This window comes from Floridaenema aerugineum BLCC-F46, assembly GCF_041929345.1.
Classification (GTDB): domain Bacteria; phylum Cyanobacteriota; class Cyanobacteriia; order Cyanobacteriales; family Aerosakkonemataceae; genus Floridanema; species Floridanema aerugineum.
Window position 1 is genome coordinate 1 of the sequence record NZ_JBHFNQ010000131.1, and the last position, 57,671, is coordinate 57,671.

General features: G+C 40.3%; 45 protein-coding genes and 1 pseudogene (1 of these 46 running past the window's edge). 25 read left to right on the forward strand and 21 right to left on the reverse strand.

The window, feature by feature from the left end; all coding sequences use genetic code 11:
- Positions 1-224 precede the first annotated feature (224 nt).
- The 5 genes from ACE1CC_RS17320 to ACE1CC_RS17340 all read right to left on the reverse strand — a co-directional run bounded on the left by ACE1CC_RS17320 (position 225) and on the right by ACE1CC_RS17340 (position 3,833).
- Positions 225-431 carry a hypothetical protein gene (locus tag ACE1CC_RS17320; protein ID WP_413271678.1) on the reverse strand — a complete coding sequence of 69 codons (207 nt, stop codon included), beginning with the start codon at positions 429-431 and terminating at the stop codon, positions 225-227.
- 412 nt (positions 432-843) lie between these two features.
- Positions 844-1,818, reverse strand: a complete 975-nt coding sequence (locus tag ACE1CC_RS17325; protein ID WP_413271679.1) for a cysteine synthase A — start codon at positions 1,816-1,818, stop codon at positions 844-846.
- Positions 1,819-1,907: 89 nt separating this feature from the next.
- The gene (locus ACE1CC_RS17330) at positions 1,908-2,450 is read right to left on the reverse strand and encodes a pentapeptide repeat-containing protein (protein WP_413271680.1); all 543 of its coding nucleotides are present in this window, start codon (positions 2,448-2,450) and stop codon (positions 1,908-1,910) included.
- A gap of 51 nt (positions 2,451-2,501) precedes the next feature.
- Positions 2,502-3,086: a Uma2 family endonuclease gene (locus ACE1CC_RS17335; RefSeq protein ID WP_413271681.1), complete on the reverse strand. Its 585-nt coding sequence runs from the start codon at positions 3,084-3,086 to the stop codon at positions 2,502-2,504.
- A 108-nt stretch (positions 3,087-3,194) separates the two neighbouring features.
- Entirely contained in the window at positions 3,195-3,833 is a 639-nt protein-coding gene (locus tag ACE1CC_RS17340) for a peroxiredoxin (RefSeq protein WP_413271682.1), read from the reverse strand.
- Between the two features lie 511 nt (positions 3,834-4,344).
- Between ACE1CC_RS17340 and ACE1CC_RS17345 the strand changes: the two genes are divergently transcribed.
- The 4 genes from ACE1CC_RS17345 to ACE1CC_RS17360 all read left to right on the forward strand — a co-directional run bounded on the left by ACE1CC_RS17345 (position 4,345) and on the right by ACE1CC_RS17360 (position 9,050).
- Positions 4,345-6,309 (forward strand): SPFH domain-containing protein, encoded by a 1,965-nt coding sequence (locus tag ACE1CC_RS17345; protein WP_413271683.1) that lies wholly within the window; start codon positions 4,345-4,347, stop codon positions 6,307-6,309.
- On the forward strand, positions 6,299-8,146 hold the full coding sequence (locus ACE1CC_RS17350; protein WP_413271684.1) for a protein kinase domain-containing protein: 1,848 nt from the start codon (positions 6,299-6,301) through the stop codon (positions 8,144-8,146). The genes ACE1CC_RS17345 and ACE1CC_RS17350 overlap by 11 nt, the downstream gene beginning before the upstream one ends.
- Positions 8,147-8,605: 459 nt before the next feature.
- Positions 8,606-8,794 carry a type II toxin-antitoxin system HicB family antitoxin gene (locus tag ACE1CC_RS17355; RefSeq protein ID WP_413271685.1) on the forward strand — a complete coding sequence of 63 codons (189 nt, stop codon included), beginning with the start codon at positions 8,606-8,608 and terminating at the stop codon, positions 8,792-8,794.
- Positions 8,778-9,050: a DUF4926 domain-containing protein gene (locus tag ACE1CC_RS17360; protein ID WP_413271686.1), complete on the forward strand. Its 273-nt coding sequence runs from the start codon at positions 8,778-8,780 to the stop codon at positions 9,048-9,050. The genes ACE1CC_RS17355 and ACE1CC_RS17360 overlap by 17 nt, the downstream gene beginning before the upstream one ends.
- Before the next feature lie 18 nt (positions 9,051-9,068).
- Here the strand turns inward: ACE1CC_RS17360 and hisIE are convergent, their stop codons facing one another.
- The gene (gene hisIE / locus ACE1CC_RS17365; protein ID WP_413271687.1) at positions 9,069-9,716 is read right to left on the reverse strand and encodes a bifunctional phosphoribosyl-AMP cyclohydrolase/phosphoribosyl-ATP diphosphatase HisIE; all 648 of its coding nucleotides are present in this window, start codon (positions 9,714-9,716) and stop codon (positions 9,069-9,071) included.
- Between the two features lie 126 nt (positions 9,717-9,842).
- A complete protein-coding gene (locus tag ACE1CC_RS17370; RefSeq protein ID WP_413271688.1) occupies positions 9,843-10,055 on the reverse strand; it encodes a ChaB family protein in 213 nt (70 codons plus the stop codon).
- 123 nt (positions 10,056-10,178) lie between these two features.
- Between ACE1CC_RS17370 and hemL the strand changes: the two genes are divergently transcribed.
- From hemL to ACE1CC_RS17385, 3 genes are all read left to right on the forward strand, one after another.
- Positions 10,179-11,477: a glutamate-1-semialdehyde 2,1-aminomutase gene (hemL, locus tag ACE1CC_RS17375; protein ID WP_413271689.1), complete on the forward strand. Its 1,299-nt coding sequence runs from the start codon at positions 10,179-10,181 to the stop codon at positions 11,475-11,477.
- Positions 11,478-11,818: 341 nt separating this feature from the next.
- Positions 11,819-14,842 (forward strand): ATP-binding protein, encoded by a 3,024-nt coding sequence (locus ACE1CC_RS17380; RefSeq protein ID WP_413271690.1) that lies wholly within the window; start codon positions 11,819-11,821, stop codon positions 14,840-14,842.
- Between the two features lie 152 nt (positions 14,843-14,994).
- The gene (locus tag ACE1CC_RS17385; RefSeq protein ID WP_413271691.1) at positions 14,995-15,645 is read left to right on the forward strand and encodes an ester cyclase; all 651 of its coding nucleotides are present in this window, start codon (positions 14,995-14,997) and stop codon (positions 15,643-15,645) included.
- A gap of 236 nt (positions 15,646-15,881) precedes the next feature.
- On the opposite strand, the gene ACE1CC_RS17390 is transcribed toward ACE1CC_RS17385, so the two are convergent.
- The 6 genes from ACE1CC_RS17390 to ebsA all read right to left on the reverse strand — a co-directional run bounded on the left by ACE1CC_RS17390 (position 15,882) and on the right by ebsA (position 19,597).
- Complete coding sequence (locus tag ACE1CC_RS17390; RefSeq protein ID WP_413271692.1) at positions 15,882-16,376, reverse strand: YidH family protein; 495 nt, start codon at positions 16,374-16,376, stop codon at positions 15,882-15,884.
- 50 nt (positions 16,377-16,426) lie between these two features.
- Positions 16,427-16,918 carry a YajQ family cyclic di-GMP-binding protein gene (locus tag ACE1CC_RS17395; protein ID WP_413271693.1) on the reverse strand — a complete coding sequence of 164 codons (492 nt, stop codon included), beginning with the start codon at positions 16,916-16,918 and terminating at the stop codon, positions 16,427-16,429.
- A 137-nt stretch (positions 16,919-17,055) separates the two neighbouring features.
- On the reverse strand, positions 17,056-17,460 hold the full coding sequence (locus tag ACE1CC_RS17400; RefSeq protein WP_413271694.1) for an MAPEG family protein: 405 nt from the start codon (positions 17,458-17,460) through the stop codon (positions 17,056-17,058).
- Between the two features lie 45 nt (positions 17,461-17,505).
- On the reverse strand, positions 17,506-18,009 hold the full coding sequence (locus tag ACE1CC_RS17405; protein ID WP_413271695.1) for a DNA recombination-mediator protein A: 504 nt from the start codon (positions 18,007-18,009) through the stop codon (positions 17,506-17,508).
- 72 nt (positions 18,010-18,081) lie between these two features.
- Positions 18,082-19,173, reverse strand: a complete 1,092-nt coding sequence (locus ACE1CC_RS17410; protein WP_413271696.1) for a phosphotransacetylase family protein — start codon at positions 19,171-19,173, stop codon at positions 18,082-18,084.
- A 46-nt stretch (positions 19,174-19,219) separates the two neighbouring features.
- Entirely contained in the window at positions 19,220-19,597 is a 378-nt protein-coding gene (gene ebsA, locus ACE1CC_RS17415) for a type IV pilus biogenesis protein EbsA (protein ID WP_073591439.1), read from the reverse strand.
- A 444-nt stretch (positions 19,598-20,041) separates the two neighbouring features.
- Between ebsA and ACE1CC_RS17420 the strand changes: the two are divergent.
- Together ACE1CC_RS17420 and ACE1CC_RS17425 are read left to right on the forward strand one after the other, a co-directional pair.
- Positions 20,042-20,416, forward strand: a pseudogene (locus tag ACE1CC_RS17420) (radical SAM protein); the annotation flags it as partial.
- Complete coding sequence (locus ACE1CC_RS17425; protein ID WP_413271697.1) at positions 20,370-21,776, forward strand: glycosyltransferase family 2 protein; 1,407 nt, start codon at positions 20,370-20,372, stop codon at positions 21,774-21,776. The pseudogene ACE1CC_RS17420 and the gene ACE1CC_RS17425, both read left to right, overlap by 47 nt.
- 103 nt (positions 21,777-21,879) lie before the next feature.
- Here the strand turns inward: ACE1CC_RS17425 and ACE1CC_RS17430 are convergent, their stop codons facing one another.
- On the reverse strand, positions 21,880-23,889 hold the full coding sequence (locus ACE1CC_RS17430) for a DNA polymerase III subunit gamma/tau (protein WP_413271698.1): 2,010 nt from the start codon (positions 23,887-23,889) through the stop codon (positions 21,880-21,882).
- Between the two features lie 125 nt (positions 23,890-24,014).
- Here ACE1CC_RS17430 and ACE1CC_RS17435 point away from each other — a divergent pair, with 125 nt between their 5' ends.
- From ACE1CC_RS17435 to ACE1CC_RS17445, 3 genes are all read left to right on the forward strand, one after another.
- Positions 24,015-25,301, forward strand: coding sequence for a C13 family peptidase (locus ACE1CC_RS17435; RefSeq protein ID WP_413271699.1), 1,287 nt, complete (start codon positions 24,015-24,017; stop codon positions 25,299-25,301).
- 16 nt (positions 25,302-25,317) lie between these two features.
- Complete coding sequence (locus ACE1CC_RS17440; protein WP_413271700.1) at positions 25,318-26,454, forward strand: tetratricopeptide repeat protein; 1,137 nt, start codon at positions 25,318-25,320, stop codon at positions 26,452-26,454.
- Positions 26,455-26,662: 208 nt separating this feature from the next.
- Positions 26,663-27,313 (forward strand): hypothetical protein, encoded by a 651-nt coding sequence (locus ACE1CC_RS17445; RefSeq protein WP_413271701.1) that lies wholly within the window; start codon positions 26,663-26,665, stop codon positions 27,311-27,313.
- 72 nt (positions 27,314-27,385) lie between these two features.
- On the opposite strand, the gene purM is transcribed toward ACE1CC_RS17445, so the two are convergent.
- Positions 27,386-28,414 carry a phosphoribosylformylglycinamidine cyclo-ligase gene (purM, locus tag ACE1CC_RS17450; protein ID WP_413271702.1) on the reverse strand — a complete coding sequence of 343 codons (1,029 nt, stop codon included), beginning with the start codon at positions 28,412-28,414 and terminating at the stop codon, positions 27,386-27,388.
- Positions 28,415-28,826: 412 nt separating this feature from the next.
- On the opposite strand from purM, the gene ACE1CC_RS17455 reads away from it, so the two are divergent.
- Together ACE1CC_RS17455 and ACE1CC_RS17460 are read left to right on the forward strand one after the other, a co-directional pair.
- Positions 28,827-29,969, forward strand: coding sequence for a septal ring lytic transglycosylase RlpA family protein (locus ACE1CC_RS17455; protein WP_413271703.1), 1,143 nt, complete (start codon positions 28,827-28,829; stop codon positions 29,967-29,969).
- 229 nt (positions 29,970-30,198) lie between these two features.
- Positions 30,199-31,779, forward strand: a complete 1,581-nt coding sequence (locus tag ACE1CC_RS17460; RefSeq protein ID WP_413271722.1) for a bifunctional pantoate--beta-alanine ligase/(d)CMP kinase — start codon at positions 30,199-30,201, stop codon at positions 31,777-31,779.
- A gap of 43 nt (positions 31,780-31,822) precedes the next feature.
- Here ACE1CC_RS17460 and topA read toward each other — a convergent pair whose 3' ends face one another.
- The gene (gene topA, locus ACE1CC_RS17465) at positions 31,823-34,513 is read right to left on the reverse strand and encodes a type I DNA topoisomerase (RefSeq protein ID WP_413271704.1); all 2,691 of its coding nucleotides are present in this window, start codon (positions 34,511-34,513) and stop codon (positions 31,823-31,825) included.
- A gap of 705 nt (positions 34,514-35,218) precedes the next feature.
- On the opposite strand from topA, the gene ACE1CC_RS17470 reads away from it, so the two are divergent.
- Complete coding sequence (locus tag ACE1CC_RS17470) at positions 35,219-36,925, forward strand: protein kinase domain-containing protein (RefSeq protein ID WP_413271705.1); 1,707 nt, start codon at positions 35,219-35,221, stop codon at positions 36,923-36,925.
- 90 nt (positions 36,926-37,015) lie between these two features.
- Here the strand turns inward: ACE1CC_RS17470 and ACE1CC_RS17475 are convergent, their stop codons facing one another.
- Positions 37,016-37,540 carry a COP23 domain-containing protein gene (locus ACE1CC_RS17475; RefSeq protein WP_413271706.1) on the reverse strand — a complete coding sequence of 175 codons (525 nt, stop codon included), beginning with the start codon at positions 37,538-37,540 and terminating at the stop codon, positions 37,016-37,018.
- An 85-nt stretch (positions 37,541-37,625) separates the two neighbouring features.
- Here ACE1CC_RS17475 and ACE1CC_RS17480 point away from each other — a divergent pair, with 85 nt between their 5' ends.
- Complete coding sequence (locus ACE1CC_RS17480; protein WP_413271707.1) at positions 37,626-39,671, forward strand: WD40 domain-containing protein; 2,046 nt, start codon at positions 37,626-37,628, stop codon at positions 39,669-39,671.
- Positions 39,672-39,719: 48 nt separating this feature from the next.
- On the opposite strand, the gene ACE1CC_RS17485 is transcribed toward ACE1CC_RS17480, so the two are convergent.
- Positions 39,720-41,324, reverse strand: coding sequence for an NB-ARC domain-containing protein (locus ACE1CC_RS17485; RefSeq protein WP_413271708.1), 1,605 nt, complete (start codon positions 41,322-41,324; stop codon positions 39,720-39,722).
- Positions 41,325-41,567: 243 nt separating this feature from the next.
- Here ACE1CC_RS17485 and ACE1CC_RS17490 point away from each other — a divergent pair, with 243 nt between their 5' ends.
- The 6 genes from ACE1CC_RS17490 (at position 41,568) to cobJ (ending at position 51,575) form a co-directional block, all read left to right on the forward strand.
- Positions 41,568-41,792 carry an NfeD family protein gene (locus ACE1CC_RS17490; protein WP_413271709.1) on the forward strand — a complete coding sequence of 75 codons (225 nt, stop codon included), beginning with the start codon at positions 41,568-41,570 and terminating at the stop codon, positions 41,790-41,792.
- 118 nt (positions 41,793-41,910) lie between these two features.
- Positions 41,911-43,602, forward strand: coding sequence for a M10 family metallopeptidase C-terminal domain-containing protein (locus ACE1CC_RS17495; protein ID WP_413271710.1), 1,692 nt, complete (start codon positions 41,911-41,913; stop codon positions 43,600-43,602).
- Between the two features lie 96 nt (positions 43,603-43,698).
- On the forward strand, positions 43,699-46,158 hold the full coding sequence (locus ACE1CC_RS17500; protein WP_413271711.1) for a 4Fe-4S binding protein: 2,460 nt from the start codon (positions 43,699-43,701) through the stop codon (positions 46,156-46,158).
- Between the two features lie 37 nt (positions 46,159-46,195).
- Positions 46,196-47,758 carry an FHA domain-containing protein gene (locus ACE1CC_RS17505; RefSeq protein WP_413271712.1) on the forward strand — a complete coding sequence of 521 codons (1,563 nt, stop codon included), beginning with the start codon at positions 46,196-46,198 and terminating at the stop codon, positions 47,756-47,758.
- Between the two features lie 102 nt (positions 47,759-47,860).
- Positions 47,861-49,420 carry an NAD(P)H-quinone oxidoreductase subunit N gene (locus ACE1CC_RS17510; RefSeq protein WP_413271713.1) on the forward strand — a complete coding sequence of 520 codons (1,560 nt, stop codon included), beginning with the start codon at positions 47,861-47,863 and terminating at the stop codon, positions 49,418-49,420.
- Positions 49,421-49,556: 136 nt separating this feature from the next.
- Positions 49,557-51,575, forward strand: coding sequence for a precorrin-3B C(17)-methyltransferase (gene cobJ, locus ACE1CC_RS17515; protein ID WP_413271714.1), 2,019 nt, complete (start codon positions 49,557-49,559; stop codon positions 51,573-51,575).
- A 690-nt stretch (positions 51,576-52,265) separates the two neighbouring features.
- Here cobJ and ACE1CC_RS17520 read toward each other — a convergent pair.
- Positions 52,266-52,811, reverse strand: coding sequence for a PDDEXK family nuclease (locus ACE1CC_RS17520; RefSeq protein ID WP_413271715.1), 546 nt, complete (start codon positions 52,809-52,811; stop codon positions 52,266-52,268).
- A 65-nt stretch (positions 52,812-52,876) separates the two neighbouring features.
- On the opposite strand from ACE1CC_RS17520, the gene ACE1CC_RS17525 reads away from it, so the two are divergent.
- Together ACE1CC_RS17525 and ACE1CC_RS17530 are read left to right on the forward strand one after the other, a co-directional pair.
- Positions 52,877-54,103 carry an NACHT domain-containing protein gene (locus tag ACE1CC_RS17525; protein WP_413271716.1) on the forward strand — a complete coding sequence of 409 codons (1,227 nt, stop codon included), beginning with the start codon at positions 52,877-52,879 and terminating at the stop codon, positions 54,101-54,103.
- Between the two features lie 131 nt (positions 54,104-54,234).
- The gene (locus tag ACE1CC_RS17530; protein ID WP_413271717.1) at positions 54,235-54,891 is read left to right on the forward strand and encodes an NACHT C-terminal alpha/beta 1 domain-containing protein; all 657 of its coding nucleotides are present in this window, start codon (positions 54,235-54,237) and stop codon (positions 54,889-54,891) included.
- 428 nt (positions 54,892-55,319) lie between these two features.
- Here ACE1CC_RS17530 and ACE1CC_RS17535 read toward each other — a convergent pair whose 3' ends face one another.
- Positions 55,320-55,874, reverse strand: coding sequence for a transposase (locus ACE1CC_RS17535; protein WP_413271718.1), 555 nt, complete (start codon positions 55,872-55,874; stop codon positions 55,320-55,322).
- 240 nt (positions 55,875-56,114) lie between these two features.
- On the opposite strand from ACE1CC_RS17535, the gene ACE1CC_RS17540 reads away from it, so the two are divergent.
- Positions 56,115-56,423, forward strand: a complete 309-nt coding sequence (locus ACE1CC_RS17540) for a cupin domain-containing protein (RefSeq protein ID WP_413271723.1) — start codon at positions 56,115-56,117, stop codon at positions 56,421-56,423.
- Here the strand turns inward: ACE1CC_RS17540 and ACE1CC_RS17545 are convergent.
- Positions 56,420-57,671: the 3' portion of an ABC1 kinase family protein gene (locus ACE1CC_RS17545; protein WP_413271719.1), read on the reverse strand. 395 nt of this gene lie beyond the right edge of the window; 1,252 of the gene's 1,647 nt are visible here — the last part of the coding sequence; its start codon lies beyond the right edge, outside the window; it ends in the stop codon at positions 56,420-56,422. The genes ACE1CC_RS17540 and ACE1CC_RS17545 overlap by 4 nt on opposite strands.

The following is a 57,671-nucleotide window of genomic DNA, read 5'->3' on the forward strand; positions in this document are numbered from 1 at the left end:
ACGTACAAGAGCGCTAAAGCGCAACTACGTACAAGAGCGCTAAAGCGCAACTACGTACAAGAGCGCTAAAGCGCAACTACGTACAAGAGCGCTAAAGCGCAACTACGTACAAGAGCGCTAAAGCGCAACTACGTACTTAAATAACTTTGAGGACGGCGCGATAGCGAACTTTGTTATCGCGGACTTTTTGCATTGCTTCGTTTGCTTGTTGCAAAGGGAAAGTTTCAATGATAGGCTTGATTCCGAAGCGATCGGCAACTGAAAGCATTTCCACAATCATTATAATTAGCCCCTAGTTGATGGGCGAATTCTGCTTTATCTTGAGAAGTAGTAAAAACGGTGACGCTATTGCCTAATTTACTGGCAAATTGCACCGCTAAATGTCCCAGTCCGCCAATGCCAATTACACCAATTTCTTGACCGGAACTCATCCCAGCATAGCGCAAACCTGAGTATACTGTAATCCCCCCGCAGAGTAATAGTTCTGCTGCTTCCGTTTCTATGCCTTTAGGAATAGGAAAAGCAAACCGCGAGTCTACTTTGACATAATCTGCAAAACCGCCATATCCTTCTACTATTAATTGGTTATTGGTTATTGGTCATTTGTTATTTGTAATAGACTTCTGGTAATCGCTGATAATCTGATTTTTTAACCGCAGATGAACGCAGATAAACACAGATGTTCATCAGTATTTTTGGTGAGGTGCTTACATTTGTTTTTTACCACAGATATCCACAGATGTAGGCGTAGCCTTCCCGCAGGCTACACAGATAAACACAGATGTTCTTCGGAGTTTTTTCTGGGATATAAATAACAAATGACCAATGACCAATGACCAATGATTAATCTGGTGATAGTCCTTTTGAGGCTAACCATTCTCGATCGTACAATCGTGATTGATAACGGGAACCACCATCGCAGAGAATTGTAACTATTGTATGTCCTGGGCCTAGTTTTTTGGCAATAGCGACAGCTGCGCCAACGTTAATGCCTACAGAACCTCCCATAAATAAGCCATCTTTGCGTAATAATTGGTAAATTACCCGAATCGCTTCTTTGTCATCAATTTGAATGGCATCGTCAATGGGTGCGCCTTCCATATTAGCTGTAACTCGACTATTACCAATCCCCTCTGTGATAGAACTTCCTTCGATTTTAATTTCTCCAGTTTTGGCATAACTGTACAATCCACTACCCATTGGATCTGCCAAAATGGTTTTAACATCGGGATTTTGGTCTTTGAGAAACATCGAGACTCCGGCGTAAGTTCCACCCGTACCTGTGGCGCAAGTGAAAGCATCAATTTTGCCGTTTGTTTGTTCCCAAATTTCTTTTCCGGTAGTCTCGTAATGGGCAAGTCTATTTGCTAGATTATCAAATTGATTCGCCCAAATCGCGTTTTCCATCTCCGAGGCAATTCTGCCGGAAAGTCTAACATAATTGTTTGGGTCTTTGTAGGGTACGGCAGGAACGGGACGAACTTCTGCACCTAATGTCCGCAATGCGTCCATTTTTTCCTGAGATTGGGTGTCTGGGATAATAATCAGACATTTGTAACCTTTGGCGTTGCAAATATGCGCTAGTCCGATACCTGTGTTTCCCGCAGTTCCTTCAACTACTGTACCCCCCGGTTTGAGTAAGCCTTTCTCTTCTGCTTCTTTAATAATATAAAGTGCGGCGCGGTCTTTCACGGAACCGCCTGGATTGAGAAATTCTGCTTTTCCCAGGATTTCGCACCCTGTTTCTTCGCTGAAGCTGTTTAATCTAATTAGGGGCGTGTTGCCAATCGTGCCTACAAAGCCGTTTTTGATGTCCATTTTTAAATTTATGATTAGATCGATCGCTAGGTAACAAACATTGTCAGTTTAGCAGGAGCAGTTATACAAGCAAAACAATAAGAAAGGATTTACTTTTCCCAATAACTCTTGTAGGTAGGGCCAACCTCTACAGTTCCGTCAGGTAGGATAACTTTCCAAAAAAAAGTGCGATCGAAATGAATCATATCCCAATTCTTAACACTACCAAAGTTAGTTTCAATTAAGATAGATGAACTTAAATTAGCTTGAAATAAGTCAGCATTTCTGAGATTAGTACGAGTCAAATTAGCACTTTCTAAATAAGTTCTGGTTAGATTAGATCCTCCCAGCATTGCATCTCTTAAGTTAGCACCAGTTAAAATTGTTTCAGTCAAGTTAACCCCAATTAAATTAGCTTGGTTGAGGTTGGCACCTGTTAAGTCAGCCCCGCTGAGATTTGCACCAGGCAAGTAAGCTAAATATAGGTCAGCCCCTCTAAGATTAATCCCTCTCAAGTCAAATCCTTTGAAGTTAGGGTTTGTGGATTTGAGGTATTCTAAAACCTTAGACCAATCTCTTACAGGTTTTAGTTCACTTCCGGCAAAATTCCTTTCTCCAGCAGTATAGCGGTTGATTAATTCTTCGACATTCATAATTTTTTGATTGAATCTATTGGCAGATTTAATGGTGCGAAATCGCTTCTTCTACCAAACTTTATTCATATTAAGCACAAATCCCGACAATACTCGATCGCCGCTAACTGTTTCAGGATTATCTAAAATTTCTACTGCTTGATTTGGACAATAAATATAAACTTGGCGATTCTTTCTATCAATTAACCAACCTAACTGTATTCCCGGTTCCCTCATATATTCTTCCATCTTTTCTTGTAAAGGTTTCAGATTATCGGAAGGCGACCTTAATTCTACTACAAAATCTGGACAAATCGGAGCAAACTTTTGTTGTTGTTCTGGGGTTAAACTATTCCACCTTTCTAATTTTATCCAAGATGCGTCAGGCGATCGCTCTGCGCCCGTAGATAAAGTAAATCCCGCACTAGAAGAAAACGCAATCCCAGTACCATCCTTATCTGCCCAATTCATCAATTGTTGAATTATTCTAGCTTCTCTATTTCCCGAATCTGAACCAGTCGGCGGCATTATTAACAATTCTCCAAATTTATTCCTTTCAATCTGTAAGTCGCGGTTGATTTGACAGAATTCAAAAAATTGCTCATCTGTCATTTGCAATTCAGGCGGCATCCGCAATACTATCTGTTCAGAAAGCATATTTAATTACCCTCAATTGCTTATCTAACATTTTATATACTCAGATCCCCGACTTCTTCAAGAAGTCGGGGATCTAAATTCAAATGCAAACTTCAGCCAAACTAAAAATTATTTGTTTGGTTGAGGAGTCATCCGCAAATAAGGTTTAACTTCTTCGTATCCTTTGGGGAATTTCTCTTTCAAAACTTCGGGATCTTTCAAAGATGGCACAATTACTACATCATCGCCATCTTTCCAGTTAGCAGGTGTCGCTACACTGTAATTATCTGTCAGTTGCAAAGAGTCAATTACCCGCAAAATTTCATCAAAATTCCGTCCAGTACTCGGAGGATAGGTAAAGCTCAAACGCAGTTTCTTTTGGGGGTCAATCACAAAAACTGTCCGAACTGTTACCGTGTTGGTAGCATTCGGGTGAATCATGTCGTAAAGGTCTGAAACTTTCTTATCTGGATCTGCCAAAATTGGATAGTTCAGCTTTACACTTTGAGTTTCTTCAATGTCGCCAATCCAGCCTTTGTGCGATTCTACATCATCCACGCTGAGGGCTACTACTTTGACGTTGCGCTTGTCGAATTCTGGTTTGAGACGGGCAACTTCGCCCAATTCGGTGGTGCAAACTGGTGTATAATCTGCGGGGTGAGAGAACAGGACAACCCAGCTGTCTCCAGCCCAGTTATAAAAGTCGATATCGCCTTCGCTGGAGGCTTGAGTAAAGTTGGGAACGGTGTCGCCTAGTCTAAGCGCCATAATCTTTGGTTTCCTCTGCGCTGAAACCGCAAAAATCATTTACTTTGCGATCATGCCATAAAACCCGATCTTTCCGACCGGATTTTAGATATTTTAATGTTTTCGTTAAGTTTTTTGTAACTCTTGATACAATTTGGCGGCTAAGAGGCTGCTATGGACAAACTGAGAAAATTTGTTAGGCTAGAATCTACTTCAGGACTAAAGCTGCGTGTCACACTTAAATCAACTTGTAGGGTGCGTCAGACAAGTTTACAGATCGATGACATAAGGATTTGAGACTCTGACGCACCCTACTATATGTGCTGAGAAAATTTGTTAGGCTAGAATCTACTTTATACTCTCTAGGTGTCTGGTAAATAGCCTTAATTATTAAGTTTAAGTTAAGGCTTAAGATTGCATATTTTTTTGATTCTTTCCCAATTCTTAATTAAGTACGTCAGTAAAAAGTAGGGCTGGCATTGTATTAGTTTGCAAGTGGACAGTTTCCACTTTTATTGGAGATTGAAAATATATGTCTCGGTTCAAATTTTTTAACAAGTTTTTACCTTTAGCAACATCTTTGTTGGTGGCAGGAATACCAGCGGGTGCGATCGCCTCAAACCCCCCTTACCAAACTAACCAAGAACAACCCAAATCAGAAGAAATTCAGTTGATGCAAGCTGATTTGGGATTCAGTTTGCCAATGTGGATTTATGCCGTTGGCGGGGTGGTAGTAATTCTGATTTTCTTACCTAAAATTGGTTGGATTTTAGGGTTAATAGTTATTGGCGAAAGAGAAGTGGGAATTATTACCAAAAAATTTGCCGCTAAGAGTTTGCCAGCAGGTAAATTAATTGCCCTTAATGGTGAAGCGGGTTTGCAAGCAGATACCCTGCCACCGGGATGGCATTTTGGTTATTTCCCTTGGCAATATAGCATTCGTAAAGAGCCAGTTATCGTTATTCCTCAAGATGAAATCGGTTTAATTGTTGCTAATGATGGTACAACTATTCCACCGAATCGAATTTTAGGCAAAGTTATTGAATGTGAAGATTTTCAAAATGCTCGCAGGTTCCTGACTCATGGAGGCGAAAAAGGTCGGCAGTTAGCTGTTTTAACTACCGGAACTTATCGGATTAATACGGCTTTATTTGAGGTAATTACATCTGCCAGTGCTGCTAAACATGGAATGACTAAGGAGCAGTTGAAACTCTACAAAGTTGAACCGGAACGGGTGGGAATTGTGTCAACTTTAGATGGTATTCCCATTGAAGAAGGTGAAATCGCTGGGCCGATAATTCCCCAACATGATAATTTCCAAAAAGCACAAAGTTTTATCAATGGTGGCGGACGTAGAGGTTTACAAGAACAAGTGATTCTATCGGGTTCTTGGAATTTGAATCCTTGGTTTGTGAAGGTGGAACAAGTTCCAATGACGGAAGTGCCGATCGGTTATGTAGGCGTAGTAATTTCCTTTGTGGGTCGATCGCACGAAGATATCAGCGGCGAATCTTTTACTCACGGCAATTTAGTTAATAAAGGAGATAAAGGCGTTTGGATTGAACCTTTATATCCCGGTAAACATCCCCTCAACACAAAAATTATGAAAGTGGAATTAGTTCCCACAACTAATATAGTGTTGAACTTTACGGCGCGATTCAGCGGCGAACATGGTTATGATTCTAAATTGGTGGCTTTGAAGTTGCTTTCTTTTGATGGTTTTACATTCGATTTAGAAGTTTTCCAAATTATTCATGTTGCTGCTGTCGATGCACCAAAAGTAATTTCTCGTTTGGGTTCGATGCAGAATTTAGTAGATCATGTTTTGCGTCCAATTGTAGGTAATTATTTCCGCAATTCTGCTCAAGAATACACGATTTTGGATTTCTTGGTCGATCGCGCACAACGCCAAGCAGAAGCAGCCGAGTACGTGCGCCAAGCATTACGCGCTTATGACGTGCAAGCGGTTGATACGCTGATTGGCTTGATTTCGCCACCGCCAGAATTGATGCAAACTTTGACCGATCGCAAAATCGCTGAAGAACAACAAAAAACTTACGAAGTGCAACGGGTAGCGCAGTCACAGCGTCAAGAATTAGTCAGAGAAACTGCTTTGGCGGACATTCAAAAAGAAGTAGTTACCGCAGAACAAGGTGTTAATATTGCAGAACTTCATGCGACTGCAAAAATTAATGAAGCGCATGGGGAAGCAGAATCGATTCGCGTCACTGGAGAAGCGAAAGCGGATGCTTATAAAGCTGGTGTAAATGCTTTAGGTTCGCAATCTTACACGGCGTTACAATTGATGCAGGTGATTGGCGATCGCAACGTGCGAGTTGTTCCCGATGTAGCTGTTAGCGGTAATAGCCAAGGTTCAGGTTTAGTTGATGGTTTGATGGGAATGTTGTTGTGGAATCAAACTAAAGAATTGCAAAGTAATGGTAAAAGTAATGGTCAGAGTTCGATCGTTATCTCCCAAGTAGAAGATGAGTCTTGAAGGTAGAGAAGCTATTTGTTTTAACCCTAGTTGTAATGAGTCACAAATTTACGATCACAATTCTTTAACCTGTCAATTTTGTGGCTCTACTTTGCTTCTCAAAAAACGCTATCGTGCGGTTAAAGTTTTGGGTAGGGGAGGCTTTGGACAAACATTTTTAGCCTTTGATTTGGCTGAAGATTCTCCTACTCTTTGCGTTGTCAAACAATTTTGGCAAGTTCTCGATCGCACTTTTGAAGATGCGATCGACAAATTAAAAGAATTAACCAAGCATCCCCAAATTCCTGCTGTTATAGACAGTTTTGCCGAAAATGGCTATTTCTACCTCGTACAAAAATACATAACCGGAAAAAATTTAGCAACACTTTTAGGTGAAAAAGGTCAATTTAATGCCACAGAAGTCTGGCAAATTTTGGAAAATTTACTTCCCCTCCTCCAGTTCATTCATTCCCATCAAATCATCCATCGCGACATTAAACCTGAGAATATTATTCAAAGAAAATCGTTAAATGATTTATTTTTAGTCGATTTTAGTGCAGCAAAACTGGTGACAGAAACTTCTTTTGTTGTGCCAGAAACTACGATCGGTAGTGCTGAATATGCTGCACCAGAACAAGTAAGAGGAGAGGCAGTTTTCAGCAGCGATCTTTACAGTTTAGGCGTTATTTGCCTGAATTTACTAACAGGAATTCGTCCGTTTCACCTGTTCGATTTGGCGAATAACTGTTGGGTGTGGCGCAATTATTGGCTGTCAGATTTAGCAAGTTCTGTAGAATATGATTTGGCGCAAATTCTCGATCGCCTAATCGAACCTACATTAGAAAAGCGATTTCCTTCTGCTGAAGTTGCACTCACCGAAATGCAAAAACTCAGAGGTAAAAAAATCCCGATTTCCGTATCTCCTCCGACACAAACTTGGGAAACTTACGCCACATTTGTCGGTGATGGAGGGATATTTTCTGGGATTAATGCGATCGCTCTTTCTGCTGACGATAAAATGCTTGCCAGTGTCAGCGACGATCGAACAATTTGCTTATGGAATATTTGTAATTTTGTAGAGACGTTTCATGAAACGTCTGTACAGGAATTTTTTACCATAAAAGGTCATACAGGAAAAGTCAAATCTGTTGCTTTTCATCCCCATTCCCCGAACATATTAGCAAGCGGAAGTAGCGATCGCCAAATTAAGCTCTGGGATCTGCAAAAACGCCAGGAAATTCACACAATAGTCGGTCATAATGGCGCTGTCAGCGCTTTAGAATTCAGTCCTGACGGGAAAATTCTTGCCAGTGGTAGTGCAGATAAAACTGTAAAATTATGGCATCCCGAAACAGGAGAACAGATAACAACATTATCGGGAGCTAAATTAGGGATAAATGCGATCGCTTTTAGTCCAGTTTCGCCTCTGTTAGCAAGTGCTAGTTCCGATCGGATTGTGCAAATTTGGGATTTAATAAAATTTGAATTAATTTGTACTTTGGTTGGACATACTGGGGGGGTGAGAGCGATCGTATTTAGTCCCGATGGCAAATTACTAGCCACAGGCGGCGAAGACAGAACAATTCGCCTTTGGGATACCACAACTTGGCAATGCAATTCTATTCTTTCAGGACATCCTTGGTTAGTTTCTGCACTTACCTTTTCCCCCGATAATCAAATTCTCATTAGTGGAAGTTGGGATAAAACTGTAAAATTGTGGCAAGTTAGTACTGGAAAAGAAATTGCAATGCTTGTTGGTCATACAGATTTGGTTAGTTGTGTTGTCATCTCCTCTGATGGCAGTTTCATTGCTAGCGGTAGCCAAGATAAGACTATTAGACTATCTAAGCGAAATTAGTATATTTACTGAAAATAGTTAGTACAAACTGGAAAAGTTACTTGTCTCATTAAGTAGTTTTCCGGTTCCTAGTACCTGTTAAATTTTACTACACTGACCATAGAGAAATATTAAGTAGGGCTTGCTGAAAAAGTCTGTTGGTGAGGGTAGGGACACGGCATCATTAATATTTGCAACTCCTGCATTATCTTTTGAATGCCGTGTCCCTACAATTTCCCTCAAAAAGGCAAGGTTTTTGGCCAACCAGCAACAGTATAGTTTTTGGTTAACGGAATAATCAAATCTTTCACGATTTAAAGTGACGGGCAAGATTTTAAAGTGACGGGCAAGATGCCCATCCTACAAGAAAATTTATATCTTGTGGGATGGGCATCCTGCCCGTTTATTTAGCTGAATACCGCTAAAATAAAATTGGTTAGGGTATCCAGGTTATATCTAAGAAATGAGAGAACAATTTATATGGCTTACAAAGTAAACGTTATCATTGAAAAAGACGAAGATGGTTATTATGCTTATTCTCCTGAACTTGAGGGTTGCCAAAGTCAAGGAGATACTTTAGAAGAAGTGAAAGCAAATATCAAAGAAGCTGTTGAACTTTACTTAGAAACTTTATTTTATCCTAATCAGGAAAATGAAGAATCAGAATAAAAACCTCCAACTTTTTGATACTGTCGCTCTCCTCAATCCGATTTCTGCTGAAAGATTAACTTTAGTTGAACCTGAGTATACTTCTATAAACAGTCTACCCGTTGGGTTAGTTGGGACGGTTGTTGAAGTATACAATTCGGAAAATGAAAGCAAATATTTAGTAGAATTTGCTGATAACCAAGGGCGGGAATATGCAATGGCAATTTTGAAAGCAGATGAACTGATTGTGTTGCAATATGAATTAACATTAGTCTAAAAAGGAAGGGAGTTAAACCTATCTCCGCCGTTCTTGCAACTTCCGATAAACCGCTTTAATATCAACATTATGATGGGCTAAAGCGACCAAAGTATGATAAAATAAATCGGCAACTTCTCCAGCAATTCCCTCTTTATCATCATCCTTAAAAGCCATCACTACTTCAGCGGATTCTTCGCCAATTTTCTTTAAAATCTTGTTATCTCCACCCGCAAATAACTTGCAAGTATAAGATTCTTCATTGGGATGATCTCTACGATCGCAAATCACCTCAAACACCTGTGATAAAGTATCCGCAGGTGGCGCAATCTTCGAGCCATTGGTTTGATGAAAACAACTGCGTTCCCCAGTATGACAAGCAATATCACCAATCTGTTCCACAGTAATTAGTAATGCGTCGCTGTCACAGTCATAACGCATACTTTTTACATTTTGCACATGACCAGAAGTTTCCCCTTTAGGCCATAATTCCGATCGAGAACGACTCCAAAACCAAGTTCTTCCTGTTTCCAAAGTTTTGGCTAAAGATTCCCGATTCATCCAAGCCATCATCAACACAGTACCATCAAGGTAATCTTGAACAATAGCCGGGACTAACCCACGTTCGTCGTAACGGATTTGTTCGATCGGGATAGACTGGTTAAGAGCCGTTAAATCAGCAGACATAAACTTCGGTCACAAAAGCAGAATAGATTGCTTATTCTAACTGGTTTTGATGAGAAAATTTTATTTTTAGGGACTAGGGACAAGGGGACAAGGGGAATTTTTAACTCAAAACTCAAAACTGCCTTCTTAAGCGAGTAAAGGACTTGACCCTTGATCGAGAGTATTATAAATATTTGCGGCTTGAGTTCTTACAGCACACCAAGCAACCTGATGAGCTTTTGACTCTTCACCGTACCAATGAATAGCGCAATTGAACGCTGCTCGGTATAATTCTTGTGCAGCTTCAGAAAGGCGATCGCGCACATCTGCTGGTAAATCTTGATTGCTCTTATAAAACATTTTTGGTTTACGAGTAGATGAGAAGGTAAGGCAAGAGTAACATTGTCAATCATCGGTTGCATCTGACTAGAGACAGACTTTAAAGCCAAGACAGGCAAAGACTTAACAGTTAAGGAGACAGCTTTGGTGACTACCTCTTTTAAAACCACCAAATCAGAAGAAATTTTTGCAGCAGCACAGAAAATCATGCCAGGAGGCGTGAGTTCTCCTGTACGTGCTTTCAAATCAGTGGGAGGACAACCCATCGTCTTTGATCATGTTAAAGGCGCTTACATCTGGGATGTTGATGGAAATGAATACATTGATTATGTAGGAACTTGGGGTCCAGCAATCTGCGGGCACGCGCATCCAGATGTAATTAAAGCACTGCATGACGCTTTAGAAAAAGGAACTAGCTTTGGCGCACCTTCAGTACTCGAAAACGTTTTGGCGGAAATGGTAATTGATGCCGTTCCTAGCATTCAAATGGTGCGGTTTGTCAACTCTGGAACCGAAGCTTGCATGGCGGTATTGCGATTGATGCGTGCTTTTACCGGACGTGAGAAAGTAATTAAATTTGAAGGTTGCTATCACGGACACGCCGATATGTTTTTGGTAAAAGCGGGTTCCGGCGTTGCTACCCTTGGTTTACCTGACTCCCCCGGCGTTCCCAAGTCTGCAACTAGCAGCACTCTCACCGCACCTTACAACGATTTAGAAGCTGTAAAAGCTTTGTTTGCCGAAAACCCTGGTGAAATTGCCGGAGTAATTCTGGAACCTGTTGTGGGTAATGCAGGTTTTATTCCCCCAGATGCCGGATTTTTGGAAGGTTTACGGGTAATTACCCAAGAAAACGGCGCATTGCTGGTGTTTGACGAAGTAATGACTGGTTTCCGCATTGCTTACGGCGGCGCACAAGAAAAATTTGGCATTACTCCCGATTTAACCACTTTAGGTAAAGTTATTGGTGGTGGTTTGCCAGTGGGTGCTTATGGCGGTAGACAGGATATCATGTCTATGGTGGCACCTGCTGGCCCAGTGTACCAAGCAGGGACTTTATCCGGCAATCCCTTGGCAATGACGGCGGGGATTAAGACTTTGGAATTACTGCAAAAACCTGGAACTTACGAGTATTTGGACAAGATTACCAAAAAACTTAGTGATGGCTTGTTGCAAATTGCCAAAGAAAAAGGTCATGCTGTTTGCGGCGGTCACATTAGCGCCATGTTTGGTTTATTCTTTACTGGTGGGCCAGTGCATAATTATGAGGATGCCAAAAAGTCGGATACAGCTAAATTTGGTCGTTTCCATCGCGGAATGTTAGAACATGGTGTTTATTTGGCACCTTCTCAATTTGAAGCTGGGTTTACTTCTTTGGCGCATACGGAAGAAGATATCGATCGCACTTTAGCAGCTGCCAAGGAAGTTCTCTCTACTATCTAAAATATCTTTGACTTGTGGTGGAAAATCCTAGTTTTGGGACTGGACACTGGGAATTCCTTATCCCCTCAACCAACAAATGATTGACCACACCCTTTATCTTTTGGCACTACCCCGTCTCTCTAGGCGGGGTTTATTTTTATGTATTTTTAAGTAATTTGTCGATTTATAATTTTACATTACAAATTCTTAATTTTACGTACTTAATCGGGTATCAATTATTTCAAGGAACTAATAAAATCGCTTTATATGATAGTAAAACAACTAAATAGGCAATTTTTCTCTAAAAAGTGCTTTTGCTACTATCATATCTCCTAAACTACTGCCGATAATCAGAGTAAAAAATGACATATTCAGTGGCACAAAAAAATGTAGAAAAACTCTCCAAATTTATTAAATTACTGAAAATGCTATCTAAATTTAGCTGTGTCATTAGCATTTTATTTGGTTGTTACCTTTGTTTAAATTTGATGATTGTTCCGGGTTTAGGTTTACTTTTCTCTGGGTTAATATTGTGGTTATGGCATCAGAAAAAGATTAAAGGTAAATTAGCAGTTTTTCCTCTTAGCTGTTTAGTATTGCTAATTTTTGTTGAAATATTAGAAGTATTTCCCTTATTTTTTCGGGTAGTTTTCTGGAAGATTCCAGGAAATCTAGCAGCAAATACAGCTATTGCTTTCATTTCTCTGGGCCTAGCCTTATTACTGTTAATGAGAAGGCTTTATAGTTTGGCTCAATTTTTTAGCGTAGTGGCATTTCTCATCGCTTTAATTGGCTTTTTGGGCGATGCTTATCAAATAAAACAGTTTTACGGCTTTGGTTATTATACTGCGATGTTATTGCCTACAAGTATGGCGATTATCTTATTATCTTTGGGCATTTTGTTTGCTTCTCCAGAATATGGTTGGATCAGAACTTTCACTAGCGAAAATGCAGGGGGAATTATGGCAAGACGGATGTCTCCTATTGCGATCGCAATGCCATTAATTGTCGGCTGGTTAATCTTAATAGGTTATCGCAGTTATATCTATTCCCCAGAAATTGCCATTACTTTATCGAGTGTCTTGAATATTATCTTTTTTAATTGGGTAGTTTGGTGTACTGCTAGATTTTTAACCAGAGTTGATACCCAAAGAAAAAAAGTACAAAAAGCCCTACAAGAAAATGAAATTAAATTTCAAGCGATTTTTGAGCAATCATTTCAATTTGTCGCTTTATTGCAACCAGATGGTACTTTAATTGAAGTCAACCAAGCGGCATTAGATTTTGCTAAAGTTTCCTTATTAGATGTAGTTAACAAACCTTTTTGGCAAACCAGATGGTGGATAAATGAAGAGAGATTAATTACCCGGTTATCTCTTACTATAAATGAAATTTTATCCCCAGTACAAGAACAACTGAAATCTGCGATTAACCAAGCAGCCAGAGGGGAATTAATCCGTTATGAAGTGGATGTTTGGGGCGGAAATAATCAGGTGGCAACTATTGATTTTTCTCTGAAACCACTGCGCGATCGCACCGGAAAAGTAATATTACTAATTGCCGAAGGGCGCGACATTAGCGATCGCAAACAAGTCGAAACAGCTTTACGAGAAAGAGAGCAGTTTTTAGCCAGTATTTATGATGGCGTTAATTACATTATATGTGTCGTTGATGTTAATGAAAATGGCAATATTACTTATGCTGGTTGGAATCCAGCAACAGAAAAAATTACGGGAATTAGTTCTCAAGCTAGTTTTGGCAAAACTACTGAAGAACTGTTTCCCCCACATTTAGCCAACGAATTTCGCCAGGGATTTAACAAATGTTTAGCTGCTAAATCTCCTATTTCTTATGAAAGTTGTACTATAGTTGATGATGAAGAAGTTTGGTTAATGGCAACTTTAAGTCCCCTAAAAGATCCAGGAGGAAAAATTTACCGAATTATTGCGACTTCTACTTATATTACCGAACGCAAAAAAGCCGAAATCGCTTTGCAAAAATCCGAAGCACAATTCCGCAAATTAGCGCAACAAGAAGCATTAATTAATCGCATTGCTAATCAAATTCGCAACTCTTTAGATATCGATCGCATTTTAACAACTACAGTCAATGAAGTGCGTAACTTATTACAGATCGATCGCGCCGCTTTTGGTTGGTATCATTACGATCGTAATCCCCAAGCTTGGGAATGTATTAAAGAAGCAAAAAACGAACTTTTACCTAGTATATTAGGATTATACAAAGCAACTGTGCTTGGCCCTTTATGTGAAAAAATTCTCAATCGGGAAACCTTCCAAGTTGATCAAGTTAATACTTGCCCAGATCCAATTTTGCGCGAATTTCTTTTAGACTTAAGTTATACTTCAATTTTAATTTTACCCATTCAAACCCAATCCGGGAAAGTTGGCGCTTTTAGTTTTGGACATACTAACAATAATCGCCCATTTACTGAAAGTGAAGTAGAATTGATCGAAGCTGTGGGGGTACAGTTGGCGATCGCCCTTAACCAAGCTGAACTTTACGCCCAAAGTCGTGAACGTACCCAACAATTAGAAACAGCATTACAGGAATTACAACAAACTCAAACCAAATTAATTCAAAGCGAAAAAATGTCCTCTTTAGGACAAATGGTAGCAGGTGTCGCCCATGAAATTAATAACCCGGTAAGCTTCATTTATGGCAATATTCAACCCGCTACCCAATATATCCAAGACTTACTTAAATTACTGAAACTTTATCAATTACATTACCCACTTCCAGCACCAGAAATCCAAATGGAAGCAGAAGCAATTGATTTAGAATTTTTGGTAGAAGACTTACCCAAAATATTAGCTTCTATGAAAGTAGGCGCAACTCGCATTAGAGATATTGTCCAAAGTTTGCGTATTTTTTCCCGCTTAGATGAAGCTGATATGAAAGTAGTCGATATTCACGAAGGAATAGATAGCACAATCATGATTTTAGAACATCGACTAAAAGCCAAGCCTCACTTTTCCGGGATTTCAGTAATAAAAAACTATCGCAAATTACCCCAAGTAGAATGTTATCCAGGACAATTAAATCAAGTGTTTATGAACATTTTAGCTAACGCCATAGATGCTTTAGAAACTCAACCAGAACCGCGAAATATTACTATTAGTACTCAAGCCAAAAACCAATTAATCATCATTAGTATTGCTGACAATGGTGGAGGAATGCCTAAAGATATCAAAAGTAAAATATTCGACCCATTCTTTACGACAAAAGCTGTAGGTAAAGGTACAGGTTTAGGATTAAGTATCTCTCATTCAATTATTGTCGAAAAACACAATGGTAAATTGGAATGTAACTCCGAATTAGGTCAAGGAACAGAATTTATTATTGAAATTCCTGTTCGTCAAAAATAATTCCTTATTAACTATCAGTTTTACCCAAAAATTTACATTGCATATTATAAAATATAATAACTAAAATTTAATAATATTTTCAAAGCACAGATTTGCAGATCTGTTATACTAACCTGGAATATTCAACAGCTAATCAGGGGGTATTAACGATTATGAGTCAAGATTTACCTCTATGGGTACAAGATCGCGAAGAAGTTCTCAAACATGATGAAGGCGTGCAATGGCGCTATGCTGAACGTCCTGACTATTCCCATACGAATGCTTTCTTAAAGCAAGAACGTAAATCTAATCATGCCGAAGGAACTTTGAATGCGATCGCCCATAATTTGGTGAAGACATTTGAAATGGAAGCATCTTTCAAAACTAATCCTCAACAATGGATATCTGTGGTTACAGATAAATTCCGCATGAGTACCAATGGCGGGAAAGAATATACTGCCGAAGATATCGTAGAACAGGGAACGTATAATCTGTTTCTGGAAAACTCCGACCACTACCGTGCTTCTGAGGAAAATTTTGAATCATCTTACAACCTTTTTCACACAGCTTTTCCTAATGGCTTTCTCTGGGAATTAATTGAAGTTGTTGCTGGGCCTCCTAATGTTGTTTTTAAATGGAGACATTGGGGAACTTTTAGTGGGGCTTACAAAGATCATCAACCTACAGGAGAAACGATCGAAATTGTTGGTCTTAGTATTGCTAAAGTGACTGAAGACTTAAAGATTGAGTCTGTCGAACATTTCTTTGATACGAATAATTTCTTAACTAAGTTAACTAATGGAGGATGTCCTGTTAGCCACTAAAAACTTAGGGCGTAATCCAATACTGCGGCTATTTCGGATTCATGGTGAGAAATGTTCATAAGTGTTACAAACTTTGAAAACGGTGCGTTAGGCACGGGAATTTAATTATTGGTTGAATTGCTGAATTTGTTATCCGTGCCTAACACACCCTACAGTTAAATAAGATTTTGTTATCACCATAAATACGGGAGAGCCGTTTTGGGTAGGGGGGATTCATGAATCACTCCTACAATCCCTTATAAATCAAGCATTTTCCGAATTAATGTACCTTTTTTTACTAAAGTTTTATTCCCCAAAGAGGAAATATTTGTTTTCCGCTTTGGTGGGTTTAACTTATTAGGAATAGGGGTATGTCGCCACAACAAAAAAGGAATAGTTAGTAATCCCAAAATCATCACAATTACAGCAGTTAACAACACCATCAAACGGCTAGGTTTATAGTCAGCTTCTTCAATTTGTCGGAGAACTTTGTTGTACCGCCATACAGATAACGCAATTACCATTACTCCCAAAATTACTAAACTAATCCCTAAATGTTGAGAATTAATAAAAGAATCGGGAACAGCATTTTTCCCGGTAAAGGAAATTTCTATTTGTCGGAGAAATAAGCCAAAACGAGCAATCGCAAAACCAAAACCAATTAAAGCAATTGCTGTTCTTAACCAAGCTAAAAAGGTGCGTTCATTAGCTTGGTGTTCTCTTTGGCGATCGATCTTTCCCGGATTAGCCATAGTTTTTAATACTAGTTAGCTGGGAAATTCTACCCAACTAACTTTCAACATTAGCGATAGTTAGTAAATTGCAACGCTACCGGGTAATCTTCCTGCTTCAAACGTTGAATAACTGCTTGTAATTCATCTTTGTCTTTGGCAGAAACTCGTACTGCATCGCCTTGAATCGAAGGTTGCACTTTCTTGAATTCATCGCGAATAAACTTGCTAATTTGTTTAGCAATTTCCTGGCTGATGCCTTTTTTGAGTTTAATTTCTTGGCGGACTCGATTGCCGCTGGCTGCATCAACTTTGCCGTAATCAAAAATTTTCAAAGATAACTGTCGCTTCGCTGCTTTTGTTTGCAAAATTGTATGCACGGCATCTAAAGTAAACTCACTATCCGTGTTAACAGTAATCGTTTCCTTGCCTAATTCTACTGTGGTTTTCGTATCTTTCAAGTCGTAGCGACTACTAATTTCCCTAGTAGTTTGATCGAGCGCATTTACTAATTCTTGGTAATCAAAGTCACTAACAATATCAAACGAATAAGTGGAGGCCATAACAACTAACTGAACGGTAATTTGGGGTGATTGGTAATTGGTAATTGGTGGTTAATTGAGAATTTCAAACCTAAACATTTAAAGAGATTTGTTATTGCTAATTTTCCTACCCATTACCCATTACCTAACAAGTAATTTCATCTAGCCTGGGAAAGACTTAACACAATCAAAGTGCCACTGGAAAGAGTTGCGATCGCAAATGACAGCGATCGCAACAGTGGTACATTCAAAATGTAAAACACCGAGTAAAGCAACCGGGCAACCAAATAAGTTAACCCAGCATATACTGCCAGAGTCGAATTCACACCTGTTATGTATGCCATCAATGCTGCCGGAGCAAATACCATCAAAGATTCAAAACCATTTTGATGCGCCCAAGTAGCACGTTGAGCATAAGCAGGTAACTTATCAACCATAGCTCTAGGAGTTGCTAAAGCTTCTGTTCCCAAATTGACACGAGCAAAAGCCACCAGCAAAAAGGGAACATAAACCAAAACAATAGCTACAGCAATGCAATACAGAAAAATTATCGATCCTGACATTGGTAACAACCTCATCAGCCCTCATTTATTTCCCAGATTTGCACCTTAATCAAAGTAAAACAAGGTGACTAATTTTCTTTGCTCCTCAGCATCTTCGCAGGTTTTTAAAAGTGTCCTACTATCGTGAAAAGCAAAGCAAATTAATTGTTGGCATCGGGAAACAATTTCCTGATTGCACAGAGCGCTAGCTTCACCCAAAGACAAATGATCGTTTTCCGGTTTTTCTACCAAGTGCATTACCTGTTCCAACAACTCACGAGATTCTCGCGGTTGTTTTTCCAGGCTTTGAGGTAAAATCACCGTCAACAACTTGGGATCTGCCCGCATTGCGCCGCGAATCGCAGCTGCATTTGTCCCAGTAGCACCAGAAGTGAGCAACTTATTCCCTGTCAAAACTAGGGCGTAGCTCATCATCTCAATTAAGTGCTGATGGGTAATAGGAACGTGGCGCGAACCTAACAGGGCAATTCTTTTCGCTCCTGTTTGTTGGATCGTCGCTAGTTCTTGGACTAATTCATCAAATTTAGGAATGTCCAGCGATTGACTCAAGGATTAAGTTGAAGACACAACGACCTAGTTATTTTAACAGAACTGTCGAGACGAGTAGTTCATCAGAATCAGTTAAGGCAAAGTTACCGCTGGTTGTAAGTCGAGTTTTGCCAGCAACCGATCGATATCGAAATGTTTTGCCATTAAATGACGGACACATTCGACCTTGATCGGTTCTTGCAGACGCACTTGACCAAAAGCTTGATCGATAATTTCGACGGTTGTTAAAGTATCCAGATCTACAGAGAGAATGGGGATTTCCAAATCTTCAGCCCGACTTAAAATCAAACTTGAAGGCGGGATATGCCCAGTTAAAATCAAGCATTGAGTGGAAGTTTCCAAGGCTGCTAGTTGAATTTCGGTGCGATCGCCCCCTGTCACCACCGCCATATTCCGCCCTTTGCGGAAATACTTCAGCGCTGAATTAACATCCATTGCCCCAATTGTCAAGCTTTCTACCAGTAAATCCAAGCGATCGTTACGGCATAAAACCTCAGCTTTCAATTGCTTGACTAATTCCTTAACAGTCACACTGCGGAGTAAAGCACTCCGAGGCAGAATACCCAACACCGGAACATCGCGTTTTTCTAGAAACGAGCGGACTTCTTGTTGGGCCATTTCCATTTGATTTTCTGGCACATCATTAAGGACAACACCCATTAAGCGATCGCCCAACAGACGCTTCGCCGACAATAACTTATGCACCGACAGCAAAGACTGCCAACGCGACACTAGTAGGATCGAGGCATCAATAGTATTAGCCGCCTCCAGTAAAGAAAAATCAAACAAACTGCCTTCATCCAGAGTACCAGGCCCCTCTAGCAACACCAACTCTCCACCTGCCACATCCAGATACTTTGCCAACTGGGCAGGGTAATCTATACTGTCTTCGCCGCTAATGCGTTTAGCTACAGCAGCTTCGCAGAGGAAGAATAGCGTTGGTCTAATTCGATTTGATGGCAAATTCAGGCTTTGAGCCAAAAACTTCACATCTTCATCGATCGCATCAGTCTGTGGCTCATTCCAACAAGTTCCCAGAGGCTTACCGTAGGCAATATCCAGTTTTCTTTCTTGCAACTGATGGGCAAGCCCCAATATCACTGCTGACTTGCCACTATAAGATTCTGTTGACCCAATCAGCAGATGTTTCGTAAATTTTGGCACACCCTAGCTCCTGTTCATCACTTTCTAAAAGGTGGTTTTCCCATTCTTATTCATCTAAGCGCAACAGCCTACGATAGAAACTTTTGGAAAAATCAATAGTCCGCGTAGACTTAAAATTCATTATCACTTCTATAAGAAAGTTAACAAATTCATTATTTGCCAAAGTCATCTCATAGCTGAGTTCCGCATTACCATCAAACTGCAACCGACAACGAGTTAAATCTGCTGGTAATGCAGCCACACTCCAAGTTGCCACAAAAGGAATGCTCTCACCGCCTTCAATTTTACGATTTCCTTCGAGTACACCCTTTTCATACAGGCTCATCGCCTTGGGTAGCCAAGTTCGCTTATTGCCTTGGTAGTATGGCATATAAACATTTACTCTTTGAGGATTGGCAGGCGGGAGTTGTTCAATAATATCCATAAATTTCCCTTTTTGCTCGTTAATTATAGGTACTCAACTGAATAGTTCTCTTGTACTTGTGGTCGAAAATCCTGATTTTAGGGATGGGTACACAACGACCAGAATTCCTTACACATCAAGCATTTTACCAAGTAATCAGGTAGATTTAATTACCATAAGTACAACAGAGCCAGCTGTTTGGGTCAGGTCTTACCCGATCGTATTATTCCCCACTTTACCCAGCAGAATTACCAAATTGCCGCTAAATTGATCCGAAAGGGGGTAGGGTGTGGGTATAGGGAAAAAATTGGACAATGAAAGAGAAGTTTGCCCTTTGAACCCGACTCTTTTCCCTCAAATTCTTTTCACTACACCCTACACCCCACACCCTATTCCCTACCCCCTAACCCCTACACCCTAACCCCTATCCCCTATCCCCCACCAATAGAGACAGTTGCTAAGTAGTACAGCAATCTTGGATACAATAGGGCTGCATTAATCTTTATTTAAGCCGGAGACAATGACACCAAAAATCCCCGTTTTCAGGCGGTGGATGCTGTAATTCCGATTTCTCCTGATGACAAACTGTTGTTACCTTGTTATTATTTCGTTCAATCTGGTGTCCCAATCAACGGGAAATTATACGATTTGTATCGCCAGCCAGAAGTGATAGAAGCGTACCGTCTGTCTTTTGGCAAACAATCAGTTTGTGAAGGCTTTACGGTTTGGTGTGTTTTAGTACCCAGCTTCTTTAAAGGTGTAAATAAGTACTGGTGGTTGAATCAACTGAAATATGCCAGCGAATTCCTGGCCCGAAAACAATTCCTTCAACGAGCTTGACGAACTGAACTCGTTGATCTCCGATATCTCGCAAACAGAGGAACCGGAAGAGACTCCTAACCAAAGATATGGGGGACGCAGGCGCAAAGCGGCGATCGTCCTCACGATAGTTTGGAGTGGCACTATTGCCTTGCATTTGCTCTCTTGGGGTAGTTGGCTAATCTTAGGCTTGACAACCTTAATGGGAATTCATGCCATTCGCGTTTTGCGTGCCCGCCCCCATACCTTACCTGAGTCTTTGTCAACCCAAAACCAAGATTCTTGGCCTTTCGTCTCTTTGCTGGTAGCAGCTAAAAATGAAGAGGCTGTAATTGAAAGCTTGGTAAAAACCCTCTGTAGTTTAGACTATCCCAGCTACCGTTATGAACTTTGGGTAATTGATGACAACAGCACCGACAAAACTCCACTGGTACTCAAGCAACTGACGCAGAAATACGATCGGTTGAAGGTGTTCCGGCGATCGCCAGGTGCCACTGGCGGCAAATCAGGGGCTCTAAATCAAGTTTTACCCCTAACTCGTGGCGATATTATCGCTGTGTTTGATGCTGATGCTCAAGTACCCAAAGATATGCTAAGGCGCGTCGTCCCTGTTTTTGCTAAAGAACAGGTGGGCGCAGTCCAAGTCCAAAAGGCGATCTCTAACCCTGATGTGAATTTGCTCACTATGGGGCAAGTGGCAGAGATGGCATTGGATAGCTACTTCCAACAACAGCGGATCGCCCTTGGTGGCATTGGCGAACTGCGCGGAAATGGCGAGTTTATTCGTCGTTCTGCTTTGGAACTTTGCGGCGGTTTCAATGAGGAAACTATTACTGATGACCTCGATTTAACTATTCGTCTGCATCTCGATCGATGGGATATTGAATTTGTCATCGATCCCGCAGTGGAAGAGGAAGGGGTAACAAGTACGATCGCTCTCTGGCATCAGCGCAACCGTTGGGCAGAAGGCGGTTATCAGCGTTATTTGGACTACTGGCGACCAATTTTTGCAGGTAAAATGGGCTACCGGAAAACTTGGGATATGTTCATGTTTTGGATTACCCAGTATTTCCTCCCTACCGCAGCAGTGCCAGATTTTCTCATGGCTCTAGTTCGCAACCGAATGCCTGTTTTTAGCCCAGTCACAGCTTTAATGCTCACTATGTCTTTTATCGCCATGTTTAGCGGTATCCGGCGTGTTAAGCAACAGGAAAAAGTCACTATTCCTAACCTGTTTTTAACTTTGCTCAATACCATACGTGGCACTTTGTATATGCTTCATTGGGTCATTATTATGGCTAGTACCACCGCCCGAATGTCCGTTTTACCTAAACGACTAAAATGGGTGAAAACTGTCCATCAAGGTACTCAAGCCGAATAAGGAAAGACAGAAGGGGACTCTTGGGACTCTTGGGACTCTTGGGAATTTTTACCATCTGCCCCTGGAACTCCTGGATCCCGGGAGCACTCAGCCCCGAAAACTCTTAAAATTCCTCTTCTGTTTCTGCCTCATCTTCTAATTCCAAATTTGAGTCAAAATCTGGTGTTTCTGAGGACGATCGCAAATTGTTTTTCTCCGGTAATCTATCAGCTAATTCCATAACCTCTGAGAAGTCCACAACCTGACCATTAAAGGTACTAATTAAACGTTGAGTTGCCTTTTTTATCTCCTCCGCTTCCGCTTTTTTCGCTAACTCTTGGGCGTTTTGTTCTGGCGCTTTCTCCGGTTCATGGAAAATTTTCGCTGTTACTTTTGGTTCTGCTGAAGGTTCGATCGGACTAGTAGTTATTTCCCGCTCAGCTTTCACCGTAACTTCTTCTGAGTCAGGTTTAGATTCAATATTAGTTCTACTAGGCTGAGAAATTTCTGTTTTTTTCTTAGTAACTTTTACCTCTTGATTACTTTCGGTTTGATTTGGTGTAGATACTTTCAAAGTTACTTTAATTTTTCGTTGGAAAATTCGCCCTAATGCAGCTTCTAAATCTGGTATTTTCGGTTCAGCGTGTTTCAGCAAATTGACAGTTTTAATTCCTACCTGAGCCTGAGATTCTTGGAGGTTTAATAAACATCCGTATTGCCGAAAAAGAGATTTAGGAGAAATGGGTAAATATTCTAAAATTTGTTGCCAAATTTCTTCTAAATTGATTTCTTGTTCCGAAATATCAGCAAGTTGAGAAACTTCTGGTGTTGCTTCTAATTCCGCAGTTTCCGCAGTTTCAGTAACCGAGTGATTTATCTCTTGATTCTGTTGAATGTTATCGAATTTAACCGGAGATTTTACAGAAGTTGAATCTTCTGGAGGTGGGGTTCTTTTAACAGTTGATTGCGGAATTTTCTGATTTACCTTAACCGAATTAACATTAGGTTTAATTGCATAATTAGCAGCATTTTGTGTTGTTTGTATAATTGCTGAAGGTAATAATCCTAATAAGGTAACTTCCAACCATAACCGAGGTTGAGTAGTATTTTTTATTTGAAATTCGCTATCCTTAAGTAATTTTTGTCCTGCTAAAATTTGGGGAATTTCCAATCCGGTGAAATCACACATTTTTTCCCAAGTGGGAGTAGTGACAACTGCTAATTCTGGACGGTTAGGCGCACTTTTGGCAATTAACAAATCTCGGTAAAAACTGGCTAAATTTTGCAGCACAATTAAAGGTTCTCGTCCTCTGTCCATCAGCCGACGCGCAATTTCTAAAACTTTGGTACTTTCGTCAGTGGCGATCGCTTCCAACATCTCCATTAAATCCCGTTCGGGAACAGCACCCACTAAATCCCAAACAGCTTCAACTGTCACTTCTCCCGGAAATAAACTTAATTGATCTAATAAACTTTCCCCATCTCTTAACCCACCTTGGGCAACTTGGGCAATTAAAGTAACCGCTTCTTTAGTAATATTAATCTTTTCTTTACTGGCAATTTGCCAGAGATGTTCTACCATTTCCTGTAACGGAATTCGCCGAAAATCAAACCTTTGACAGCGAGAAATAATCGTGGGTAAAACTCTTTGTGGGTCTGTAGTTGCTAAAACAAAAATTACCCGATCGGGCGGTTCTTCCAATGTTTTCAGCAAAGCATTAAACGCCGCCGTTGATAACATATGAACTTCGTCAATGATGTAAACTTTGTAACGGCATTGTACGGGGGCAAACTGCGATCGCTCAATAATTTCCCGAATATTATCTACCCCAGTATTACTGGCAGCATCAATTTCAATTACATCTAAAGAAGAACCTTTGGCTATAGTTATACAAACATCACATTTACCACAAGGACTTTCTGTGGGAACATTACTAGAAAGACAATTTAATGACTTAGCAAAAATTCTCGCACTAGAAGTTTTTCCTGTACCTCTAGGGCCTGTAAACAAGTATGCTGGAGCAATCCGATCTTGTTGGATCGCATTAGTTAAAGTAGTCGCGATCGCCTCTTGCCCCACCAAATGGGCAAAAGTTTGGGGACGATACTTATGATGCAGGGGTTCGTAGGACATGAGAAAGAAAAAGCAATATAGTTAATGGCTAAGATGCTTATTAATCGTGAGATTATCAATCTTGAAGAAAGAAAATTTTAACTTTGAATTGCCGATCGGTTACTCGTTACCACCTAGCAATTACCATGGCACAATTTTTCAGCGCTAGTCTAATTCTCTTTAGCTTGGCTGTTCTTACATTCATCGGTCTACAATTACCACAAAAAAATCCTCACAACCTTAAACCAGAACCTGAAAAACTTATTAATATACCACAAAAACTAGAAAATAGTCAAGAAAAACAAAATAATTTAAACTCGCAGCCAACCCAAAGTTTTTTAATTATCGGTGGTGGCCCAGAACCAGAAGCTAACGAAATTGGCATTGAGAAAAACATTCTGTACTTTCAACGGACTCTGCGTGTAATGGGATACAATCCAGCAGAGGTGCCTATCTTCTTTGCTAATGGTAACAATCAACAAGCCACAGTGAGCTACTTGGACAAAAACGGCAGACAGTTGTTTAAAATTCCAGAGATCCCTAATATCAAGGGTGCCTCAACTTTGTCTAACCTACGGAACGCTTTTGGGCAATTGCAGAGTAAAAAGCCCGATTCAGTGTTCTTTTATTTTACAGGTCACGGAATTCGTAATCCTGAGAATACCAATAATAACATCATATTATTATGGAATGACGAACCATTAAGCGTTCAAATGTTTTCTTCTTTGTTAGATCGATTACCGCCAAAAACCTCTTTTGTAGGTATGATGAGTCAATGCTATTCTGGGTCATTTGCTAATTTAATTTATGAAGCTGGTAATCCTAAACGTCCTGTCACTCAAAGACCTCGCTGTGGTTTCTTTGCTACTGTGAAAACCCGACCTTCCGTTGGCTGTTCCCCAGAAGTTAACGAAGCCGACTATGAGGATTATAGTTCTAGTTTCTTCGCTGGTTTAAGTGGACGCAGCCGCACTGGTAAAACCGTGAATTGGGCTGACTATAACCAAGATGGCAGAGTGTCTTTTGCCGAAGCCCATGCCTTTGCCAAAATAGACCAACAAAATGTTGATTTCCCCCTTTCTACTTCCGAATTTTGGTTACAAAATCAAGCTAATAAAAAGACTCAAGAAACAATCTTAGCTCAGTCGATAAATGCTACTTTAGTAACAGCACGTCCCGAACAAATATCTGTAGTGAATTATATCATAAAAATGTTTAAAATCAACCCAGAAAAGTCTTTTGTTGAAAATCAAAGAACTACCCTGCGAGGGAAAATCAAAACGGAAGAACAAGAAGCTTATTTAATGCGGTTACGCATGGAATTGTTAAATATTGGGATGGAAAAACAAGTGCGAAATTCAGGAAATCCTCAAGCGATCGCCATCCTTGAGAGATTGATTGAATGCGAAAATGGTTCTTGGGGGAAACAATAAACAAGCGGTTGACATAATGAGTAAAATAATTAATTCCAAACTAAGAAAAAAAATCAAACGTGCTGGGCGAATTATTCGCAACTGGCTGAGAAGAAAACTCAGACGATGGTTAAAACCTTGGTTAACACCAAAGAAAAAAACATATCAAGTACGACAAACTTATGTGTTTCCTGAAGAGAAGAGACCTTTAGATAGTGCAGATTATGAATATTTTTTCATACAGTTACTAGAAGGGGTGGATCATGGCTGGCGAAAAAATCAAGTTGAGCGAGTTTTTGCAGCTTTGTGTGAGAAAAGTACAGAAGCAGAATGGATTAATTGGTTAAAAATATTTGGCGATCGCTTATTAGCAGCACAAATATCAAATGAACATTTAGCCAGTCAAATGATTAGATTAGGTGAATTAGGTGGCGGCAGATTTGGCAAAATATCTCGCGAAATAGGCTTTTCTTTATTAGCAAGATCGCCCCAAGCCTACATATACAATCATGAATTTTATCGAGAACGACAAATAGTAGAAACACCCGCTCAAAAAGCCCAAGATTTATTTAATCAAGGAGTCGAACAATTTAACGCCGGAGACTTTTGGGCAGCAATTACAACTTACGACAAAGCCTTAGAAATTTTACCCAATGCTAACGAAATTTGGTACAATCGCGCCAACGCTTTATTTAAATTAGGTAAAGCAGCCGAAGCGATAGCCAGTTATGAAAAAGCCTTGGAATTTAAAGCAGACAAATACGAAGCCTGGAATAATCGCGGCAACGCTTTATTTAATTTAGGCTACATTCAAGAAGCTTTAGAAAGTTACAGTAAAGCCGTAGAAATTCAACCCCAATATCATCAAGCTTGGTTTAACAAAGCAGTATTATTGGGAAATTTAGGGAGGCTAGATGAAGCGATCGCATCTTACGACAAAGCCTTAGAAATTAAACCCCAAGACGATCAAGCTTGGTTTAATCGCGGATTGGTTTTAGGTAATCTTGGTAAATTGGAAGACGCGATCGTTAGTTGGGACAAAGCCTTAACAATTAACCCAGAACGCTACGAAGCATGGTATAACCGCAGTGTAGCTTTGAATAACTTAGGCCGTACAGAAGAAGCTAATGCCAGCTTAGAAAAAGCAAAGGCAATCAAACCAGACATTTATTGACCAGACTGGGGACTGGGGCGGTGGGGAGAGTTTTCAGTTTCTCGTAAGGAGAGTGAGAGAGTTTTGAGTTAATAATCGAACCCATCTCCCCATCTCCCCATCTCCCCATCTCCCCATCTCCCCATCTCCCCATCTCCCCATCCCCTCTTCTCTGCGACAGCAGTAATTGGCTAAAATCGAAAGTGCAATACCATGCAAGGAAATAGCAATGATGGGAAGGATTTGGCAAAAAATAGTGCAGTTTTTTCAGAAATTATTTGGGCGTAGGGGTAGTAAAAGATCCAAATCCTCCATTGCAGCTATAAAAAAGCAAATCCAACCGCCAAAACCATTGGAAAATGCTGATTACGAGTTTTTATTCATGCAGTTATTAGAAGGGATAGCGCATGGTTGGCAACAGCCAAGAGTGGAAAAATTTTTCGCAGAATTAGACGATCGCACCACCCAAGCCCAATGGGTACAATGGATACGTAGCTTTGGCGAAAGATTACTCGCCTTAAGAGCACCAAACCAAGAATTAGCCTTACGAATGTTAGCATTAGGCGAAATGGGTTGCGGAGAAATTAGCGAAACAGCCAGTGAAATTGGTTTAGAGTTATTACAAAAACAGGAAAAACCAATAATCCAAACCCCACAAAATCCAGCAGCTTCTACTCTATTTATAGGTATTGATGAAGCAGGTAATTTAGGCGATCAACCTCAAACAATCTCTTTAGAACAACTTTGGGAATTGTTACAGCAAGATCCAGAATTAGTACAACAAATGGCAGCATTACTGCAAATTAATACTAACAATCCAGAAGAAATTATTCGAGCTTTGATGAATCAATCCGGTGGTGTCCGTATAGATGAAATTTAGATTGTAGAAAGCGTTGGTTTTGCGGAACTCCAGGGACGAGCGGAACTCCGATCGTCCCTAAAACCAGAAAGATCACTCTGGTAAACCTACAAGATTGCCTGTACCGGGAATTACTTTACCGATCGCATAAGCAGCAATATTTTGTGATTCAAACCATTTAATAGTTTCTACTTCTTGATCCGGGTTCACCAAAACTACAAACCCAACCCCCATATTAAAAGTTTCAAACATCGCTTTCGGGTTAACATTACCAGCCGCAGCTAACCAGTCAAAAATTGGTAAAATATGCCAACTATTAGGGATAATTTCAATTGATTGATTAGCACCCAAACAACGAGGCAAATTTTCTGGTAAACCCCCGCCTGTAATATGCGCCATACCATGAATTTCGATTCCAGAAGACTTAGCAGCTAATACAGGTTTGACATAAATTTGAGTCGGAGTTAATAAGACTTCTCCTAAAGTTTTACCGTCTAATTGTTCTGGACGATCGCTCCAATTAAACCCACCATCACTGACAATTTTGCGTACCAAACTAAAACCATTACTGTGGACACCTTGAGAAGCTAAAGCGATCGCCACATCCCCAATTTCCACTTTAGACCCTGACAAAAGTTGGCTCTTTTCCACCACACCCACACAAAAACCCGCCAAATCATACACCCCCGGCGGGTAAAATCCCGGCATTTCCGCCGTTTCCCCTCCTAACAAGCTACACCCCGCCATTTCACATCCCTGACTAATTCCCGCTACCACCTCCGTCAGCTGTTCTTGTTCCAGCTTTCCCGTAGCCAAATAATCCAGAAAAAACAAAGGTTCCGCACCAGAAGTCAGCACATCATTGACACACATTGCCACTAAATCAATGCCTACAGTATTGTGACAATTCAAATCATGAGCTATCTTCAGCTTCGTCCCCACTCCATCAGTTCCCGAAACTAAAACAGGTTCTTTATACCCGCTGGGTAACTCAAAAAAACCGCTAAAACCACCTAACCCACCAATCACTTCCGGTCTGTGGGTACGATTTACTAAACTGCGGATTTTATCTACAAAAGCTCTACCCGCCTCTACATCAACACCCGCTTCTCGATAATCCATTCAATCTGCTCCCACTTCTTTCCAATCCATGCCAAATCCAATTTTTAACCGTAGGACACTGGAAAATTTCCCAAAATTTATGATGGCAAATTATGATAACAATTCCAAATCAATTAATAAACTTTTTATAAAAATTTATTTTATAGTATGGCAGCCAAAAAACCTGGAAACTCAGATTACACCAATAGTTTTACGGAAAAATCGTTGTTTAGTACGGAACTACTTAATCACAAATTGCGGCACATACCGATCCCCAATTAGAAAACTTCATGGTAATCTGTTGCAGTTGCAAATTTAGTAAAGCGAATACGAATCGACTACAAGTTAGCCGAGAATTTTTCGGTAGGGTGCTGATACCAAATGAACACAACCCTCAACAGTAGCGATATTCACCTCGACAGAGCAAAAGCTTATGAAGCAAAGATTTTGGAGCGGTATTTCTGCCGCAATACTAACAACGACCTTGGGGACAACCTTTTCCTGCCATGCCGAAACTAACAAGGTAAAAGTAACGGAATCGGAAGTAAAACCAGGGGCAGTTGCTAGTCAACCTTCACCTCCAGTCAATACTCAACCCGACACAATCAAAGTAGGAGAGTATCAATCAAAGACTGGAAGTGATGCTCAAGAGCAGGTAATCGCCAAAATTCAAGCTCATGAAGTAGCAGGTGGTCAAGCGGCGACCCTTTATTTACGGGATATACCAGTTTTAACTTTTTTTGGCGCTTCTCCAGTTGAGTCAAGCGGTGTCAAACAAGGCACTCTTTCCCAGAAAGGCAGCCAACAAGTGGAAAATGCGGAGATCGATCCAATAGCAAGAGCCACAGCAGTAGCAGCCAAGCTAAACCAATTAAATCGGGAAAACCTGGATGCTAGCCAAATCACAGTTGCTTATGCGGTCAGCAACAAAGTTAGTAGCACCAGGGAAGAAACATTACTTGCACAAGCAAATACCAGTAGCAATCAAAAAACAGGGACATCAGCTAAGAATAATCGCGATCGCTACATCATCACAATCAACAACGAAAAGTTGGTAGAAATTACAGACAACACCAGACTGCCAGACAGCACAAATAACCTAGCTGAAGATGCCCTGCAAGCCACCAACAGATTACGGCGACTCATGGGCAATGCCCCCCCATTAACCGACATTCCTGGTAGGCCCACGTCGCAACAAATGCCAGCACAAGTCGCTTTTGCACCCCTACCCACAGTTAGAGCAGTTCTCAGAGGTTTAGCTTCTTGGTACGGCCCTGGTTTTCACGGCAATCGCAGCGCCAGCGGCGAAAGATACAACCAAAATGCCCTCACTGCTGCTCACCGTAGCCTACCCTTTGGCACAATGGTCAGAGTCACAAACCTGAGAAATGGTTTGTCAGTAGTAGTCAGAATTAACGATCGCGGCCCATACTCCAGAGGTCGCATCATCGACCTTTCCGCCGCTGCCGCCAGAATCATCGGACTAAAAAGCCCAGGAGTAGCCCGCGTCACAGTCGAAGTCTTAGGTGAACCACAAGTAATTACCACCGACTCCCCATTGCCTTTAAGTAACTAGAGATTGGGGACTCTTGGGACGCTCCTGACGCAGTGAGTTCTTCTTTCTCAAGAGTCCCAAGAGTCCCAAGAGTCCCAAGAGTCCCAAGAGTCCCAAGAGTCCCAAGAGTCCCAAGAGTCTCAATCCCAAGAGCCCCCTGCCTGATCCAAGCCCATAAGCAGTGTATTTTCTGGCTGATTCGCTATACACTACTATGGGTCTAATTCGGTGGAAACCTGAAGGAATAAAAGTGCGCCTGTTTACTACAGTTGCGGCACTGCGCTGCTACCTGCGGCAAGCCCGTGCTGGACAACTTAATTCTGAGTTTGAAGTTGGCTTGGTTCCTACGATGGGAGCTTTACACGCAGGTCATCTCAGCTTAATTGAAAAAGCTCGAAAAGAAAATGATGTTGTAGTAGTTAGTATTTTTGTCAATCCCTTACAATTTGGGCCAACAGAAGATTTTCATAAGTATCCCCGACAACTAGAATTCGATCGCCAACTCTGCGAAAAAGTCGGAGTAGATGCTATTTTTTCTCCCACAGCAGCAGAATTAGGAGTAGTAGGGGCGATTCATGAATCGCCTGTACCAGGGGAAACTGCTTTACCTGTGACACAAGTCATCCCACCATCCCCGATGATTTCTTTGCTGTGTGGGCGATCGCGTCAGGGACATTTCCAAGGTGTAACCACCATTGTGGCTAAATTACTCAATATCGTACAACCGGAAAATGCTTATTTTGGTCAGAAGGATGCTCAACAATTAGCAATTATTCGCCGCATGGTACAGGACTTGAATTTCCCTGTAAAAATTGTCGGTTGTCCCATTATTCGCGAACCTTCTGGACTGGCGCTAAGTTCTCGCAATCAATATTTGACCCCAGAACAAAAAGCCGAAGCAGCGATTTTATATCAAGGTTTAAAACAGGCAGAAATTGCTTTTGAGAAAGGAGAAGTGAAAAGTCAGCCCTTAATTGCCATAGTTAAGGCACAATTAGCAAGGGTATCTTCTGTAGCAACAGAATATGTAGAGTTGGTACATCCGAATACACTTAAACCTTTAACAGAAATTGAGGAGGTTGGACTGTTGGCGATCGCAGCGAGGTTGGGTTCTACCCGTCTCATAGATAATATTATTCTTTCCAAACGTCAACCTATTGTGGCTATTGATGGCCCGGCGGGTGCGGGAAAATCTACAGTAGCAAGATCGGTAGCCCAAAGTTTGGGACTACTGTATCTGGATACGGGTGCAATGTACCGTGCTTTAACTTGGTTAGTCATCAAATCAGGCATTTCGGTTGATGATGAACCAGGAGTTACAGAAATTGCTAGTACTTGTCAAATTGATCTTGGCATGAGTGACGATCCCCAAACTGGGGTGCGCGTGTGGATCAATGGCGAAGAATGTACTCAAGAAATTCGCTCTTTAGAAGTTACTTCTAAAGTTTCTGCGATCGCAGCCCAAAAAGCTGTCCGCGATGAACTAGTTAAACAACAGCGACAATGGGGCGAAAAAGGCGGGTTAGTTGCTGAAGGTCGAGATATTGGGACTCATGTTTTCCCTGACGCTGAACTGAAGATTTTCTTGACAGCATCAGTGGCAGAACGTGCCCGTCGCCGTCGTGCCGATTTACAAGCATCACGGGGACTCGATCTAAGTTTGGAAAAAATGCAACAAGACCTTTCCGAACGTGACTCGAAAGATAGTAACCGTGATATTGCGCCTTTAAGAAAAGCTACTGACGCGATCGAAATTTACACCGATGGCTTAAGTATCGCCCAAGTCACTGAGCAAATTACTAACCTCTACCGGGAAAAAACCAAACAGTGAACTACCCCAACTATACCTAAAGGTATAGTTGGGGTAGTTCACCCTAAGAAGTTTTTTTCTTGGTAGTAGTGGTTTTAGTTGTCTTCTTGGCGGTGGTAGTTTTTTGAGTAGTTTTAGTTGCCGAACTCGTGCCTTTACTAGTAGTAGAAGATGTAGTTGATTTTTTCGACTTACTAGTAGATTTGGTCGATTTTTTAGCAGCTAAAGCTTCCAGTGCTTTTTCCAAAGTGATAGTTTCTACAGTTTCCCCTTCTGGAATCGCCGCATTGGTTTTCCCATGCTTGATATAGGAACCATAAGGGCCTTCGTAGATATTCACTGGTTCATCATCGTTGGGATGATTACCCAATTCTCGCAAAGGTGTTTTAGATTTGGAACGAGTACCGCCTCTGGTTTTCTTGGGTTCAGCCAAGATTTCTAATGCACGATTGAGGTCAACTGTCAATACATTATCGCTGGCTTTCAGAGAGCGAAATTCTTTGCCTTCCTTGCCTTGGTCGTAGACAATATAAGGGCCAAAACGTCCTAAACCTGCTTGAATTTTGCCGCCTGTTTCTGGGTGAACGCCGAGATGTCGAGGTAAAGCAAGTAGACCTAAAGCCATTTCCAGGGTGACATCTTCAACATTGACACCTTTTGGCAAAGAAGCACGTTTGGGCTTTTTGTTTTCCTCAGAAACTTCACCTAGTTGAACATAAGGACCATAAGTACCGATGAGAATAAAAATTGGTTCTCCGGTTTCGGGGTCAATGCCGAGTTTATCAGGCCCTTCGGTTTTTTGCCGGAGGATGGTTTCTACTTGTTCTGGGTCTAAGTCAGCGGGTGTGAGGTCTTTAGGAATAGAAGCGGTTACTACACCATCGCCATTTTCGGCTTCGATGTAGGGGCCAAATTTACCTATTCTCACTTTAGCGGCGAGGTTTTCTAGTTCTACAGTCCGGGCTTCTCCTGGGTCTATTTGACTTTCCCGTTCTTTAACTTGGGTTTCTAAGCCTTTTTCTCCTTGATAGAATTGCCGCAGATAAGGTAGCCATTGGGCTTCGCCTGTGGCGATGTCGTCTAGGGTTTGTTCCATTTGGGAGGTAAAGCTGGTGTCTACCAAGTCGGGGAAGTGTTTTTCTAACAGACTGGTGACGGCGAAGGCGGTGAAGGTGGGAACGAGGGCGTTGCCGTTCATTTGGGCGTAGCCGCGATCGATAATTGTACTAATAATACTGGCGTAAGTACTCGGACGACCAATACCTTCACTTTCTAAGGTTTTCACCAAAGACGCTTCGGTGTAACGGGCGGGTGGTTGGGTTTCGTGACTAATGGCTTCCAGTTCCTTACAATTAGGATGATCCCCAACTTTTAATGGTGGCAGAATTACTTCTTGGTCTTCAATCGCCGCTTCTGGGTCGTCGGAACCTTCCACGTAAGCGCGTAAGTACCCTGGAAAGTCGATGCGTTTACCAGTAGAACGGAAACCTGCATCTTCTACTTGCAAGTCTATGGTAATTAAAGTTTGGCGGGAGTCTGCCATTTGGGTGGCGACGGTACGCTTCCAAATTAAGTCGTAAAGTTTGAATTCTAAACCACTGAGTCCGGTTTCTTGGGGAGTGCGGAAACTGCTACCTGCGGGACGAATGGCTTCGTGGGCTTCTTGTGCGCCTTTGCTTTTGGTGGTGTACTTGCGGGGTTGGGGACACAGGTATTGAGTTCCGTACATTTGTTCGACGCAGTTGCGGGCAGCTGCGATCGCTTGTTCCGACAAATGCACCGAATCTGTCCGCATATAGGTAATATAGCCCTGCTCGTACAAACTTTGAGCAATCCGCATCGTGTCACGGGCGGAAAGGTGCAATTTCCGGTTCGATTCCTGTTGTAATGTGGAAGTAGTAAAAGGCGGTGCTGGTTTGCGCGTGACTGGACGTTCTTCAATATTGCTAACTGTCCAAGTTTTATCTAACAGTCTTTCTCGTAAAGCCAAAGCTTCGGCTTCGTTAAGGACAACTACATTGCGTCCAACGACGATTTGCCCGGTAGTTTCGTCAAAATCACTACCAGTCGCCACTTTTGTGCCAGCTAAACTGACTAATTTCGCATCAAAAGGCGATTTTTGCTGTTCTAAGAGAGCTTTTAAATCCCAATAAGTTGCTTGATGGAAGGCGCGACGTTGACGTTCTCTGTGAACTAACAGACGAACAGAAACGGACTGAACTCTTCCGGCTGAGAGTCCCCAAGCGATTTTCTTCCAAAGTAAGGGCGAGAGGGTGTAACCTACGAGTCTGTCTAGGATGCGCCGAGTTTCTTGGGCGTGGACTAACTGTTCGTCAATGTCGCGACAGTTTTTTAAGGCTTTGCGGATAGCGTCTTGGGTGATTTCGTGAAATACCATCCGCTTAATCGGAACTTTGGGTTTGAGAATTTGCTTTAAATGCCAGCTGATGCTTTCCCCTTCGCGGTCTTCGTCAGTTGCCAATACGAGTTCGGTAGCTTCTTTCAGGGCATCTTGTAGTTGTTTGACTACTTTCTTCTTTTCTTTGGGGATCACATACAGGGGTTCAAAGTCTGCTTCTACGTTCACCCCCAACTGTGCCCATTTTTCCCCTTTGACTGTTTCGGGTATTTCGTCAGCTGATGAGGGCAAGTCGCGGACATGACCCATCGATGCTTCTACCCGGTAGTTGGAGGGGAGGAAGTTGCGAATGGTGCGTGCTTTGGTGGGTGATTCGACTATAACAAGGGTTGACATGAGAACTTATACAACAGCAGCTAGGCTAGAGAGTTCAATAAGCGAGTTTTTCAGGCTAGAAAGCAGTAGGCAGAAGGCTCGAAGGGAAGAAAGGGTATTGGGTATTGGGTAAACTCTCCCCCCATCTCCTTTTCCCTCGTCTATCTCAACCAACTACTTTTGACCATACTTTTTTATCTGACTCTCCTAATTACACTTATATAGGATATGAATCACTACAATTTGATTTAATTTGCGGTTTAACCCTTGTATGGTAAGGGTTTGAGGAATTTATTTTCGGGGAGGCAGGTTTGTTAACTTTCGTTGTTTGCCCTCTCTCCTAATTTGCTGAGGCTGAGTTGCGATTCTGCGATCGGTCGAGCTTGAGTCAGAAACTTTTATCTGTATGATATCTCAAATCTTGATTTTGGTTTTCCGATATTTATTTGGGTTGCCTAACTTGGGAAGCACTTCTCAATTGAAGTATCCTTAATGACTGTATTGAGTAGAGAATATATACTAAAAGAGTACGAGTTACCATCTGGTAGCTATGTAATATTTATTTCGTAAGTAGATGAGCCAGGATGCAAAGTTCTAGGCGCAAAACTACTGGTAAGGTTTTTGTGATGCTAGCAAGCTACACAATGGCTGATCTGGCGATCGCAAAACCGAGAATGCAATTAAGTTATAAACCCTGAACCTTTAGCACACTTGTACTAAAATGACATGAACTTTAACGAATTAAATCCAAAAGATGTGGTAGGAGAACGCTACCAAATTATTGAGAAGATAGGAAATGGAGCTTTTGGTTGGACTTATTTAGCAACAGATACCAAAAAGCCTAGCAACCCTCAATGTGTGATTAAACAACTTAAGCCCGTAATTACTATTGAATCAGTTTTGCAGGATGCTCAAAAGCGTTTTGAAACCGAAGCAAAAATACTAGAAAAATTAGGACAACACCACGATCAAATTCCCGAACTATTAGCTTATTTTAAAGAAGATCAAGAGTTTTTTATAGTTCAAGAATTTATTGATGGTAATGATTTTAAAAAAGAGCTAGAAAACTCCAAGCAATTGAATGAAGTCGAAGTAATTTGGTTACTAAAAAATATTTTAGAAATATTAATAATCATACATCAACAAAATGTGATTCACCGGGATATTAAACCCTCCAATTTAATTCGACGCAGAAGTGATGGTAAGTTTGTTTTGATTGATTTCGGCACGGTGAAAGAAATCACCAGCTTGTCAGCGGATTCTTATGGTCAAACAATTTATACAGAAGTTGTTGGCACTCTTGGTTATATAGCACCTGAACAAACAGCTGGACATCCAGATATTAGGAGCGATTTTTATGCTTTGGGTATAACAGCAATTCAAGCTTTAACTGGGAAGTCTCCAAATACTTTTCCCAAGGATTCGCAAACAGGAGAACTTGTTTGGCGAGAGGGAACAGAGGTTAGCCCGAAGCTAGCAGAAGTTTTGGATAAAATGGTGCGCTTTGATTTTAGAGATCGCTATCAATCTGCATCGGAAATTTTAAATGCTTTAGGAAACCCAGGTATTCAGCCACTATCATTTTTAAAGAAGCGCTGGCAACTATTTGTGATATTATTAACAGGTATCATACTGATTAATGTATTAATTAATCTGCCAAAAATTATTTATAATCAAGCTCAAGACCTAGATAACTCAAAAAATTTTGACAAAGCGATTGAATTGTATGATTTAGCAATCAAGCTTAAACCAGACTACTATAGGGCTTGGACTAGTCGCGGTGATACATATATTAAATTAAATAAATTTATAGAGGCTGAAAATTCTTGTAAAAGAGCAACAGAAATAAATGAAAAATATAGTGATTCATGGAACTGTTTAGGTCTTGCATTACAACGACAAGGGAAAAATCAAGAAGCAATTGTCGCTTTTGATAAGGCAATAAAATTAGAGCAAAATTTTAAAGAAGCTTGGCATAATAAAGGTGAAGCACTGTTGCAATTGGAGGGGCGAGAACAAGAAGCGATCGAGGCTTTTGATGAGGCAATTCGCATCGATAAACAATTTTTTTCGGCTTGGAATAATAGAGGTAAAGCTTATCATAAGTTGCGTAAATACGACGAGGCAATTAATAACTTTAAACAATCGCTAAAAATTAACGATCGATACCATTATGCGTGGATTGGCCTTGGCAATACATTAAGACAATTTGATGGGCGCGAAGAAGAAGCTTTGAATGCCTTCAAAAAGGCAATCGAAATTGAGCCAAACGCATACGAAGCTTGGTATGGCAAAGGTGCTGTTTTAAACAAATTAAATAAGTTGCAGGACGCTCTAGCTGCTCATGAACAAGCGATTAAAATTGAGCCAAACTACCAGCCATCAATCAATGAAATACAACAGTTGAAGAAAAAATTAGGAATTCAACTGTAATTCTTAAAGTTATTAATAAATATTTAATTGTCTTATCATCGAAAAGCCAAACTTCTACAGCTTAATTAATTTATGCTGTGATTATGGCTACTACAGAAATGGGACAGTCATTCCAAATACAGTGACTCTTTCTTTTCCGGGGTTTCGGATGTACCCTTGATATGTACCTGATAAAGCCACATCAGGTAGTTTGGACTTAACAAAAGCATGATCTTCTGTTGGAGCAAGAGTGAATAACATTTCATTTGTGGAACTGCAAGACCCATCAGGGATTTTTGCCAGACACATTCCATACTTACCATCTTGTCCTTGCCCAAAAGAAAGATGAATAACGCCTTTGGAGCGAGTTTGTAATTTGTCAGATACACTCTGACAAAGTTGTTGCGCTCTCTGAGGGTTAGGAAATGCTCTGTACCAATGAAAGATTACTTTTGTTTGTGGATTAGCATTGCCTGAAAAAGCTTGCAGGATTGTCCTTGGTTGATTGGACGTATTAATACAACGAAAAGTTATGCTATTGGCATTATTAGCATAGCCCAGCTGATTGAAGATAGTGATAGGACTCAGAGCAATTGCAGTTGCAGTGAAACCGATGAATAGTGGTTGGAGCTTCATAGTAGATTCAGTGCGCTAATAAATTAAGATATACCATAGAACGCAAAATTTTACATACCCGAAAACCTTATTAGAGATTCAAAAGATGAGATTTTCTTATACTATTCCAGCCGTTTTAATTGGTGTATCAGTGTTCGTTCAGCCTGTAATAGTAGTTACATTAGCTTCTGAGCAGCAGTTTAATGACAAGGCGAGAAAGTTAACTGTAAGAATTGATTTAAATAAGACACCTGCTGGCTCTGGAGTAATTTTATATAAGCAAGTTGATATTCACAAAAAGACCAATATTTATTACGTCCTCACTGCAAAGCACGTTCTCTCACAGTCGGGTGAATACAGTTTAATCACATATCCCGATCAAAAGCCACATCAAATTTCCCCTAGCTCAGTTACTCTACTACCTGATGTTGATTTAGCTATCTTGCAGTTTGAGAGTTCGGCGGATTATAGCTTTGCTACCCCAATAAAAGTAGAAGATTTAAAAGCGACTGATGGAGCCAGAGTCTGGATTGTCGGTTATCCAAAATATACTGTAGGGAGTCCAATTCCAAAAGATCCTCCTGTAATTCCTGGGAATATTATTTTACCTCCCGGTCAATCTTTAGATAATAACTATGACCTTGCATACAACAACCCTACAGCTAGGGGAATGAGTGGTAGCCCTATTTTAAATCAGAGGGGAGAACTAATTGGAGTTCATGGAAGAGGTGGTAAGGAAATTAACCCAAACAATTCAGCACCAGAATCAGTTCAGATCAATTATGGTATTTCTATCAAAGTGTTTAATGAAAGGGCGGCAAAAGCTTTTTTTGAACTAGGAATGAAAAACTTAGAGCAGAAAAATTATACAAGAGCACGCGAAGATTTTTCTTTAGCATTGCGCTTTAATCCTAAATTTGCTGATGCTTATATGGGTTTAAGTCGTGCTTATTTTGGGATGGTAAATTATGCTGAAGCTAGTAGGAATGTTTCTAGAGCGATCGATAATTATCCCAAAACAGCTAATAATCCTCAATTAGCAGAAGCTTACCGACTTCAAGGTGCGATCTTTGTAGAACAGAAAAATTATCGAGAAGCGGAAAAGAACTATCAACAAGCTATTCAGTTTAATTCTAACGATGCTAATTTTGTTGCTGATGTCCAACGTCGAATAGAAGCTCTGCCAAAACCTCAAATTTCCAACGTTCCACAACCAAAACCTACTACTCCACCAACAACAGGAACACAACCAGTTGCTACTCGCTTACCATCAGATTGGGTATTTACAACTCTGCCAGCACAAGCGAAAGTTTTTACTGTTGCGTTTAGTCCTGATGGGCGGTTTCTTGCTAGTGGTACTGAAGATGGGAAAATTCAATTGTGGGATTTAACAGCTGGAAAATCTAGCGCAATTAATGCTCATTCAAAAGAAGTCAATGCTATTGTTTTCAGTCCAGACGGAACAAAACTTGCTAGTAGTGCTTCGGATGGTGTCAAGATTTGGAATTTACAGCAAGGTAGTTTAAGTCATTTTAAAAATTTAGCTAACGCTAGTCTTAAAGTACAATCGATCGCCTTTAGCCCAAATGGACAAAATATTGCCACTGGAACCGCAGAAGGTCAAATAAAACTTTGGCAAGTAAATACAGGAAAATGGCTGCGCGATCTCTCTGGGCATAAAGGACGAGTTAGCGCCCTAGCATATAGTCCTGATGGAAAAATAATAGTTAGTGGAGGGATAGACAACAGTATTAGGATTTGGAATTTGTCGCAAAGAAATAGTCAACCATTAGTACTTACTGGACATCAAGATTTGATTTTATCTATTATTTTTAGTCGGGATGGACAAACTCTTATTACTAGTAGCCGCGACAGAACAATCAGAATGTGGAATTTCAACACCAGACAGTTGCAACGCCCACCATTATCTGTTGACGGATTGATTCTTAATTTTTATGTTGCTATTAGTCCAGATGGAAATATACTTGCTAGCGGCAATAATTCAAACATCAAAATTTGGAATTTGTCCAATAATCAATCACAAGAACTCGCTGGACATAATCATTCTGTTAGTTCTCTTGTGTTCAGTTCTGATGGTAAACTTGCTAGTGGTAGTCAGGACGGAACAATTAGAATTTGGCAGAAGAAGTAAGATTAATTGGCTTTTTTCTTCAAGTTAATTAGGAAAAAAGTTATTAATTTAAGCGAATTCTTTTAAGAGGTTTTCTACATTGGTATCTGCATATCCAATCTCTGGTTGTGGTTTACCTGCCAACATTGATTGAATTTTTTTTAGATTGGCTATTATACTGGTTTGATCTCTAAAATTTCCGGCAGTGTATAGCTTATTTTTAACCTCTGCAATCAGGGAATTATTAGTATTTTCCTTGACTTCGCTGAGTTCTGGTAACTTTTTTAAAGCGTGAGTTCTCAGTAAATTCAGTTTTTCATCAGGATGACTAATTTCTCGACAAACTACTTTGGTAATCTCATTAGTAACATATTGCTTAACTGCTGGTTGTAAGGTATATTTGGCTTGTTGCTTTTCTAGGAGCGATCGCCAATTGAGAGATTCCAAAGCATCGAGTAATTCTAAAGGAGAAACAGGTAATAAGAAACAATCGCGTAATTGTTTTAGGGAAATTGGATTTTCTTCGATCGCTAACCAGTACAAAATTTCTTTTTCTCTTTGTGATAAGCGATTTACTTGATCTTCGATCAAAAAAGCAATATCTCTGACAACTAATGTTAAACTTTGGTCTAAAAACTCAGCAACATTACCATTAAATAACTCCTCTATTGTTTTAGCAATAATCTTTAAAGCTAAGGGATTGCCTCGATAAAGATTAATCAAGATTCTCCATTGATCTTGTCCAGATAATTCTTGATCTTGCAAAATTTGTCGAGCAGATTCTCCCAAACCTTCTAATTGTAAGGTGCGTATTGGTAAAGATTTGGCTTCTAAATAAGGTATTTCTCTAGGGTTTTCTCGACTGATTAACAGCAAGCAACTTTGGTGCGATTCTTCTCCTAATCGCCTCAGTAATTTACCATAATCTTTATAGTTTGGTTCATAATGTCCGACAAATTCATTACTACTGAGAATTCCTTCCCAATTATCTATAACTAATAAGCATCGATGATTTTGTAAATACTCAATCAATAAAGAGATTTGCTGGTTAATATCTTCTGGTAAATGAGGTTTTTGATTACCAGATAAAGCTTTAATAAAATCAGTCAAAATATTATTTAGGGGTGGTGCATTTCTTAAAGTTCGCCAAATTACCAAAAATTGAAATTGTTTATGAATTTGTTGAGCTAATTTTACAGCTAAGGAAGTTTTACCAATTCCCCCCATTCCTAGCAATGCGACAATTCGAGATTTATCTTGCACAATCCATTTTTCTAAGGTTTCGAGTTCTTGTTCTCTGCCATATAAATCTAAAACTTCAGGTGCATCTCCCCAGTCTGGATGCCGATCGGAAATGTCGTTACTCGAAGTTGCTGGTGCAGCAATTTTAGTTGTCAGTATTAATTCGGAAAAGCGATCGCTCACTAACTCTGGTTTATACCTGGCAAATAGTGCAATCAAATCCTCTCGTCTGTTCTTTTTTAACCCTGCTACTTCGCTGTCAATTTCAAAGCGATCGCACAAATTTTGAATATGCTTGCGAACTGTACCTGGTGAAGCGCCTATTTCTTGCGCTATGCGATCGTCCGTTTTCCCCTTCAGCAACAACTCTAACACCTGTTTCGGTTTTGGGGTCAACTCTTGAAGTCTGATCGTGAATTCATTTATATCCATGCAATGTGGCTACTTTAAGTGTAAAATTCTTTTTCACAGCAGTACCACCATTATACACATTTTTCCTTTTCTTCCTACATCGCTGTCCGAAACTATAAGTCCGACGATCCTGTTTCCCGATTTGTCTGAAAAAAAATTTCTGATCCCACTTGACAGATACACATTGTGCGGTTAATGTGTATTTAGCCCAGAAACAGGCAAAAGCCAAGGCTGGGAAGACTTCATGCACCTGGAAAACTGAATATGAGTAATTTTTTTATTGACTCTCAAGTTGAGTTGTTTCCAGACAAAATACAGGCAACTGTAGTCGAGAAAATCACTTCCCATCAACCGGGACGAGTTTGGTGTCGAGGCAGTTATTGGCCTGCAAGACTTTACCAGCTTGATTACAGTATCACCCTGGAGCCATCCCAGCAAGTTTTTGCCGTGGGCATTGAGGGAATTACCCTACTGATTGTTTCCGAGTGAATACCAGAAGCAATTTCACACAAAGAAGAGTTTCAATTCACAGAACAGACATCTGCCAAAAAAAAGCGATGCCTAACAATCAGACACCGCCAAACAAAACCAAAACAAAAAATAGCACATGAACGACAGAATTCAGAATGGATCGTTTGTCAATGCTAGGTTCAGATCGCGCTTAAACGACATACTGATTGGGACGCAAAAGCATGACCTATTAGATGGAGGTTTAGGCAATGACAGCATTTTTGGAAATTCAGGCAACGACATATTAAAAGGGGGTGACGGCAACGATCGACTATTTGGCGATCGCGGAAACGATGTACTTTATGGCGATCGCGGATCTGATACCATGACTGGCGGCGAAGGGAATGACATCTTCGTAATCGTTCAGCCAGCATTTGTTTCCGAAACCGACATAATTACAGACTTTGGCAATGGCAAAGACTCCATTGGATTGCAAGGTCTGAAATTTGCAGATTTAAACATCTTCGATGATAAAGAAGGCAACACAATCATTCAGGACAAAGTTTCTGGCTCTGCTTTAGCAATATTGCAGGGTGTGAATAGCAGCAGCATCGGGCCAGCGCAAATTTTAACTTTCCAACCTGGTGATGTGGTTCTGGATTGGAATCGCATCGTCTTAGATGCCATTCGCGCCGATGGAACACCGCCACCCATTGCCGCACGCAACTTAGCAATGGTTCACACTGCTGTTTATGACGCAGTAAACGCGATCGCCGAAACTCACAGTATCTACCGCGTAGACGCTGATGCCCCAGAAGGCGCATCCGCCGAAGCTGCTGCTGCCACTGCTGCCTACCGTGTCTTACTGAATCTGTACCCAGAACAAGCAACTACATTCAAAACTCAATTCAACGCATCTTTGGCAGAAATTTTAGATGGCAAATCGGAAACCGATGGAATCGCCTTGGGAGAATCAGTTGCTTTTCAAATCTTGGCTTGGCGCAGTACAGATGGAGTAAATACACAAGTTGACTACACGCCGGGAACTAACCCTGGTCAATGGCAACCAACGGCTCCTAACTTTGCTCCAGCATTATTGCCCCAATTCCCTAACGTGACTCCTTTTGCGATGACTAGTGGAGATCAGTTCCGTCCCCAAGGCCCTCCAGCATTAAATAGTGCGGAATATGCTTTGGAATTCGATTTAGTTAAGCACATGGGCAGACATGACAGCTTGATTCGGACTCCAGAGCAAACAGAAATCGCCCACTTTTGGGCAGATGGGCCGGGTACTTTTACCCCTCCCGGTCACTGGAATCAGATTGCGGGACAAGTGGCTTTAAATGAGGGTAATACCTTGGCGGAAAATGCGCGGTTGTTTGCCTCTCTAAATATTGCCTTAGCTGATGCGGCGATCGTTGCTTGGGATGCCAAATATTTTTACGACTTCTGGCGACCAATCACCGCTATTGAGCAAGCACATAATGACGGCAATCCCTTAACTACAGCCGATCCCAATTGGGACCCACTGCTAAACACGCCGCCGTTTTCGGAATATGTATCAGGACACAGCACATTTAGCGGTGCGGCAGATACAATTCTCAGTTCATTTTTTGGCAATAACGTCAGTTTTACTGATACTGGCGATCCTTCTGTTGGCATTATTCGTAACTTTGATAACTTTACTGATGCTGCAAATGAAGCTGGAATCAGTCGCATCTATGGTGGCATTCATTTCCAATCTGGAAACGAAGACGGACTAGCGGCTGGTCGAGCTTTAGGGGAATATGTTTTGCAGAACTTTTTGGGGAGTGAGTCACCGATTACCCAAAACGCCCTGATTGCATAAAAAGTTATTTCGATCGCTAAAAAAGTAGAGACGTTGTATACAACGTCTCTACCTACTCTACCTACAAAAAATATTGAATTACCAGGAGTGAATCCCATGCTTAGCAAAGTTTCTGAAAAAACCATGCACCAAGTGCGATCGCTACTAGCAATCACTTGGTTAATTTTAATTGCCTCATTATTTTATGACCCAATTACTCACCATTTAACAGACCCAAATAATACACTTAGTCCTTTTCGAGAATCAATTCAATGTGTACTCGTTCAAGGAAATTGCCTTGATATCCAACAAGTTTATCCCATCGGAACCAGAATCTTTTGGGGAATGGTAGTTCCCAGCGCCATCATGTTAGTTTTTGTATTGGGACATGAAACTTGGCGGCGCATTTGCCCACTATACTTTTTCTCTCAAATTACCAGAGCGTTAGGCTGGCAACCCAGACTCAAAATAGAAAAAAATCCCTGGCTAATCCGTAACCATTTATATCTTCAATTTGCCCTGTTATTTATCGGTTTGAACTTCCGAATTCTCTTTATTAATTCAGCACGGGCAGTTTTAGGAACCTTTTTGTTAGTAACAATTCTTTCCGCGATTACAGTAGTTTTTCTTTATGGCGGTCGCAGTTGGTGTCATTATGTTTGTCCATTTGGCGTTGTGCAAACAGTTTTAACTGGGCCAAGGGGATTATTGGGGAGTGAAGCGCATAAAACACCATCAAATATTACTCAATCAATGTGTCGAACTCTAGATAAAAATAACGGCGAAAAAAGTGCCTGTATCGCTTGTAAGTCAGCTTGTTTGGATATTGATTCAGAAAGTGCTTATTGGCAAGAACTGACCAAACCCGGTAGAAAATTAATTCAATACGGTTATTTAGGATTAGTGATTGGTTACTTTGTTTATTACTACTTGTATGCAGGTAACTTTGATTATTACTATTCAGGAGATTGGAGCCACGAAACTAATCAGTTGTCTTCAGTTTTTCAGCCAGGTTTTTACATTTACAATCATTATATTTACATTCCTAAAATTGTCGCTGCTCCCCTAACTACAGGTTTTAGTGTATGGTTCAGTTGTCTGATTTGCACTAAGCTAGAAAAAGCTTACAAAGCTAATTTGAGACGACGTAATTTAAAATTTACTCATCAGCAAGTTTTGCACAAAGTTTTTTCGCTTTGTACTTTTTTGGCTTTTAATAGCTTTTTTATTTATGGTGCGCGTCCAGAGATTCTTCGATTACCCACAGTTTTACAATTAATATTTAATGCTTTGGTAATTTTGCTAAGTTCTTTATGGCTTTATCGTACTTGGAATCGGAGCGAGGAACAATATAAACGGGAAAGTCAAGTGGAAAATTTACGCCGCCAATTGCAAGAATTGGGAGTAAATTTTTCTCGTTTTTTGAACGATCGCTCTTTAGAAGAATTAAATCCAGATGAATTATATATTTTAGCTAAAACTTTACCTAATGCAACTCAACTATCTTACAAAGCTGTTTTGCAAAAGGCATTAACATCTGGAAATATTCATGCCTCTACTAATTTGGAACTGCTTCAGCAAATGCGGGAAGAACTCGGTATCAACGAAAAGAAACACTATAAAATTTTGACGGAATTGGGGGTAGAAACTCCTGAATTACTCGATCTGAATTTACAGCGAAATCGGGAACAAATTTTCAGGATTGAAACTTATCAGAAGAAACTGGATTTGCTACTTTTGGAATTGGTAGAAAGTGGTATATCTCTACAAAAAGCACTGGAAATTAAGAGTAAACAGATTCTGGCTTTCAAACAAGAGTATCAGATTAATCCTGAAGAAGATGCACAAATTTTAGCCAAAATGTTTGCCCAAAATAGTGACCTTTGGCGTAAATCAGAAGCTTTATTAACAGAACTTCAAGTATTAGGTCATCAACAACAAAATCTAAAAAAATCAGTTCCTAACCCTGAAGCTAATGTCTTTGTTTTATTACGCTATTTGCTCGGAGAAAAACAACAATTTGTTACCGTGCAATTGCTCAGTATTCTGGAAATAGTTGGGGAACAACCTGATGCTTTACAGTTAGCTAGACGCACGGGAATTATGGCAAAAAATGTGTTGTTTGAGATTTTAAGTAATGAACAGAGTTTATGGGAGCAACGTTTGAGTCCTAAGATCATGGATGTTTTGACATTGAGCCGAAATCAAGTTAGCAAAACCAATGTACAAAGATTGGCTGAAGATGAAACTTTTGTTGGTACTCAAACAGTATGTGTTGAAATGGCGATCGAAGTTCTTCTTGAGTTACTAAAAGATCTAAATCCTCTAACTCAAGCAGCCAGTTTGTATGGCATTTATAAATTGAATGCTCAAAAAGGTATTGAGCAAGCAAGGTTAATTCTTTCTCAAGAAAACTTGGATGAATTAGTGCGAGATACGGCTGAAGATATTCTGCAATATGGAAAGGTTTTGGGAACACTAAACCAAATTTTAAGGCTATTTGAGAGCGGTACTTTTAAATCTGTTAATTCAGATGCTCTTATTGCTTTGGCTCGATCGGGAAAAGTGCGTACTTAGAATCGTCAAGATATTTAGTTTTACTAGTGAGGAAAAAATGCCGAAAATTATAGCGATCAACCTCAACCAACCCCAGGAAATTAAGGAAATCAATCTCACTCCAGAAAAGATGCTCAATCGTGAATGTATTGTCGGACGAGATCGCCGTTGTTGTGTGGTGTTAGATGACCCCTTAGTAAGTAGCTTACATGGTAAAATTTACTTTGAAAATGGGCAATATTACTACAGCGATACCAGTCGTAATGGCTCTCGCATTAATAACAAAATTGCTGAGCCGAAACAAAGTTATATTTTGCGCGATCGGGATACCATTCAAATTGGTCACTATGCCTTAATGATTCAATCTTTGGGAGAAGATAGCTCAGTTGTTACAACGGAAAATTTCTCTACTTCACCAAATGATTATATGCCATTAGCGATGATTGAGCCAAGCTCTATTAATCATTGGAATCAAGGTAAACTCAAGGTTAAATGTGTCCAAGTTATTGATGAAACATCGGATGTAAAAACTTTTCGATTTGTTGCTATTCCCCCTGTTTTGTTTACTTATAAACCCGGACAGTTTATCTCATTGGATTTACAAATTAATGGCAAAGAAGTTAGTCGCTGTTATTCCATTTCTTCTTCACCTTCACGCCCTCATAGTTTAGAAATTACTGTGAAGCGAATTCCTGACGGTTTAGTTTCTAATTGGTTGCATAATAACATTAAAGTCGGAAGTGAAGTTCAGTTAAGTAGTTTGATGGGAGATTTTACTTTTTTTGCTCATCCGACACAGAAGTTATTGTTAATTTCTGCGGGTAGTGGCATTACACCAATGATGTCAATGGCAAGATGGATTTGCGATACTGGATCTGATATAGATGTGGTTTTTCTCCATAGCACTCGCACTCCTGATGATATAATTTTTCGGCGGGAATTAGAGTTGTTGGCGGCGCGACACTCAAATTTTCACTTAGCAATTACGACTACTAAATTAGAGTCTAGTCAAGTTTGGTTAGGTTACAAGGGGCGAGTGAATGAATCAATGTTAATTAGCAGTGTTCCTGATTTTGGCGATCGCACAATTTATGTCTGTGGGCCGGAACCTTTTATGCAGGGAATTAAAACTATACTAGAAAAGCTAGAATTCCCCATGCAAAATTTCTTTAATGAAAGCTTTGGATTATCAACTCAGGAAAAAAGCCAACCTGAAAAAATTACTGTTTCAGCGCCAACTTCTCGCCCATTGCAGTTAACTTTGAGTTCAATGCTGAGTCAGTTACAACCTGATTTATCTAAACTGGAACACACAAATGGAAATCGGGCTACGCTATCTCCTACTACTTCATCCTCTCAAGCAACCGTAGTTTTTGCTAAGTCTGGAAAAGAGGTAATTTGGGATGGGGAAAAATCTATTTTGGAATTAGCTGAACAAGAAAATGTAACAATTCGGAGAGGTTGTGGCAAGGGATTTTGTGGAGCTTGCAAGCAAAAGTTACTTTCAGGAAATGTGGAGTACAAAGAAGAACCTCGCGCTCTTCAAGATAGCGATCGCTCTGTCGGTTTGATTTTAACCTGCATTGCTGAACCTGTGGAAAAGGTTGTGATTGATGCTTAGGCTAATGGATTCCTAGAAAAAAACTATTGAATATGTGACGGAGGACGCAATAATATTAAGTGTCCTGGTCTGTATGGCTAATCTCCAAATTTTATAGGATCTATGAGTTTTGCTGAACTTGCAGCACAGCTAAATGCTGGAACAATTTTACCAGAGGCAATTGTCATTGCCACACTGATTGTAGTGTTAATGGTTGACTTAATTGTGGGGCGGACTTCGACTCGCTGGACTCCTTATCTAGCAGTCGCAGGTTTACTCGCTTCCGTTGTCGCCCTCTGCTATCAATGGGATATCACTAAGCCGATCGCATTTTTGGGTGGCTTTAATGGTGATGCCTTAAGTGTAGTGTTTCGCGGCATCATCGCTTTGTCAGCAGCAGTGACAATTTTGATGTCGATTACCTACATTGAGCAATCAGGCACTTCTTTGGGCGAGTTCGTAGCGATTTTGCTTACTGCGACTATTGGCGGAATGTTTCTCTCTGGCGCAAATGAGTTGGTGATGATTTTCATCAGCTTGGAAACTCTGAGTATCTCTTCTTATCTGCTGACAGGTTACACTAAGCGCGACCCTCGTTCTAATGAAGCGGCTTTAAAATATCTGTTGATTGGCGCTTCTAGTTCGGCGATTTTCCTCTACGGTGTATCTTTGTTGTATGGTTTGTCCGGTGGAGAAACTAAGTTAAGTGCGATCGCTGCTGGATTGGCTGCTGGTACTGGTCAATCTTTGGCTTTGGTAATTGCTTTAGTATTCGCTATTGCTGGGATTGCGTTTAAAATTTCGGCTGTACCTTTCCACCAATGGACTCCTGATGTTTATGAAGGTTCTCCAACTCCGGTAGTTGCTTTCCTTTCCGTTGGTTCAAAAGCGGCTGGGTTTGCTTTAGCTATTCGCTTAATGGTGACAGCTTTCCCTTTAGTTAGCGAACAATGGCATTTCATTTTTACTTCCCTTGCTATTCTGAGCATGGTATTAGGAAATGTGGTAGCTTTGACTCAAACTAGCATGAAGCGATTGTTGGCTTATTCTTCGATCGCTCAAGCTGGTTTTGTCATGTTAGGATTAATCGCTGGTACAGAAGCAGGTTACTCCAGCATGGTGTTTTATATGTTGGTTTACCTGTTCATGAATTTGTGCGGTTTTACCTGTGTAATTCTCTTTTCTCTGCGGACGGGAACTGACCAAATTAGCGAATATTCCGGGTTATACCAAAAAGATCCTCTGTTGACTTTGGGTTTAAGTTTGTCTCTACTTTCTTTAGGTGGAATTCCGCCTTTGGCTGGATTTTTTGGGAAGTTATACCTGTTTTGGGCTGGTTGGCAAGCTGGTCTTTACCTGTTAGTTTTGTTAGGTTTAATTACCAGTGTGATTTCTATTTACTACTACATTCGTGTGGTGAAAATGATGGTGGTAAAGGAACCTCAAGAAATGTCCGATGCAGTGAAGAATTATCCGGCTATTACTTGGAATTTGCCCGGAATGCGGGCTTTACAAGTTGGTTTGGTGGTGACTTTAATCGCTACTTCTTTCGCTGGTATTTTGTCAAATCCTCTGTTTAATTTGGCTAATGGTTCGGTTGCGAAAAGTCAAATGTTGCAATCAACTGTGATTAGTTCTGAGGTTGTTGAAGCTGTTACTCGGGTTTCGGCTGTTCAACAGTGAATTGGTCAAGAAAGAGTTAGAATTAATAATCGCCTGACTTTTTAGGTCGGGCGTTTTTTTAACCACAGATGAACGCAGATGTTTTTTGAGGTTTTTTCTTGGGTGGCGGAGGTTTTTTTAACGCAGATGAATGCAGATGAACGCAGATGAACGCAGATGTAGTTTGATTTTGGCTGATTTTTTGCCGATGGCAGCGATCGCAACTACTCCCAATGCTGCTAAACTTTTGTTACCTGTTTGTCAGTCAATGGGTGCGGATCTTTGGGTTGCGGAATCTTTGAGGGAGATTTCGGGAACTCAGGTTTATTCTGGTTCTTTAAGGGAACATATCGCTAATATTTGGTCGCAATATCGCGGTTTTATTTTCGGTTTGGCAACTGGCGCTGTTGTTAGGTTAATTGCACCTTTGTTAAGGGATAAATCTGTCGATCCGGCAGTAATTGTTGTCGATCAAAATGGTAAATTTGTAATTAGTTTGTGTGGTGGTCATCAAGGTGGGGCGGATCGGTTGACAAGGGCGATCGCACTCTCATTAAATGCTACCCCAATTTTAACTGGTGCGTCTAATGGTTTGGGTTTACCTGCTGTCGATTTATTAGGTGTTCCTTTTGGTTGGAATAAGGGTGAAGGTGATTGGACAAAAGTAGCAGCTAGTATCGCCAGAAATGAACCTGTTCAAGTAATTCAAGAAGTCGGTTCTACTCTCTGGCAAAATCACCTTCCAGAAGGTCATCCTTTCTATTTTGAAAACAACGAAATTACCCAATCTTGTAGGACAGGCATCTTGCCTGTCATTCCTAATGCGCCTGTCATTCCTAATCCAACCCCAAAAGCCAGAATTTGGATTAGTTTCACCCAAAGAAGGTTTTCTCCTGATTCTGATTTACCAAAAGTACAATGGCATCCGAGAGTTTTATGGTTAGGAATAGGTTGCGAAAGAGGAACTTCTAAAAAGTTAATTGAAAGTGCTATTCTTCAGGTTTGTCAAAAGTATCATTTGGCGTTGGGTGCGATCGCCGGAATTGCTACAATTGATCTTAAAGCTGATGAAGTCGGTTTAATCGAAGTTTGTCGAGAAAAAAATTGGCCTTTAAAAACTTTTTCGGCGGAAGTTTTAGGTAAAATTAATGTACCTAATCCTTCAACTATTGTCGCTGCGGAAGTGGGAACTCCTAGTGTGGCAGAAGCTGCGGCTATTTGTGCTGGATTAGGGATGACAGGCAAGATGCCTGTCCTACGGGACTGGGGATTGAGAATGACAGGCAAGATGCCTGTCCTACAAGATGGGACTAATTTATTAGTTAAAAAACAAATTTTTCGTTTAGAAGGAGAACGTGGGGCTGTGACTATTGCTGTAGGTTTATCAGAGAAAGAATATAGCGATCGCACTGGGAAAATTTTACTGATTGGTACGGGTCCTGGTCAATTAGAACAAATGACTATTGCTGCACAAATGGCAATTTCTCAAGCTGATGCTGTAGTTGGTTATTCTTTATATATTGACTTGATTTCACCTTTATTAAAGCCAGGTCAAATTGTGGAATCTTTGCCCATTACTCAGGAAGTGGAAAGGGCGAAAAAGGCGATCGAATTAGCAGATAAAGGCTTAACTGTGGCGGTGATTTCTTCAGGAGATTCCGGCATTTATGGGATGGCGGGTTTAGTATTAGAAGAACTGCAAGCGCATGGTTGGGATGGGCAAGTTCCGGGCGTGCAAGTGTTTCCCGGAATCACGGCTTTACAAGCTGCGGCTTCTTTGGTAGGTGCGCCGTTAATGCACGATTTCTGCGCCGTTAGTTTGAGCGATTTGTTAACACCTTGGGAGGTAATTGAAAAGCGGTTAATTGCCGCAGCAGAGGCGGATTTTGTCACAGCTTTATATAATCCGAAATCCCAGACTCGCACTGAACAAATTGCTTTTGCCCAACAGATTTTTTTAAAGTATCGTAATCCGGCTACACCAGTGGCGATCGTCCGTTCCGCTTATCGGGAAACCCAAGAAATTACGATTACTACTTTAGAAAAGTTGCTGGAAAGCTCAATTGATATGTTGACAATTGTGTTAATTGGTAACTCAAATACACGGATTCATGGCGAATGGATGATTACACCAAGGGGTTACAAAGTCGAGGGAATTGAATACAGCGATTTGTAGAATTTAAGGAGTTTTTGGAATACTGTAGGGGCGAAGCATTCGGGCGACTATCTCTGATGAAAATCGATAATTTATATATCCGAATGCTTCGCCCTGCCTTAGCGACAATTCATATATACGAATGCTATTTCTGATAAAAACCGACAATTGATATCCTCGAATGCTTTTAATCTATTGAGGATGAGAGAAATTTAAATTGTTTTTATATTGTCGCGGAGGCAGGGCGAAGCATTCGGGATTTTATATTTTGGTTTAGAGTAGTTTTCATATTGTCGCGGGGGCAGGGCGAAGCATTCGGGATTTTATATTTTGGTTTAGAGTAGTTTCTATATTGTCGCGGAGGCAGGGCGAAGCATTCGGAATTTAAATATTTTGGTTTAGAGTAGTTTTCATATTGTCGCGGGGGCAGGGCGAAGCATTCGGAATTTAAATATTTTGGTTTAGAGTAGTTTTCATATTGTCGCGGAGGCAGGGCGAAGCATTCGGAATTTAATTTTTTGGTTTAGAGTAGTTTTTATATTGTCGTGGGGGCAGGGCGAAGCATTCGGAATTTAAATATTTTGGTTTAGAGTAGTTTTCATATTGTCGCGGAGGCAGGGCGAAGCATTCGGAATTTAATATTTTGGCTGAGTGTCATAAATTGTCGCCCGAATGCTTCGCCCCTACAAAAGGAAAAATTGTTAACATAAATTACAAAAAACTGAGCAAAAAAGCTTCTAATTCTGCCCATCCTTGTTGAGTAATTATGTTGTAAAAAACTTCGTGTTTTTCGTTGGGTGTGTAGAAGCGATAATATCTTTGATCTTCTGCGATTCTTCGCACATAAATTAGGGGAACGTTGACTGAGGCGAGGAGTTTGGCTTTTTTGCGATCGCGCAACTGCGCTTCTAAGGAATCATGCCAGTGAGATTGGCATTCTACAACTAATTTGGCTTTGCGGTTGGTGGGGAAAGTGCGATCGATTAAAGCAATATCTACTTTGGAACTAACCCAAAATTTCCAGATTTCATCGGGGAGACGAGAGAAATTTTCGGGACGAGAACAGATGATTTCTAATGGTACTTGGGGACAGTAACGGAAGCGATTTCCTAAAATCATTTCGAGAATGTCAATAATCATTATTTCCAATTCGTTGATGATTTCTCCGTTTTGGAAGTGGGGAAAACTTTGCATTGAGTCATCATTGCTATTGAAGTCGAAGTTTTCTGAATTTTTGTAGTTGAAAGCGTAAGCCATTGGCTGAATTTGAACTCGATAATTTGAGACTATCGAGATACAGTTGTTTAGCCCAGAGATAATAAGTGCAGTTAACTAATGCTGTTAAAGAACCCTTAACATTGGTTGAACGCAAAGAGCAACAGCGCCGCAGTGGAATTTTACCAATAGAACAGGTACATCAATTAAAACAGGAAGTCATTACTCGCATTTACCAGCATGATGAATTTCTAAATGATGTAATTGCACAGCAATCTGTTGGTAAAAATAAGCATATTGCTATTGTTGGTGAACCGGGAGCAGGTAAAACAACATTACTCGATCGCATCGCCACTTATATTCAAAAAAATACTGAAGATTTACCGATTTGCATTTCTTTGGCAAGTTTGCAAGGAAGGACACTGAAAAACTATATTCTTGAGGAATGGCTACCGGAAGCAATATCACTAACTTACCCTGACGTTTTTGTAGAGACGTTTCATGAAACGTCTCTACAAAAACTACAAAAACGTTTGCGCCAAGGTGGGGTTTGGTTGTTGTTAGATGGTGTTGATGAGATTGGGGAAAGTTCGCCAGCTAAAGCACTTGAAAGAATCCAAAATCAGCTTTCTGATTGGTTGGGTAAAGTGCGGGTTGTGTTGACTTGTCGCACTAATGTTTGGGATGCTCAAACTAACAATCCTCTGACAGGTTTTGAGACTTATAAAACTCAGAAATTTAGTCAGGGAGATGTACGGCGCTTTATTAAGCAGTGGTTTGGATTTGCGAAGAAACCACAGTTAGGTAAAGTTCTGCGGGAAAAGCTCAATCAACCACAAAGCGATCGCATTCGTCAACTAGTAGAAAATCCGTTACGGTTAGCTTTGCTATGTCAAGTTTTTTATCGTGATGAACAAGCGGAACTTCCCGAAACAAAAGCAGGTCTTTATGAGTTGTTTGTTCGCTATTTCTATGAGTGGAAACCAACGCTGTCTAGTGTCGATTGGACAACTCAACTAGAGTTAAAGGAAGAATTACATCAAGCTCTTGGTCGATTATCAATAGCGGGATTAGATAGTGATGCTCGATTTCGATTGCCAGAAAGTTTAATTAAAAAAGAATTGGATGATCGGCTTTTTAAGTTAGCTTGGGAATTGGGTTGGCTGAATTTAGTTGATAGGGAAGCTAAAACTGATGAACCTGTTTATGCTTTCTTTCATCCTACTTTTCAGGAGTATTTTGCGGCACAGAATATTGACGATTGGCATTATTTTTTAAATCATGTACCTGAAAATCCAGATCAAGGTAATTACAGAATTTTTGCTCCTGAATAGAAAACAATTATAACTATAATTATAATGAAGAGCATTTAGCAAAATCATTAGTTAATTTACTTTGTAATAGTGAAGACGAAACAGGCTGTTGGCAAGCTGCTTTAAAATTTACAAAAATAGTTCGTAAAGGAATGTTTCCAGTGGTAGTTGCTGGTCTAAAATATTGCCTAGATACAAAGCCTGATCGAGATAATTTAGATAAGTATTTCTATTGCTATGAAGTTCTTTGGCACTGTGCCAAAAATATGAGTTATCCAGACTTTTATCGTGCTTGGCACAGCCAACAGTCAACCAACTGTACAGAAGCTATTAATAACATTTCATGTGGTAAATTATCCACGATCCAAAACCTCAATTTCAGGCAATTTCCTTCAATTCTTGATTCTGAAATTGCTAAAGATGAAGAAATCAACAAAGCAGTAAAACTAATTTGCATTGATGGCAGTTACTTCTCAGATCCAAATAACCCTGCTACTGATATCTACATTGAAATGGTAGAACAAGGTTGTCCAGAAAAGCAGGAAGAACCAAACACAATGCAGCAACTTAAAAAGTACTGGCGATTAGATTTGAGAAAACTAGAAAAACGAGTTGCTTTGCTATTCTACAACTCGAAGAACGATCGCACCCTAAACCTATCCTTCCTATCTGATATCGCTACATTTGGGGGTACAATTGCCATTATTAGCGATCGACCTTGCGAAAATGTAAGACTTATTTCTCCCAACGATCCAAACCTCATTGATACAGTATTAAAATGGCTGAAAAGAGAAATTAAAGAAGCTTAAAAACGATTTCGATATTTGTAGGGGCGAAGCATTCGGGCGACTATCTCTGACAAAAACCGACAATTCATCTATCCGAATGCTTCGCCCTGCCTTGGCGACAATTGATATATACAAATACTATTTCTGATGAAAACCGACAATTGATGTATACAAATACTATCTCTGATGAAAATCGACAATTGATGTATACAAATACTATCTCTGGGAAAACCGACAATTCATATATACGAATGCTATCTTTGGTAAAAACCAACAATTCATATACCCGAATGCTTTTAATCTCTTGGGGATAACATAAAATTAAATTATTTTTATATTGTCGCGGGGGCAGGGCGAAGCATTCGGAATTGAATATTTTGGCTGACTATCATAAATTGTCGCCCGAATGCTTCGCCCCTACAAATTACTAATGTGTAATTGAATCAATGTTAAATCGGTTTAAACTTGGAAATATTTTCTTCATCGTCTTCCCATGTCAAAGGATTTTCAATAATGTAGCGTCTGATATTATTATACGCTTGTTCGTTACGAATGATTTGTTCGTAATAATTACGTTGCCAAATTGTGCCAGAATTTCGCGTTAGGCGGTTAACTTGGCGAGTACTTACTGATTTAAAATTTTGCAAAGTTGCACCCAATGAACCTGCTTTAGTTCCATTGGGTAAAGATGTTTGAGATTTTAATGATTGATTATTAGTAAGATTATTTTGCTGTTCGGTAATCACAATAATCCCATGTACGTGATTGGGCATAACTACAAAAGCATCGAGTTCAATAAATGGAAAATGACAGGGTAAATTATGCCAAACTGCGGCAACGGTTTTACCTGCAATATTTGGCTGCATGATACCGTTGACAATTTCGCCTAGTAAACATCGCTTTTGATGGCAGCAGATAGTGAAATAATATGCCCCTTCTTGGGAATAATCATATCCTTTAATGCGAATTGAACGGCGATGGTGGATATCAGGATTATAATTCATACTAGGCAAAATTTTCTTGTATTTTCATTATATGATACTATTAAGCAGCTATCATTAAATAGAAAAATGAAAAAAGTAAGCTCAATATTTCCAATAATTTTATTAGCATTTTTTGGTACAATTGCTATAGCCAAATCTCAACAAACACCTACACCTGTTAATAGTTAGACTCAATCTGTAACTCGTGAAGTTTTAGCTAGTGGTTATCCCAGCGAAGCCGAAGGTCGAATTTTGGAATTAGTGCGTTACACCATTCCTCCTGGTGCTAATCTTCCGCCTCATATCCATCCCGGAATGCAAATTGAGCGCGTTGAATTTGGTATATTAACTTATACGGTTGTTAAAGGTGCAGCAAAAATTATTAGAGCCGATCGCACTGAAGAAACTCTTCAAGCAGGACAAACAACTTTACTTAAAGTAGGAGATTCATTAGCTGAACCTGGGGGAATGGTACATTATGGAAAAAACGAAACTGCAAGTCCTGTGATTCTTCTTTCCGCCTCACTATTTGAAGCAAATAAACCCAAAGCAATTATAGTTAAACCCTAAGAGCGCAATCTCCCCGACCTTAAAATACTAATAATCAACCACAAACCCAGAAAACTCGCCACCCCAAATAAAGCATTACTCAACACAGAAAACTGACTTGTTTGCCCTTGAGAAGAAATAATCGCTGCGCCAATAATTAACGAACCAACTACAATACTAAAAGACAAACGATTAGCGGAAACATCTAAACTTCGCCGCAACCCATCAAAATCTTTGATAGCTAAATTCCACTTCAAAGATTCGGAAGTAACTCTGTCTAAAAGTAACTCTATTTGTCGGGGAGATTCTAAAGACAAACTTTTAACATCTAAAGCTGTCCTTAATAAAGTTTGTAAAGGATTATCTCCCAACAGTTGCCTCTGAAATAAATCTGTCATTAATGGTTTTATTTCATCTAACAGGTTCACTTCTGGGTCAAAAATTCTTGCCGATCCTTCTAAATTCGCAACAGTTTTTGCATATAAACCCATGTTACTGGGTAATCTAATCTTATTCTCTCTAGCTATCTGTAAAACTTCATAAAATACTTTGGCAAAGCTGATTTTGGATAAACTTAAATTGTAATATTTCCGCAACATTCGTTCATAAGAAACTTCCAAATTTGCTAAGTTGTCCGGGTTTGCAGAATCAGCTAATTGCAATGTTAATTGGGTGCAACGTTGTGCGTCCATATCGACGATCGCTAAAATCATTTCTGTCAAAATTCGCTGACTGCGGGGGTCTAAACGCCCAACTAAACCACAGTCTAATAATGCGACTCGACCATCTTTTAAATAGAAGAAATTGCCGGGATGTGGATCGGCATGAAAAAATCCATCAACATAAAGTTGTTGAATAAAAGCTCGAAATAATAGCCTGGTTATTTCCCTTCTTTTCTCTTGTGGGGAAACGCCATTTGTCTGACTAAAGTTGGCTGTTAAAAGTGGTTCGCCGTCCAACCATTCTAATACTAGTAATTTGCGGGTTGTTAAATCCCAATAAACTTCGGGAATGACTAATTGTTGAGGATCAAACCAGCGACTTGTAGACATATTTTCGCGTAATAGTTTTGTGTAGCTGGCTTCTAAGATAAAGTCTAATTCGTCTCTTAATGCTTTGGTAAATTCGTCTGCTAAACCTTTGATATCGTAAGTTTGTCCAATCTCTGTCCGATCGACCAACTCCGCCAATCCCCTAATTAAAAATGTATCCTGTTCAATAATTACATCAATTCCAGGACGCTGAATTTTTAACGCAACTTCTCTGCCA

Bases quoted from the DNA above. Each gene is read 5' to 3' on its own strand.
- ACE1CC_RS17320 (WP_413271678.1), bottom strand. From the start codon at position 431: ATGAGTTCCGGTCAAGAAATTGGTGTAATTGGCATTGGCGGACTGGGA.
- ACE1CC_RS17325 (WP_413271679.1), bottom strand. From the start codon at position 1,818: ATGGACATCAAAAACGGCTTTGTAGGCACGATTGGCAACACGCCCCTA.
- ACE1CC_RS17330 (WP_413271680.1), bottom strand. From the start codon at position 2,450: ATGAATGTCGAAGAATTAATCAACCGCTATACTGCTGGAGAAAGGAAT.
- ACE1CC_RS17335 (WP_413271681.1), bottom strand. From the start codon at position 3,086: ATGCTTTCTGAACAGATAGTATTGCGGATGCCGCCTGAATTGCAAATG.
- ACE1CC_RS17340 (WP_413271682.1), bottom strand. From the start codon at position 3,833: ATGGCGCTTAGACTAGGCGACACCGTTCCCAACTTTACTCAAGCCTCC.
- ACE1CC_RS17345 (WP_413271683.1), top strand. From the start codon at position 4,345: ATGTCTCGGTTCAAATTTTTTAACAAGTTTTTACCTTTAGCAACATCT.
- ACE1CC_RS17350 (WP_413271684.1), top strand. From the start codon at position 6,299: ATGAGTCTTGAAGGTAGAGAAGCTATTTGTTTTAACCCTAGTTGTAAT.
- ACE1CC_RS17355 (WP_413271685.1), top strand. From the start codon at position 8,606: ATGGCTTACAAAGTAAACGTTATCATTGAAAAAGACGAAGATGGTTAT.
- ACE1CC_RS17360 (WP_413271686.1), top strand. From the start codon at position 8,778: ATGAAGAATCAGAATAAAAACCTCCAACTTTTTGATACTGTCGCTCTC.
- hisIE (WP_413271687.1), bottom strand. From the start codon at position 9,716: ATGTCTGCTGATTTAACGGCTCTTAACCAGTCTATCCCGATCGAACAA.
- ACE1CC_RS17370 (WP_413271688.1), bottom strand. From the start codon at position 10,055: ATGTTTTATAAGAGCAATCAAGATTTACCAGCAGATGTGCGCGATCGC.
- ACE1CC_RS17380 (WP_413271690.1), top strand. From the start codon at position 11,819: ATGACATATTCAGTGGCACAAAAAAATGTAGAAAAACTCTCCAAATTT.
- ACE1CC_RS17385 (WP_413271691.1), top strand. From the start codon at position 14,995: ATGAGTCAAGATTTACCTCTATGGGTACAAGATCGCGAAGAAGTTCTC.
- ACE1CC_RS17390 (WP_413271692.1), bottom strand. From the start codon at position 16,376: ATGGCTAATCCGGGAAAGATCGATCGCCAAAGAGAACACCAAGCTAAT.
- ACE1CC_RS17395 (WP_413271693.1), bottom strand. From the start codon at position 16,918: ATGGCCTCCACTTATTCGTTTGATATTGTTAGTGACTTTGATTACCAA.
- ACE1CC_RS17400 (WP_413271694.1), bottom strand. From the start codon at position 17,460: ATGTCAGGATCGATAATTTTTCTGTATTGCATTGCTGTAGCTATTGTT.
- ebsA (WP_073591439.1), bottom strand. From the start codon at position 19,597: ATGGATATTATTGAACAACTCCCGCCTGCCAATCCTCAAAGAGTAAAT.
- ACE1CC_RS17425 (WP_413271697.1), top strand. From the start codon at position 20,370: ATGCCAGCGAATTCCTGGCCCGAAAACAATTCCTTCAACGAGCTTGAC.
- ACE1CC_RS17430 (WP_413271698.1), bottom strand. From the start codon at position 23,889: ATGTCCTACGAACCCCTGCATCATAAGTATCGTCCCCAAACTTTTGCC.
- ACE1CC_RS17435 (WP_413271699.1), top strand. From the start codon at position 24,015: ATGGCACAATTTTTCAGCGCTAGTCTAATTCTCTTTAGCTTGGCTGTT.
- ACE1CC_RS17440 (WP_413271700.1), top strand. From the start codon at position 25,318: ATGAGTAAAATAATTAATTCCAAACTAAGAAAAAAAATCAAACGTGCT.
- ACE1CC_RS17445 (WP_413271701.1), top strand. From the start codon at position 26,663: ATGATGGGAAGGATTTGGCAAAAAATAGTGCAGTTTTTTCAGAAATTA.
- purM (WP_413271702.1), bottom strand. From the start codon at position 28,414: ATGGATTATCGAGAAGCGGGTGTTGATGTAGAGGCGGGTAGAGCTTTT.
- ACE1CC_RS17455 (WP_413271703.1), top strand. From the start codon at position 28,827: ATGAAGCAAAGATTTTGGAGCGGTATTTCTGCCGCAATACTAACAACG.
- topA (WP_413271704.1), bottom strand. From the start codon at position 34,513: ATGTCAACCCTTGTTATAGTCGAATCACCCACCAAAGCACGCACCATT.
- ACE1CC_RS17470 (WP_413271705.1), top strand. From the start codon at position 35,219: ATGAACTTTAACGAATTAAATCCAAAAGATGTGGTAGGAGAACGCTAC.
- ACE1CC_RS17475 (WP_413271706.1), bottom strand. From the start codon at position 37,540: ATGAAGCTCCAACCACTATTCATCGGTTTCACTGCAACTGCAATTGCT.
- ACE1CC_RS17480 (WP_413271707.1), top strand. From the start codon at position 37,626: ATGAGATTTTCTTATACTATTCCAGCCGTTTTAATTGGTGTATCAGTG.
- ACE1CC_RS17485 (WP_413271708.1), bottom strand. From the start codon at position 41,324: ATGGATATAAATGAATTCACGATCAGACTTCAAGAGTTGACCCCAAAA.
- ACE1CC_RS17490 (WP_413271709.1), top strand. From the start codon at position 41,568: ATGAGTAATTTTTTTATTGACTCTCAAGTTGAGTTGTTTCCAGACAAA.
- ACE1CC_RS17495 (WP_413271710.1), top strand. From the start codon at position 41,911: ATGAACGACAGAATTCAGAATGGATCGTTTGTCAATGCTAGGTTCAGA.
- ACE1CC_RS17500 (WP_413271711.1), top strand. From the start codon at position 43,699: ATGCTTAGCAAAGTTTCTGAAAAAACCATGCACCAAGTGCGATCGCTA.
- ACE1CC_RS17505 (WP_413271712.1), top strand. From the start codon at position 46,196: ATGCCGAAAATTATAGCGATCAACCTCAACCAACCCCAGGAAATTAAG.
- ACE1CC_RS17510 (WP_413271713.1), top strand. From the start codon at position 47,861: ATGAGTTTTGCTGAACTTGCAGCACAGCTAAATGCTGGAACAATTTTA.
- cobJ (WP_413271714.1), top strand. From the start codon at position 49,557: ATGAACGCAGATGAACGCAGATGTAGTTTGATTTTGGCTGATTTTTTG.
- ACE1CC_RS17520 (WP_413271715.1), bottom strand. From the start codon at position 52,811: ATGGCTTACGCTTTCAACTACAAAAATTCAGAAAACTTCGACTTCAAT.
- ACE1CC_RS17530 (WP_413271717.1), top strand. From the start codon at position 54,235: ATGTTTCCAGTGGTAGTTGCTGGTCTAAAATATTGCCTAGATACAAAG.
- ACE1CC_RS17535 (WP_413271718.1), bottom strand. From the start codon at position 55,874: ATGAATTATAATCCTGATATCCACCATCGCCGTTCAATTCGCATTAAA.